The organism is Vibrio sp. 1751, assembly GCF_033339895.1.
Taxonomy (GTDB): Bacteria; Pseudomonadota; Gammaproteobacteria; order Enterobacterales; family Vibrionaceae; genus Vibrio; species Vibrio alginolyticus.
This window is the reverse complement of the sequence record NZ_JAWOVM010000009.1, coordinates 1-44,349: the sequence shown is the minus strand read 5'-3', so window position 1 is coordinate 44,349 and position 44,349 is coordinate 1. Positions and strand designations below refer to the sequence as shown.

The 44,349-nt window shown below is 44.1% G+C and carries 36 protein-coding genes and 2 pseudogenes; 12 read left to right on the top strand and 26 right to left on the bottom strand.

Annotated features, from left to right (window positions below; all coding sequences use genetic code 11):
- A partial coding sequence (locus R7041_RS05445; protein ID WP_318114695.1) for a DUF4011 domain-containing protein occupies positions 1 to 5,241 on the bottom strand: 5,241 nt, incomplete at its 3' end.
- 279 nt (positions 5,242 to 5,520) lie between these two features.
- A complete protein-coding gene (locus tag R7041_RS05440) occupies positions 5,521 to 6,408 on the bottom strand; it encodes a LysR family transcriptional regulator (RefSeq protein WP_064369314.1) in 888 nt (295 codons plus the stop codon).
- 97 nt (positions 6,409 to 6,505) lie between these two features.
- Here R7041_RS05440 and budA point away from each other — a divergent pair, with 97 nt between their 5' ends.
- The 3 genes from budA to R7041_RS05425 are packed head-to-tail and all read left to right on the top strand — an operon-like array spanning position 6,506 to position 9,779.
- Positions 6,506 to 7,291 carry an acetolactate decarboxylase gene (gene budA / locus R7041_RS05435; protein WP_064369315.1) on the top strand — a complete coding sequence of 262 codons (786 nt, stop codon included), beginning with the start codon at positions 6,506 to 6,508 and terminating at the stop codon, positions 7,289 to 7,291.
- Positions 7,292 to 7,320: 29 nt separating this feature from the next.
- Positions 7,321 to 9,024: an acetolactate synthase AlsS gene (alsS, locus tag R7041_RS05430; RefSeq protein ID WP_064369316.1), complete on the top strand. Its 1,704-nt coding sequence runs from the start codon at positions 7,321 to 7,323 to the stop codon at positions 9,022 to 9,024.
- Complete coding sequence (locus tag R7041_RS05425; protein ID WP_064369317.1) at positions 9,021 to 9,779, top strand: SDR family NAD(P)-dependent oxidoreductase; 759 nt, start codon at positions 9,021 to 9,023, stop codon at positions 9,777 to 9,779. The genes alsS and R7041_RS05425 overlap by 4 nt, the downstream gene beginning before the upstream one ends.
- Before the next feature lie 90 nt (positions 9,780 to 9,869).
- Here the strand turns inward: R7041_RS05425 and R7041_RS05420 are convergent, their stop codons facing one another.
- Entirely contained in the window at positions 9,870 to 11,783 is a 1,914-nt protein-coding gene (locus R7041_RS05420) for a BCCT family transporter (RefSeq protein ID WP_064369318.1), read from the bottom strand.
- Positions 11,784 to 11,933: 150 nt separating this feature from the next.
- Positions 11,934 to 12,224, bottom strand: a complete 291-nt coding sequence (locus tag R7041_RS05415; protein ID WP_017633689.1) for a hypothetical protein — start codon at positions 12,222 to 12,224, stop codon at positions 11,934 to 11,936.
- Between R7041_RS05415 and R7041_RS05410 the strand changes: the two are divergent.
- The 3 genes and pseudogenes from R7041_RS05410 to R7041_RS05400 all read left to right on the top strand — a co-directional run.
- Positions 12,209 to 12,433 (top strand): annotated as a pseudogene (locus R7041_RS05410) (molybdopterin containing oxidoreductase); the annotation flags it as partial. The gene R7041_RS05415 and the pseudogene R7041_RS05410 sit on opposite strands and share 16 nt — an antisense overlap.
- Positions 12,434 to 12,509: 76 nt before the next feature.
- A pseudogene (locus R7041_RS05405) lies at positions 12,510 to 12,983 on the top strand (c-type cytochrome); the annotation flags it as partial.
- Between the two features lie 176 nt (positions 12,984 to 13,159).
- Positions 13,160 to 13,636: a hypothetical protein gene (locus R7041_RS05400; protein ID WP_155604258.1), complete on the top strand. Its 477-nt coding sequence runs from the start codon at positions 13,160 to 13,162 to the stop codon at positions 13,634 to 13,636.
- A gap of 3 nt (positions 13,637 to 13,639) precedes the next feature.
- Here R7041_RS05400 and R7041_RS05395 read toward each other — a convergent pair whose 3' ends face one another.
- From R7041_RS05395 to R7041_RS05355, 9 genes are all read right to left on the bottom strand, one after another.
- Positions 13,640 to 14,236: a methyltransferase domain-containing protein gene (locus R7041_RS05395; RefSeq protein ID WP_064369320.1), complete on the bottom strand. Its 597-nt coding sequence runs from the start codon at positions 14,234 to 14,236 to the stop codon at positions 13,640 to 13,642.
- A 136-nt stretch (positions 14,237 to 14,372) separates the two neighbouring features.
- A complete protein-coding gene (locus R7041_RS05390) occupies positions 14,373 to 15,575 on the bottom strand; it encodes a phenylacetate--CoA ligase family protein (RefSeq protein ID WP_064369321.1) in 1,203 nt (400 codons plus the stop codon).
- A gap of 9 nt (positions 15,576 to 15,584) precedes the next feature.
- Entirely contained in the window at positions 15,585 to 16,406 is an 822-nt protein-coding gene (locus R7041_RS05385) for an ABC transporter ATP-binding protein (RefSeq protein ID WP_054574668.1), read from the bottom strand.
- A gap of 80 nt (positions 16,407 to 16,486) precedes the next feature.
- Entirely contained in the window at positions 16,487 to 17,731 is a 1,245-nt protein-coding gene (locus R7041_RS05380; RefSeq protein WP_005373285.1) for an ABC transporter substrate-binding protein, read from the bottom strand.
- A gap of 45 nt (positions 17,732 to 17,776) precedes the next feature.
- On the bottom strand, positions 17,777 to 18,844 hold the full coding sequence (locus tag R7041_RS05375) for a branched-chain amino acid ABC transporter permease (RefSeq protein ID WP_005382737.1): 1,068 nt from the start codon (positions 18,842 to 18,844) through the stop codon (positions 17,777 to 17,779).
- 11 nt (positions 18,845 to 18,855) lie between these two features.
- Positions 18,856 to 19,749, bottom strand: a complete 894-nt coding sequence (locus R7041_RS05370) for a branched-chain amino acid ABC transporter permease (RefSeq protein ID WP_005373295.1) — start codon at positions 19,747 to 19,749, stop codon at positions 18,856 to 18,858.
- Positions 19,749 to 21,701: a long-chain fatty acid--CoA ligase gene (locus R7041_RS05365; RefSeq protein WP_064369322.1), complete on the bottom strand. Its 1,953-nt coding sequence runs from the start codon at positions 21,699 to 21,701 to the stop codon at positions 19,749 to 19,751. The genes R7041_RS05370 and R7041_RS05365 overlap by 1 nt, the downstream gene beginning before the upstream one ends.
- Positions 21,701 to 22,501 carry an ABC transporter ATP-binding protein gene (locus R7041_RS05360; RefSeq protein WP_005373297.1) on the bottom strand — a complete coding sequence of 267 codons (801 nt, stop codon included), beginning with the start codon at positions 22,499 to 22,501 and terminating at the stop codon, positions 21,701 to 21,703. Before R7041_RS05360 ends, R7041_RS05365 begins: the two co-directional genes overlap by 1 nt.
- 242 nt (positions 22,502 to 22,743) lie before the next feature.
- Positions 22,744 to 24,381 carry an electron transfer flavoprotein-ubiquinone oxidoreductase gene (locus tag R7041_RS05355; RefSeq protein ID WP_206949699.1) on the bottom strand — a complete coding sequence of 546 codons (1,638 nt, stop codon included), beginning with the start codon at positions 24,379 to 24,381 and terminating at the stop codon, positions 22,744 to 22,746.
- Between the two features lie 156 nt (positions 24,382 to 24,537).
- Here R7041_RS05355 and R7041_RS05350 point away from each other — a divergent pair, with 156 nt between their 5' ends.
- From R7041_RS05350 to R7041_RS05340, 3 genes are all read left to right on the top strand, one after another.
- Positions 24,538 to 25,290, top strand: a complete 753-nt coding sequence (locus tag R7041_RS05350; RefSeq protein WP_064369324.1) for an electron transfer flavoprotein subunit beta/FixA family protein — start codon at positions 24,538 to 24,540, stop codon at positions 25,288 to 25,290.
- The gene (locus tag R7041_RS05345) at positions 25,287 to 26,213 is read left to right on the top strand and encodes an electron transfer flavoprotein subunit alpha/FixB family protein (protein ID WP_005373301.1); all 927 of its coding nucleotides are present in this window, start codon (positions 25,287 to 25,289) and stop codon (positions 26,211 to 26,213) included. The genes R7041_RS05350 and R7041_RS05345 overlap by 4 nt, the downstream gene beginning before the upstream one ends.
- An 87-nt stretch (positions 26,214 to 26,300) precedes the next feature.
- On the top strand, positions 26,301 to 28,328 hold the full coding sequence (locus R7041_RS05340) for an acetoacetate--CoA ligase (protein ID WP_155604259.1): 2,028 nt from the start codon (positions 26,301 to 26,303) through the stop codon (positions 28,326 to 28,328).
- A 177-nt stretch (positions 28,329 to 28,505) separates the two neighbouring features.
- Here R7041_RS05340 and R7041_RS05335 read toward each other — a convergent pair whose 3' ends face one another.
- On the bottom strand, positions 28,506 to 30,056 hold the full coding sequence (locus R7041_RS05335; protein ID WP_017633701.1) for an alpha-glucoside-specific PTS transporter subunit IIBC: 1,551 nt from the start codon (positions 30,054 to 30,056) through the stop codon (positions 28,506 to 28,508).
- Between the two features lie 55 nt (positions 30,057 to 30,111).
- Positions 30,112 to 31,440 carry a 6-phospho-alpha-glucosidase gene (locus R7041_RS05330; RefSeq protein WP_005373308.1) on the bottom strand — a complete coding sequence of 443 codons (1,329 nt, stop codon included), beginning with the start codon at positions 31,438 to 31,440 and terminating at the stop codon, positions 30,112 to 30,114.
- A 180-nt stretch (positions 31,441 to 31,620) separates the two neighbouring features.
- Between R7041_RS05330 and R7041_RS05325 the strand changes: the two genes are divergently transcribed.
- Positions 31,621 to 32,328: a GntR family transcriptional regulator gene (locus tag R7041_RS05325; RefSeq protein ID WP_053349219.1), complete on the top strand. Its 708-nt coding sequence runs from the start codon at positions 31,621 to 31,623 to the stop codon at positions 32,326 to 32,328.
- A gap of 19 nt (positions 32,329 to 32,347) precedes the next feature.
- On the opposite strand, the gene mnhG is transcribed toward R7041_RS05325, so the two are convergent.
- From mnhG to R7041_RS05280, 9 genes are all read right to left on the bottom strand, one after another.
- Complete coding sequence (gene mnhG / locus R7041_RS05320; RefSeq protein ID WP_318114700.1) at positions 32,348 to 32,641, bottom strand: monovalent cation/H(+) antiporter subunit G; 294 nt, start codon at positions 32,639 to 32,641, stop codon at positions 32,348 to 32,350.
- Positions 32,641 to 32,919 (bottom strand): cation:proton antiporter, encoded by a 279-nt coding sequence (locus R7041_RS05315; protein WP_005373317.1) that lies wholly within the window; start codon positions 32,917 to 32,919, stop codon positions 32,641 to 32,643. Before R7041_RS05315 ends, mnhG begins: the two co-directional genes overlap by 1 nt.
- Positions 32,912 to 33,388, bottom strand: a complete 477-nt coding sequence (locus R7041_RS05310; RefSeq protein WP_005373320.1) for a Na+/H+ antiporter subunit E — start codon at positions 33,386 to 33,388, stop codon at positions 32,912 to 32,914. The genes R7041_RS05315 and R7041_RS05310 overlap by 8 nt, the downstream gene beginning before the upstream one ends.
- A complete protein-coding gene (locus tag R7041_RS05305) occupies positions 33,385 to 34,881 on the bottom strand; it encodes a Na+/H+ antiporter subunit D (protein WP_064369327.1) in 1,497 nt (498 codons plus the stop codon). The genes R7041_RS05310 and R7041_RS05305 overlap by 4 nt, the downstream gene beginning before the upstream one ends.
- Entirely contained in the window at positions 34,878 to 35,231 is a 354-nt protein-coding gene (locus tag R7041_RS05300) for a Na+/H+ antiporter subunit C (protein ID WP_064369328.1), read from the bottom strand. The genes R7041_RS05305 and R7041_RS05300 overlap by 4 nt, the downstream gene beginning before the upstream one ends.
- Positions 35,231 to 37,900: a hydrogen gas-evolving membrane-bound hydrogenase subunit E gene (mbhE, locus tag R7041_RS05295; RefSeq protein WP_206949698.1), complete on the bottom strand. Its 2,670-nt coding sequence runs from the start codon at positions 37,898 to 37,900 to the stop codon at positions 35,231 to 35,233. The genes R7041_RS05300 and mbhE overlap by 1 nt, the downstream gene beginning before the upstream one ends.
- Positions 37,901 to 38,064: 164 nt before the next feature.
- Positions 38,065 to 38,256, bottom strand: coding sequence for a hypothetical protein (locus R7041_RS05290; RefSeq protein ID WP_206949697.1), 192 nt, complete (start codon positions 38,254 to 38,256; stop codon positions 38,065 to 38,067).
- A 109-nt stretch (positions 38,257 to 38,365) separates the two neighbouring features.
- Entirely contained in the window at positions 38,366 to 39,301 is a 936-nt protein-coding gene (locus R7041_RS05285; RefSeq protein WP_005373330.1) for a universal stress protein, read from the bottom strand.
- A gap of 393 nt (positions 39,302 to 39,694) precedes the next feature.
- A complete protein-coding gene (locus R7041_RS05280) occupies positions 39,695 to 40,414 on the bottom strand; it encodes an SDR family oxidoreductase (RefSeq protein ID WP_005373333.1) in 720 nt (239 codons plus the stop codon).
- Positions 40,415 to 40,549: 135 nt separating this feature from the next.
- Between R7041_RS05280 and R7041_RS05275 the strand changes: the two genes are divergently transcribed.
- On the top strand, positions 40,550 to 41,458 hold the full coding sequence (locus R7041_RS05275; RefSeq protein ID WP_005373334.1) for a LysR family transcriptional regulator: 909 nt from the start codon (positions 40,550 to 40,552) through the stop codon (positions 41,456 to 41,458).
- A 90-nt stretch (positions 41,459 to 41,548) separates the two neighbouring features.
- On the opposite strand, the gene R7041_RS05270 is transcribed toward R7041_RS05275, so the two are convergent.
- Positions 41,549 to 42,322 (bottom strand): AraC family transcriptional regulator, encoded by a 774-nt coding sequence (locus R7041_RS05270; RefSeq protein ID WP_017820362.1) that lies wholly within the window; start codon positions 42,320 to 42,322, stop codon positions 41,549 to 41,551.
- A gap of 99 nt (positions 42,323 to 42,421) precedes the next feature.
- On the opposite strand from R7041_RS05270, the gene R7041_RS05265 reads away from it, so the two are divergent.
- Entirely contained in the window at positions 42,422 to 43,558 is a 1,137-nt protein-coding gene (locus tag R7041_RS05265; protein WP_064369329.1) for a multidrug effflux MFS transporter, read from the top strand.
- Positions 43,559 to 43,672: 114 nt separating this feature from the next.
- Here R7041_RS05265 and R7041_RS05260 read toward each other — a convergent pair whose 3' ends face one another.
- A complete protein-coding gene (locus tag R7041_RS05260; RefSeq protein ID WP_064369330.1) occupies positions 43,673 to 44,083 on the bottom strand; it encodes a hypothetical protein in 411 nt (136 codons plus the stop codon).
- Positions 44,084 to 44,349 lie beyond the last annotated feature (266 nt).

The window sequence follows — 44,349 nt, the reverse complement described above, 5'->3', positions numbered from 1 at the left end:
TTCTAGCAGTATGTCTCGCTCCCTTTCCACTTCAAGTATTTCTCTAAGTTTTAAGTCAATGTTTTCAATTGCATATTCAGGATCAATAAAGTAATCCGTCGACCATAACCTAACAATATTCCATCCTAGGCCTTCCAAAACTATCTGTCTTACCCGATCTCTATCTCGGGCTGCAGGAGAAGAGTGGTACGTAGCCCCATCACACTCAACACCAGCTATGTACTTGCCAGGCTTGTCTGGATGAAGTACTCCGAGATCAACTCTAAACTTACTTACTCCTACTTGTGTTTGTATTTTCCAACCTTTAATTCTTAAAGCTTGAGCTACCGCTTCTTCAAAATCACTATCAAATTGATCGACTCCATGCTCTGCAGAAGCAATCTCAGATAAAGCAATTGGCCCCTTTTCTGCAAATTCAAGGAAGTGTTTTAAGTGCTCAACGGCAACCGAGTTCGTTCTGCTTAAATCAATCATTGAAGAGTCAAAACTACTAAAGACAACAACCTCCGTGGTTGCGCGAGTAATCGCAACATTTAAGCGGCGCTCTCCCCCGCTTTTATTGAGTGGCCCAAAATTCATACTCATCGTTTTGGCTCCTGGCTCCGTAGGACCATACGCGAGACTGAGCATGATTACGTCTCTCTCATCACCCTGAACTGACTCTAGGTTCTTAACAAAAACAGGATCTCTTCCTGACCCCTCTCGAAAGTATTTTTCGATAGCAGGGTTTTGTCTTCTTGCGTCGTCTAACAGATCTTCCATCGTTCTTTGCTGATCAGTATTTAAAGTTACTACACCTATAGACTTATCTTGTTCATATTTATCCAGTAATCTTCGAACAATTTCATTTACGACTGCTTTTGCTTCAGCCGTATTGTTGCGACCCGCTCCTTTAGCATAAATTCCGTTAACTCGATGCAAAGAAACTGCTGAATCTTTTGTTTCTGAAGAAGGATAAGTTACTAATGAATTTTCATAATATTTATTATTTGAAAAAGCAATAAGGGTTTCATGCCTACTTCGATAATGCCCCATCAACCTTTTAAGCGGTAACCTCGCAGCAAGCGCTTGGTCAAGAATAGACTCTAGATCTTCTTCATCTGGATCATCCGAATTCCCTCGAGCAGAGAAAAAGTTTGTTGGGGGCATCTGTTTTGGATCACCGACAATGATTGCGTTTTTCCCTCTCGCTATAGCACCTACCGAATCCCAAGTGGTCATTTGTGATGCTTCGTCAAAAACAACCAAGTCAAATCCTCTGAAATCAGAGGGCAAAAACTGAGCAACGGACAATGGTGACATCATTAAACATGGACACAAATCCAATAACGAATGACCTAGCTCGCTAATCAAACTTCGGATTGGTATATGCCGAGTTTTTTTCTGAAGCTCTTTAGCTAATACACCAAATTGTTTCGAACTCTGCTCCATAGATTGTTGTGTAGAAGCACTCTTCGAAGCAAGTGCAACCACGTAATCGCTTGTAATCTTAGCAACACGTTCGTCTACCACTTGAAACTCTTTTATTGTTTGTTCATGCGTTGAAGCTTTGAACTTTCGAAGCTCATCGCTGGCATCAATAAGAAGTGGGGCGAGCCAATAAGAAAAAGCAACTCGAAATTGCTCATTTAACTCTTCAGGGTTACTTACTCCTGATTCCAGAGCTTTAATCATTACATCAAGCTTATTGTCATACGCCTTCTGCTTGACTGATTGCCACTCACACCAGTTTTTCAACTTGTTTGACTGAGTCTTTATATCATTAAAATTCCGATATAGTGATTCAAGTTCAGCTTGCTCGGGTATACTGACTCCAAGTTCCGCAACAATCGAATTCGAGTTTTTGAATTCTTGTACCGCCTTGGAAAAGTTATTTAGGCTTGAATATACTTTCGACTCTTCTAAAAACTCTCTCCCATCTACAAACCATTTTCTTATCGCAATCAATATTTCAGAGGGTTCATCAGTCAAGCTAACTAGGTTAGATACAATCTCACGAATTTTTTTCCCTGTTACTGCAGTGCTTTCTAATATTTCGTGAGACGTATCCCAACCTTTCCAGACCGAGTAGTCCCCAATAATGTTGATATGTTCTTCTATTGAGCTCTTAAGCTTCTGAACCGTCGCAATTTTTTCAAGAAGTAACAAATCTTCAATTTGAGACAGGCCAAACTCTTTCGCTTCGCGATTTATCTTACGCTTGCGAAATATTGCTTTAAACCAACTTGTTTTAGCTTCTTCAGCCAATTGTAGCCATCTCTCTGTGGGTAACTTAGACAAGTTGTCGCTAGTCACGCCATGCGATATGTCTTTAAGCTGCTGGTCGTAATCTGCTTTTAATACCGACAACTCTTGAATGGCTGCAATTCGTTCTTTTGAACCAGAATCTACAGCGAATGCAATATCTTCAAACGTTGCGATCATTGCCAACTCATAAGCACTTTCTAGTGCTTCAACATTTTTAAGCGTTTGGCGTATCGAGGTAAGCGAAAAACTCGATTGAACCTGTTGTGTCCAATCTATTAAGACATCGTAGTTTTTTAACCAGTCATCAATAACAGCAAGTAAATTAGACTGCCAAACATTCGACCACTCAGTAGCAAAAACTGGCATAAATGCGTTGATGTTCAAGCCCTTAATATCAGAGAATGCTAGTGCTAGCCTCCCGACTAACTCTTTAATCCTAACTAAATCCTCTTTTGTAGAAATAGGAGCTGCTGTTATGTCAGGGAGCCAATCTAGCTTGACTTTTAAGGTTTCACCATTTAATGCAACGGTAGAGATAGCGTCTCTGGCTGAGATTCCAAATGCCGATTTTCCATGTAAAGCACGAACATAATTGTTAAGCTCATCTCTCCTCGACTTGAGCTCTATAATATTCGCTTCCCATTCTTCAGAGCTTAAACCCTCTCTTTTCTGCCATGCCTTATTTAATTGTTCAAGAACTGCTCGTTTGTTCGCTTTATTGCTATGTAGTTCCAAGCAAAGATGATCCAAACCTACTTTCTGTAAACGGCGATATACCACATTCAGTGCAGCCATTTTCTCCGCGACAAAGAGTACTTTTCGCCCGAGCCCGATATTATGAGCAATGATATTAGCGATAGTCTCTGACTTTCCGGTTCCTGGTGGCCCTTCCAGAACGAAATCTTGTACACGAGCAGAAGCATCCACTGCAACCAACTGAGAACTGTCGCAGTTCAAAGGAGTATAAATCGAGGCAGGATCTAATTTCTCATCAATTTCTTCTCGTTCGATAAACGAGCTCTCTTGAGGGTATGGGTCCCTAGGGTTATCAACTAAATGCTTAACAAATAAATTTTCCTTGAGATCATCTAACCGATCTTTAAGATCTTTCCACATCAGATATTTAGCGAAAGAGAAAGAACCTAAAACTAGCTCTTCCACTAACTCAAAACCAGCTTGTTCCTTAACGGCGTCTCTTACTCTGTGCCATACATATGGTACATCTATACCACTATCATCCATCGGTAATTCATCTCGAAATTCACTTAGGTTGATATCATGCTCGGATTGCAAAAACTCAATTAGAGTAAGATTAAAAATTGGTTCTTCTTCTTGAAGTTGCTCGACGTAAACAGACGCACGAGCACTACGACGGGTAAGCTTTACGGGAATTAATAATAGAGGAGCTTTATAACTTCTTGTATCTTCTGGGTTCTCTTTCCATTTCAAAAAGCCAAGCGCTAGAAAAAGCGTATTCGAACCACCCTCTTCCAGATCATTTTTTGCTTTTCGGAACAACTCTATAGAGTTTCGCTCTAATCGATTAGGTGACTGATTAGCAATCAGAATCTTATTCTGAATTTGATTGAACGCGTAGCTTCGATGGAGATCAGACCCTGACTGAAGACGAAACAATTCGTTATCGCGCTCAGAGTCAAAGTAAGGACTTTCCTGTGCAGACTGAAACTTAAATTTTACGCCATCTGCCAACATATCTTCGATCGCAGCAATATCAGGACAATACAATTTGATCGCAATGGCTCGGTCACTAAAGTTAAGAAGGCTATTTTTCTTTGTTAAATCAAGAAGCTTGCGTGACCAAGTATCGATCCTAGTTTCTGGAGTTTCCTCTATCACTTGTTCTTCTTTTCGCACAGGGGGTAACGGTGGAACAACAGGTAACATCAGCTCAACTGAAGTATCTTCTGACGTTTTTTCTTCTCGTGTAGCTTCTACGGTTGAGAGTGGTTTTATCGCTTGCGCTCTCGCTTGAGCAATATCAATGACCATCACAAACTGTTTTTCATGTTCTTCTGATAGCAATTCTCGAGCATGCTCTCTCGACTGCTCAAAAGTAATTGGAGAGTCACTAGTAACTAAAGTCGTTTCAAACAACACTAAATCACGGTTATCTATCCGTTTTCTTACATCCTGAGGGTCATCATTTGTTAAGATAGGTAATCTTTCATCAATAAGCCAAGCACCCGAAAAAGCATGACCTTCCGTGATTGCCACGACAGGATTCAAACCCATTGCTTCGATACAACTAGCAAACAACACAGACAAATCCAAACAAGCCGCCATTCTGGAATTACTAATATCAGAAGGCAGCCTAACGCGCTGACCCAATTTCGCAAACCCCTTGGGCGGGCTTACATAAGCTAGCTTTTCTTGAAAAATTACGTTCCACAAAGCTGCGATCATTAGGTACGGCTTTTCACGTGTATTCGACTGATAGCCATCGACAGAGCGCCCATAGCCACCTTTTTCAAGAACTTGTGTAACCTTGTGAATAAGAGATTCAACATATACACCGTTGGGCTTGACAAATGCACCTAACAGAGCTGGTTGACGGATCTCTCCGCCCCAATAATCAGCAGGCAGAACATCAAGAGGAACTTTACACTCTTTGAGTACCTCCCCATCGTCACTCATCAATTTAAAAAACAAAGATAGTTTTACTTCTTCAGTTAACCCAAACAGCTTATCAAAGGGAAACTGTAACTCTTTTACTTTTAAACTTACTACCTCACCAGGCTCTAAGCGATCAATATGCCATGATGTTTCATCTAGCCAGCCTTCAACTCCTTCGAGTTTAAGAACAAGCGACCGATATGTGGGGGATTCTTGTTCCTCTTTTTTAGGGTAACTCACTCGGATAGACTTAATTATTGGATAAGAGTTTTGCTGAGCAGCAAGTGAAAAAGTCGGAGTAATATCAATATCTAATTCAATGCCGTTAATTAATGTCTCTTGGACACTTGTATCTAACACTTTCAATTCCTTCCAGCTGGCTGACATATGAAACTGAGTTAACTTTTACTCTCTCAATACATTCAAGTCTAACTGGAATTTAAAATTCTATGATTATTGATGGGTCATACAGTAAATATTGATAAAATAATATCTATTTAAACAGCTCTAACGTGAAACAAATCACAATGAAAATATGATACAGCTTATTAAGTGTATATCATATTTGGATCACCAAAGAACAAAAACGTTTATAAAACGAAGCCTTTTGATCAAGCGGTGTTGAGCTAATGATTTGGCCTAAAGCAGAGCCTCAACATGACCGATGTTCGTGGCTACTTTTAACGCTTGTTTATTGAGATTAGATGCCTCCCAAGCAACAACAACACGACTAGTGAGAGGGATATCATCAATCTCAGCGACTGTCGCGGAATCATCGAGATGTTCAGCCAGTGAGCGCGGAACGAGAGCAATACCTAACCCGGCCTGCGCCATGGCAATCGTCGTACGAAGTTGCGGTGCTGCGAACTGTGGTTCGAGCCTTACTCCTGCGTCGGCAAAAAGTGTGCTCATGCCATCAAACAATGCGGGGCCCGTCTCTCGTGGAAACAGTAAAATTTTATGGCCTCTCAACTGTTTCATCTGGATACAGGGATATTTTGCCAGTTCGTGCCCCGCCGGAATCACTGCGACAAACGGGTCGTTAAACAACACCTTGTGTTCAAAAGGCTCACTGGCGTAGCAGGGTAGCCGCATGATTGCGAGATCAAGTTGTTTGCTTTTTAACTGAGCGGCAAGCTCTGGCATTGACAGTTCCGCCGTCTGTAAATGAACCCCATTCTCTTGAATACGCCCAATCCTCTCCAATACCTTAATGCAGGTTGATGTTGACGTCGCGAACCCAATTTTAACCTGCGTATTTTCACCACGGGCAATCTGTCGGGCTTTTGCTTTAGCGCGTTCCACATCAGCAAGAATATTTACCGCATCCAAATAAAAGACTTGCCCTGCATGGGTCAGTTCTACTCCTCTAGACAAGCGCTTAAATAAGTCCACGCCAAGCTCGTGCTCTAGCTTTTTGATTTGTTGACTCAAAGGAGGTTGCGCAATCCCTAGCTGTTCAGCTGCTCGGGTAAAGTGACGAGTCTCGGCGACCGCGACAAAATACTTCAGGTAGCGAAATTCCATATATTTTCCATATCAAAATAAATCTTTTTTATATTGGATTTAGCGCCGTGTAGAAGTCAATCTAAATATACTCTTCATTGCATAACTGGTCTTACTCATGCGTGGATTTTATAACCCTCTATGTGCTTGTTCGCTTGAAGTAGCGAAAGAATTTTCTGAATACCATCACGTTACCGGAGATGGTGAGATTTATCAGACTTCGTTAATGAGTGCTTTGATCGCTGGTGTTTACGAAGGCTCGACAACCATAGAAGAACTGCTGAAACATGGGGATTTTGGTTTAGGTACGTTCAATGAATTGGATGGTGAGTTGATTGCGTTTGATAAGGAAGTTTTTCAACTCAAGTCGGATGGCTCCGCAAACCCGGCAGACCTGGCGCAAAAAACGCCCTTTGCTGTCATGACTTTTTTTAAGCCTGATATCGAGCTGCCACTGACATCGCGCATGTCACGTCATGAAGTCCATAGCCTCATAGACGACCTGGTTCCAAGCGATAACCTATTTTGCGCAGTGCGCATTGATGGCGTTTTCGATTCAGTTCGTACTCGCACCGTACCTAAACAAACACGCCCTTATCGGCCAATGCTTGAAGTGGTCAAAGAACAACCAACATTCCGCTTCACGCATAAGCAAGGCGTGGTCGCCGGCTTTCGCAGTCCTAAATATACGACTGGCATCAATGTGCCCGGCTATCACGAACACTTTATTACCGATGACCGCCAAGGAGGTGGTCATATTCAGGATTACAGCATTTCGTCAGGGTTCCTCCAGATTGGCAAAGTCTCGCGGCTAGTGATTGATACCCCAATATCGACAGACTTCCTCAACGCCAATTTGGCTCCGGAAGATATAAATACCGCCATAGAAAAGGCGGAAAAGTAACAAAGTCAGGCAAATAATAAGGACAACAAATGCAATCCAAACCTTCAAATAAAAATGGAGCTCAGTTGCTCGCTCAACAGCTAGAGTCTCTCGGCATTAAGTACATTTTCGGTATTCCCGGTGCAAAAATCGATCGACTGTTCGATGCGATTGAAGACACTAACATCCAAATGATTCCGGTACGTCACGAGGCTAACGGCGCATTTATGGCGGGCGTTATGGGAAGACTAACCGGCAAAGCAGGCGTCACAATGGTTACGTCAGGCCCTGGCTGTGGAAATCTAGTTACGGGGGTTGCAACAGCAAACTCCGAAGGCGATCCGCTGATTGCTATCGGTGGTGCGGTGAAACGAACTGACCAGCAAAAACAAACACACCAGAGCATGGATACCGTCAGTATTTTTCGCTCTATAACTAAGTTCAGTGCTGAAGTGCAGCATGTGGACGCCGCAAGCGAGATCATGGCGAACGCATTTCGTATCGCAGAGTCAGGTCGTCCTGGGGCTTGCTTTTTGAGTCTCCCCCAAGATGTTTTATCCGAGCAAACCCAAACGGACATTATTGTCCCCTCGCCTTACACACAGCCTGGTTGCGCAGACATCGCAGCAATCGAAGAAGCGGTCAGTCGAATCAGTAAAGCAAAGCGCAGTGTGGTTTTACTTGGCCTTCACGCGAGCCGCAGTCAAAACGCTGCTGCTATCGCCCGATTTCTTCAAAATACGCAGCTACCCGTTGTCGGCACTTACCAGGCCGCCGGCACGGTAGACATCAATTACTATCATCACTTTGCTGGGCGTGTCGGTTTGTTTAATAACCAACCTGGCGATGTTTTACTGCGGGACGCCGATTTAATTCTCACCATCGGCTTTAGCCCAATAGAGTATGACCCTGAGCTTTGGAACAGCCACCGCAACCCAGTGATTCACCTCGATATTGAACCAGCAGAATACCAACTTAATTATCAACCTTGTGTTGAAATCGTCGGAAACATTGCGCAGTCATTAGACAAAATGGGCAGCTATATCTCTGAATATGCTCGCCTTTCCCCAACGGCACTTTCAGTACTGGAAGAGGTAGCACTGCAACGGCAAGTGATCAAGACCTATCCCAATGTCTATAACAAGCAAGGGTTTCATCCACTGGCGCTAATTAAAGCCATGCAATCTATCATCACACCAGATACCACGCTATGCCTTGATATGGGGAGCTTCCACATCTGGATCGCTCGTTACTTAAGCTGTTTTCGAGCTCGCCAAATGCTGGTGTCTAACGGCCAACAAACAATGGGCGTTGCACTACCATGGGCCATTGGTGCCAGCCTACTAAAACCTGGTAGCAAAGTGGTATCGATATCGGGAGACGGCGGTTTTATGCAATCGAGCATGGAGTTAGAAACCGCGGTTAGACTGAACTGCAATATCGTCCATATTGTGTGGGTTGATAACGCCTACAACATGGTAGAAATGCAAGAGATCAACAAATATCAGCGCTGCTCTGGTGTGAAATTTGGACCAATTGATTTCAAGGCCTACGCCGAGTCATTTGGCGCGAAAGGCTTCGCAGTGACTAGTCAACACGAATTGCTACCGACATTGAATAAAGCCATGGACGTTGAAGGACCAGCAGTGGTGGCTATCCCAGTAGATTACAGCGACAACGACAAACTGATGTTGCCGCGCACAGAGAAAAATCAAGATCCCGTTTTTATAAGTTTCGAAGGAGAAATCGCATGAGAGGATTAAAAAATAAAGTCGCACTCGTCACTGGTTCTGCCAATGGTATTGGTTTGGCCATCGCAAAACGTTTGTATGAAGAAGGCGCAAACGTCGCTCTTGCCGATTGGAATGAAGAGCAGTTGGCAAACGCCGTTGAGGGCTTTGATAAACAGCGTGTGTCGGCACATTCCATTGATGTTTCTGATCCAGACAAAGTCGCAGCACTGATTTCTGATGTTGTTACCCGTTTCGGTAAACTGGATATTTTAGTAAACAATGCTGGCGTACATGTCCCAGGTTCCGTGATTGAAGGTAGTGTGGAAGACTGGAAGAAGATCTCTGGTGTAAACATTGATGGTGTTGTTTATTGCTCGAAGTTTGCTTTGCCTGAACTCTTAAAAACGAAAGGTTGTATGGTAAATACCGCGTCCGTTTCCGGTTTGGGTGGTGACTGGGGTGCCGCATTCTATTGCGCGAGTAAAGGCGCAGTGGTGAACCTTACCCGAGCGATGGCATTGGACCATGGTGCGGATGGGGTAAGAATTAACGCCGTATGCCCAAGTTTAGTAAAAACCAACATGACAAACGGCTGGCCGCAGGACATCCGCGATAAATTCAATGAGCGCATTGCGCTTGGCCGAGCAGCCGAACCTGAAGAAATTGCGTCTGTCGTGACTTTCTTGGCAAGTGATGACGCATCTTTCATTAATGGCGTAAACCTACCTGTAGACGGCGGTGCCACCGCATCAGATGGTCAGCCTAAAATAGTGTAAGCATTAACACTGATTGAACAGAATTTTTAACTGTAAGGTATCCACGCAAAAAAAGAGCCGAGTTTGTACTCGGCTCTTGTGTGCCTGTTCTTAAGCCTGCGACGTTGCTAAACCTGCCGACGCGCCGCCTAATAACACATGATTAAATTCCATTCGAGATTCTTGGGCTTGCTCAGACAGTTCTTGTTTCTTCTGTTGAGCCAACTCAAGCGCTTCGGTTAGTTGCTGTAGCTCTGTTTGCATATCTTCTGGTAAATGATGGTCCGAAAACCCAGATTCACAGCTGTGTTCTAAGGCAAATGCGCGAATTCTCTTACGCTTGCTCATCAGGGCCGCCATTGCTTCGCGCTCTTCTTCAGCCGCCTGTTGAGCTAAGTCTTTAAAGCGCTCAAATTTCGCCAAAGCCATTCCCTCTGTTGACCAAGGGTCAATTTCCGGCAGTTCTTCAATGTTAATGGTTGGCTCTTCGTATTCTGCTTGATGTTTAATATCTAGGCTCGCCGCTCGGACAAAGGACACCATCAACATCACCGAGATAACTAACAACGGTAAACCTCCCACGATCGCAGCGGTTTGTAATGTCGATAAACCTCCCATGAACATTAGGACGGTTGGCAGAAAAGACAAAGTAAACGCCCAGAACAAACGGTTCCAGCGCATCGGTTCTTCCGTCACATCATTTTGAACCACAGACGCAAGAATGTACGAGATAGAGTCAAACGAAGTCGCCGTAAAAATGATACACAATAGTGTAAAAACACCAATAACGATTGGCCCTAACGGTAATGTGTCTAACGTTGCAAAAATAGCCGCTGGCGCGCCTGATTCGTTGAGGATTGCAATGACATCAAGCTCACCCGTCAATTGCAACGATAAACCATAGTTACCTAAAACAATGAAGAATAAGAAACAACCTAAAGAACCGTAAAATATAGAACCTACGACCATCTGTTTGATCGTTCTTCCACGCGAGATACGCGCAACAAACAATCCCATACAAGGAGCAAAGACCAACCACCATGCCCAGTAGAAAATAGTCCAGTCTTGCGGGAAGTGTGTATCTGTAAACTCACCATAACCACCAAACGGCTCCGCCCAGGTAGCCATAACAAAGAAGTTAGACAACATACGACCAATTGAATCTAAGCCCGTTTCTAACATGAACACGGTTGGCCCAACGGCAAGTATAAAGAGTAACAAGCCCATCGCACCCCAGAAGTTAATGTTACTAAGGAATTTGATCCCCTTCTCAAGCCCTGCATACGCGGAGTAACCAAAAATAGCAGTACAGAGAAGTAATACAGCCACTTGGCTGAAGGTATTGTTTGGAAGACCGAAGATATGATGTAGACCACCATTGATAAGAGGCGCTGCTAAGCCAAGCGTAGTCGCCGCGCCACCCAACATACCAAAAATAAACAACACATCAATAAACTTGCCAATACCACCGTTTGCACGCTTTTCTCCTAATACAGGCATTAACGCACTAGAGATTTTCAAAACAGGTTGTTTGCGTACATAAAAGAAGTAAGCGATAGGCAGAGCAGGAATAAGGTAAATTGACCAAGCGATCGGTCCCCAGTGAAACAGACCATAAGTCGCGGCCCAGCGAATGGCTTCTTCACTGCCTGCTTCCAACTGAAATGGTGGTGATTGATAGTAGTATGCCCACTCGATACACCCCCAATACAGAATACTTGCGCCAATACCTCCACAAAATAGCATTGCAGCCCATGAGGCGTTACCAAATTCTGGTTGCTCGTCGGCTTCACCAAGTTTGATTTGGCCAAGATCGCTGAACACGGTGTAAATCATAAAACACATTGCTGCGATACCCAGTGCGAGGTATAACACACCAAGCTTATCGGTCATGAAAAATTTGGCCGAAGCTATCCAATCCGCACCTTGTGTGGGAAATAAAATTAAGGGTATAACGACGCTGAGTAAAAGAAAGAGTGAGCCTAAGAAGGTAGGCTTATCGATGAGAGAAAATGATTTGTCCATATTATATATCCTTATGTTTTCAAAGGACATGATCTACACTTCTCACAACTTCGCCAATTCACAACACTTATCGTTACCACAAGAATAATTGTCTTTAAAAGATGCATTATGTGACGCTGATTTTGTATTCATTATTTGATGCCATAGCGTTTAAATACGGCAACTTTTCTGCCACACCATCCAGCGCTCTCTACCTTTAAAAACCTCAACACTGTTTGCCACCACTGAGGCTTCCACAAGCTTAAACGTCGGTTCTAGATAACCCTCCAACTCCCCACTTCGCAAACAAAATGGAGGGAAGCGAGAGTGGTACTTATCATCTATAACGAAATAACCAATTAACAAACCGTCTCTTGGCAGCAATTTATCCACCATAGCAAAGTAATCTGGCCACTGGTCTCTCGGTAGTTCAGCGAGAAAGGATTGATTTTGGCGCAACATGGATGGATGCAGAACTCGCAGCCCCAGCCAATGACAGCGCTTGGCAGACGTTCAACGCCAAAGTGACATTCCCCAAAGCGGGCTACTACGAAGTTTGGGCAAAAGCGACTGATGACCAAGAGGTGGGCCAACCTTTTGCTATCGCATGGAACCCGAAAGGTTACCTCAACAACACCTTCCACCGAATCGCGCTGATTGTTAAGGGTTAAACATGAAGGGGGAATAACAGTGAAAGCAACATTCTTAAATAAGCGGGTTTTCCCGCTCTCGTTTACTTTTCTCGCGCTGTTAAGTTACTCAGCCTTAGCAAACACTGACGAGTTGATAGCCGCAGGCGAACAGCAAGCGATGGTGTGTAAAGCTTGTCACCAGTTTGAAAAATGGAGGAAGTGTTTGTGGGGCCGCCGCCTCTTTGGGGCTTAGCAGAGCGTGATATTGCCGGCTTCAATTACAGCGAAGCCATCAAACAGCATCAAGGTCAATGGGACGCAGAAAAACTGGATGCTTTTTTTGGCGTCACCACCGGAGTTTGCTCCGGGCACAAACATGGTCTTTCCCGGCGTAAAAGACCCGGGTGCGCGAGCCGCAATCATTGCATGGCTAGCAACCCAAAACCCTACGCCACCAGATTGGAATACTGTTTCATCTGAAGTGGAGGTCAAATCAGCTGGTGATGGGATATTAGCGCCAGGAGAGAATATGGAACTCGTCGCGGCAGTCTGCTCAGCCTGTCATTCGTTACACATGGTCACACAACAATGACTAAGCCATTCTGAAATACCTTTCGACCTATTATGGGGGGTAACTCCCGCCTTTAAAACTAACGCTTATTGATATTTTACATACGTATTCTTCCTATGTGAGTATCCCCTCAACAGGAATAGAGTGAAGTAACCTCTGTTATTTCACAGTATGTATCGATGAGGTTTAAAAGATTGAAGGCAGAAGAGTTTTTTGACAACCATTACCTTTCTATTTGGGTTTTTCTTGTTGGCGTGGCAGTCATTACCTTGATTATGATGGGAGGCGGCATGGCAGTAACGTTGCTGGCAATATTGATTGACCAGTCGTCTGAGCACTTAACTACTGATACTTTCTTGGCTCTAAACTTTTCTTTTGTTGGGGTCATGACTCTACTGCTTGTTATCCCAAACATGATGATTGTTAGAGGCAAACCTAAAGCGGCAGAAATCAACTTAATCAATATTTACTTTCAGTTCCTTGTTTACGCTCTTGGCCTATTCCTTCTTGAAGATGAACATAAACTTTTTTTTGTTAGTTTTGTACTTTTTCCTATTATCGGTCTCTGGCTCATGGCATCGACCAAATATCATACATTTGTGACTTACTTTTCAGCGATTAAAAAAGAACCAGACAGTTTCCGCGAATACTTTCTAAAGAATTCTCAGTGACGACTAACACTTCTGCCACACCATCCATTGTTCTCTGCCTTTAAAAACCTCAACACTGTTTGCCACCACTGAGGATTCCACAAGCTTAAACGCCGGTTCTAGATAACCCTCCAACTCCCCACTTCGCAAACAAAATGGAGGGAAGCGTGATAGGTAATTATCATCAATGACGAAAAAACCAATTAGAAAACCTCCGCTTGGCAATAATTTATCCACCATAGAGAAATATTCTGACCACATGTCTCTCGGTAGTGCTGCGAGAAAGGCCCGCTCGTAAATGACATCAAACGAGTGAGAAAAATCGGCATTAAATACATCACCCAATACGACTTTATCTTTGTAGTTACCTAACGTTGATTGCGCCATTTTTACCGCTTCTTGGCTGTAATCCATCGCGATCACGTCATGCCCATATTGAATAAAAGTGCTCAGTTCATAAGCGGCACCACACCCAGGAATAAACACTGACTGGCCTACATGAAGTGAATTGTCGAGATAGTCCTTGAGTTCTTGAGGTGTCGATTGGGCATCCCAAGGCATAGTGCCTCGGATAAACAAATCATCCCAGAATTGTGTGTTAATCATTGGTGCCTGTTTCATTTACCCGCTCCCTTATTGCGGTAGTAAAAAATAAAGGGATACGCAGCGCAATGTGGTATCCCTTTTCTAGCCTTTTGTCTGACGTTGTTAGTTTTTAATGACAACCACTTTCTACTGCACTTATGCCACCAATGAGTTAACTGCGAAGATCATTGATTAACGGCTGCTCCGCTTGGTTCGGTACAAACTGGACATTGCCTTTCAGTTTAGTGACAGACTGGAGTGTTGCTTGAATGTCCTCTGCTGATACATGCACATCATGACAACAGAAAGTAATGGCATCGTTGAAGCCATCGCGCTCAATTTTCAAGGAGCCTTTAATATCGTGACGACGACAGACTTCTTGGATCTGATGCGGATAAACAAACAGCCCTTTTACTTTCACCGCGGAGTCTGCTCGTCCCATCCAGCCCTTAATTCGTGCATTCGTGCGTGAAGAATCAGAACTTGTCTCTAGATATGCCGATAAATCTCCCGTTGCGTAGCGAATCAGCGGGAACTTCTCATCAAGCGAGGTTACAACGACTTCACCGACTTCTCCCGGTTGTACAGGAACACCATCAGGATCAACGATTTCAACAATAATATCTTCGGCAATCACTAATCCTTGTTCACCAGACACTTGATAAGCAATCAAGCCAAGCTCTGCACTTGCGTAGGCTTGAAAGACTGCAATGCCTTTTTCCTCAAACATCTGTTGCATGTCTGCTGTAACCGCTTCACCAGAGACCAGAGCTTTCTCAAAGCTAGGCTGCTCATCGTATTTCTCTTGGTACTTTTGTAGCAACGTCAGCAAATACGAAGGTGTACCAGTGTAACCATTAGGTTGAAGCTGTTTAATTGCCTCTATTTGCGCTTCGGTATTGCCTACTCCAGCCGGAAATACCGCACAGCCACAAGCCCTTGCGCCACCATCCATAATAAATCCGCCAGGAGAGAAATGGTAAGAGAGCGTGTTATGCACTAAATCACCCGCACAGAACCCAGCAGCGTGAAACGCGCGCCCCATACGCCAGAAATCGGCCTCATCCGTTTGAGCCTCATATAAAGGCCCAGGAGACTGAAAAACACGCGCCATTTGACCAATGGCAACGCTATTTAAGCCACCAAACGGCGGTTTAAGTTGCTGCTGATTAGGTACATTGAACTTACGTGTAATCGGGAACTGAGCAAGCCCTTCACGATTGTTTGCCAATGTAGGATCTAACTCAGAAAAATGCGCTGCGTAATGTTCGCTATTGGCTTTCGAATTTTCAATCAGCGCAGGCAAACGTTGAAACAGCGACTCTTCTCGCGCCTGTAGAGACAACGATTCTTTCGCATCAAATAGTTCGTTCATCCTTGCTCCTTACAACCAACGCTTACGACGTTTGTAAGATTTCAGATTCTTAAAGCTCTTGCGATCTTCATCGCCGCCGCCAAGGTAGAATTCTTTTACGTCTTCATTGTTTAGCAATTCGTGCTTGCTGCCATCTAGTACGATTTTGCCTGATTCCATGATGTAACCGTAATCGGCCGCTTGAAGAGCGAAGTTGGCATTCTGCTCAACCAAAAGCATGGTAATACCTTGCTCTTTGTTGATCTTGTTAATAATGCTGAATACTTCTTTAACTAGCAGTGGAGAAAGCCCCATAGACGGTTCGTCCAACAAAATCATCTTCGGTCGAGCCATTAATGCTCGGCCAATCGCTAACATTTGTTGCTCACCGCCAGACAAATAGCCCGCCAGGCCAGTGCGCTCTTTGAGTCGCGGGAAATAGTCAAACACCATTTCGATGTCTTGTTCAACTTCGTTGTCAGTGCGTGTATAAGCGCCTAAGCGAAGATTTTCTATTACCGTCATATCTTCAACAATTCGGCGCCCTTCCATAACTTGGAAGATGCCCGAACGGACGATCTCTTCCGGGTTTTTGTTGTCTATACGCTCGCCCATGAAGTTGATTTCGCCGCGCGTCACTTCACCATCTTCGGTTTTCAATAAACCAGAAATGGCTTTCAACGTTGTGGATTTACCCGCACCGTTGGCGCCCAGTAAGGTCACAATCTGCCCTTTTGGAACTTCTAAACTCACACCGCGAAGTACTAGTATTACTTCGTCGTAGACGACTTCAATGTTGTTCACTGAAAGCAGTATTTCTGCCGGTTCGATATTCGTTGCTAATTCAGCCATCAAACTACTCCTTGCTAGGGTGAGAGTGTTCTCTCACCCATCCTTATTTTCAGTAAGCTTTGTTATTAATAAGTCGTAGATTAGTAACCTAGCCAATCGTCACGACGTGACAATGTCACCTGAGATACTTTCTTAATATCAACTGCGCCGCCATCGTTGTTGCCCATAAAGACGTTCACGGTTGTTGTGCCTCGGTGATCTTCCGGTTTCCAGTTCGCAGGGACACAAACACCTTCTAAGCCTTGTGGTACCCAGTTGTCATGGACATACATGCCCTTCTTGATGTTTTCACCTGTGATGCCACCGTTGTCTTTCGCCCACTCCATTGCTTCTTTCATATAGAACGCAGAACAAATACCGCGAATGTAATGGTGAGTTCTGAATTCGCCCGGCTCTGATTCAGACTGCTTAGAAATCTCACGGACCAGTTTCATGCCTTCATTATCATCTCCCCAAAACGCTGTCATACCTGGGAAAACGTAATCTTTAAGGCCATCGCCTGCTGCTTCAAGCACTGGCTTATCGCCGCCCCAAATGTTTGCCATGTACTGGAACTCTGTCCCAACCGTGTTACAAGACTTCACTAGTGAGATAACCGAGCTACCGATATTAGCAATGTAACCGTAGTTGGTGCCTGACTCTTTCAGCGACAAACATTGCGCTTTGAAGTCCCCTGGTTTTAGTGACACAACGACTGGGTTTTGCACATCAAAACCAAGCTCTTTGGCGTACTCTGCACACGCTTCTTTTGGCGCATTCGGGAATGGATGGTTATCGCCAATGTGCGTAAATTTCGGCGCACCTTGATTGCCCTTAGATTCCCAATCTTCTTTCGCCCACTTAACTAGCGCACGGCACGCATCTGAGTACGACGCACCATAAAAGAAATTATAAGGCGCTGGTTTCGCGGTTTTTGGGTTTTTGCCAGTTGGGTCAGTTAAGTGACCAGAGTAAGAAGCAGAGAACACCGGCACTTTGTCTTTGGTAACAAACGAAATAAGTGCTTCGGTATCCGCCGTACCCCAACCTTGCAGCGCAACCATGTCTTTACGCGCCACCCAACGTTTATAGTTGGAAATCGCCACTGGTACTTTGTACGCCATGTCTACTGTTTCAAATTCGAGCTCGGTACCGTTAATGCCACCGTTTTGGTTAATCCAACGCAATGCGTCTCGCACGCCAGAACCATAAGGCTTGCTTACATAGGCAGTTGGTCCAGAAAAGTCGACTAATTGCCCGACAAACACAGAATCTTTTGCCCAAGTTGCGGTAGTAAACAGTGCAGATGACAGCACCAACGTTGTCGCTAAATGTCCTTTGTTCATAACTCGTTGTCCTTGTTATTGAGGTATATTCCACTTAATTCCACGTTAATATGAGAACGGATAGTGTTTCCAATATGCTCGAATCTGTTGCCAGCGATGCGATAATCCTTGAGGTTCGAAAATGAGGAACAGCATGATGACTAAACCAATCGCCATCTCTTTGAAGTAAGCCAGACCATCAGTGAAAGCGGTGGTATCACCAAACGCTGAAAGCCCCGTTACGCCAAACTCTAAAACTTCAGGCAGAAGTACGATAAATATCGTACCCATCAGCGTACCTTTGACTGAGCCTAAGCCACCAATGATGATCATGGCCAAAAACTGGATAGACATCATGATGGTGAAACCTTCTGCTGATACAAACCCTAGATAATGTCCGTAGAGTGCACCCCCGATGCCCGCATAGAATGCACACACTCCAAATGAGAGCAGACGATACTTGGTTAGGTTGATGCCCATGATCTCTGCTGACAGATAGTGATCTCGTACTGAGACAAACGCGCGACCGTCACGAGAACGGATTAAGTTTGATGCCCACATATACATGAAGATCAGCGCAAACAGAGCGATATAGAAGAAGCTTTCGTCAGTCGTAAACTCAAAGCCAAACAAATTAATTGGGTTCGCGCTTGCACCGTATGAGCCGCCACTGAACCAATCTGCGCGAGCAAAGAAGTCCTCTAGAATAAACTGCGCCGCCAACGTTGCGATAGCTAGGTATAAACCTTTAATTCGAGCCGCTGGCAGACCAAACAGCATCCCCACAATCATGGTTAAGTAACCCGCGAGCGGAATCGCAAACACGACTGGAATGTTAAACTGGTTATTTAGCCAAGCCGATGCAAAGGCGCCAAAGCCAAAGAACGCACCGTGACCTAGCGAGATTTGTCCGGTAAAACCAACCAAAATGTTTAAGCCCAATGCCGCGATACCGAGGTATGCAATCTGAATAAACAGGTTTAGGAAGTAAATATCCAAGACCAGCGGTGCTGCCAGCATGGCGATGACACCAGCAATCGCAAGGCTTCTGATGGTTTTGGTTTCAAAAATTGGCGTATCGCTTTTGTATGTGGTTCGAAAATCCCCACATGGGCGCATGCTAAGTTGAGCCATGTTATTTCTCCTTAAATACGCTCAATATCTTTGGTACCAAACAGGCCATATGGCTTGAAGGCAAGAATGATTAACAGCACATAGAATGGTGCGATGTTGTATAAGTTACCCACTTGCAGGTATTGGCTATCAAAAAACTCAGCCAAGTTTTCTAGCACCCCGATGGTAATACCACCGACAATTGCGCCGACTACCGAATCTAAGCCACCTAAAATAACGGCTGGGAAAACTTTGATACCAATAATGGATAGCGCGTCAGATACGCCGTTAACGATACCGATAACAATCCCTGCTGTTGCAGATACCATTGCCGAAATAGCCCAACTGATGGCGAACACTTTCTTGATGGAAATGCCAAGACTCTGGGCTACTTGCTGGTTGAATGCCGTTGCGCGCATTGCCAGACCCATTTTGCTGAATTTGAAGAACCAGTAGAACGCGCCCATGATGAGCATTGAGAAGATCAAGCTCAGAATGTAAGCAAACTCAACATTCAAACCTCCGATATTCACCACGTTGGTTTCGAACACTTGCGGGTACGAAACAGCCGAGACGCCGAATATCCACTTCATCAGCGCTTGGAAAAACATCGATAGACCGATGGTCACCATGATCACAGAGATAATCGGTTCACCAATCAACGGTCTGAGCACAATGGTTTGCACGGCGATACCAAAAATCATCATGAACGCGAGCGTGAGTAAAAAGCCGATAAAAAACGGTAACTGTAGGTGTACCAATGCCGCCCAACATACCCATGCGCCAATCAACAGGAACTCACCCTGAGCAAAGTTGACCACCTGGGTCGATTTGTAAATCAATACAAAGCACATGGCGACAACGCCATACAACATGCCAACGATCACGCCATTAATGACGAGTTGCAGTAATAAATCCGTATTCACTATGCGATCCTCCGTTGTTCGCTATCCACTAGTGTTGGCTCATGCTCAATAAGCGTTTCAATAACTAGCGACGTTTGAATGCGTGTTTTAGTGCCATCTTGATAAGTGATCACTGTATCGACATCGACTTTTGGATCGTCGCTGTAGATGGTTTCGATGATGTCTCCGTATTTCTCTGCAACCACACCACGGCGTACTTTACGTGTGCGAGTTAGCTCTCCATCGTCGGCATCCAACTCTTTGTAAAGTAGAATGAATTTACTGATCTTCTGTGCATCCGGTAGGGATTCGTTCACTTTTTGAACTTCTTCACGAATCGCTTGGTACACTTCTGGTTGAGCAGATAAGTTGGTGTAGTTGGTAAATGCCAAGCCGCGTTGCTCTGCCCACTTCGCGACGATCGCATAGCGAATACAGATGATGGCAGACAGCCAAGGTCGACCTTTACCTACCACCACGGCTTCTGCAATAAACGGCGAGAACTTGAGTTTGTTTTCGATAAACTGTGGCGAATAACGGTCGCCATGGCTGGTTTCCGACATATCTTTCAGACGATCAATCACCACCAAGTGACCGGAATCTTTAAAATAGCCCGCATCGCCTGTGTGCATCCAACCATCTTGAACATCTTCATCATATGCTGCTTGGTTGTTTAAGTAGCCAGTAAACATGCCTGTACTTTTCGCGATGATTTCACCAACGCCATTGCTGTCCGGGTTGATGACTTTCACATCTGCATTATCAAACGCAACACCAACGGAATCGTAATCCACATCGTCCGCTTGGTGCACAGTGTATGCGCCACACATTTCGGTCTGACCATAAAGCTGCTTAAGTGGCACACCAATAGCTTGTAGGTAACGGAAAGTATCCGGTCCCATCGCCGCACCGCCGGTTGCCGCAGATGTCAGGTTCGAAAACCCTAAACGGTCACGCAGAGCACGCAGAAGAATCCATTCAGCCAACTTAGAGCGTTTGCCCTGCTCCAGCGCTTTGTTGGCTAAGCTCATGCCCAGTTTGTACATCTTTTGCTTAAACGGTGTCGAATCCATCATTCGTGCAGACACGTCTGCCACAATGTTTTCCCACACACGTGGCGCTAACAGCACAAAGTTTGGACCGATTTCACGCAAGTCGGACATCATGGTTTCTTGTTCTTCCACAAAGTTAACGATTTGACGAGAAATCAACGCCTGACCAACCACGTAAACCTGCTCCATAATCCAAGGCAAAGGCAGAACAGAAACGTAGTTGTCGCCTGGGGAACGAGGGTCTGCACGCAAGTAAGCCGCACAGTGATCCAAGAACGTGCCACTGTGTAGCTGAGCCAATTTTGGTTTAGAAGTCGTACCCGACGTAGTACAAAGAATTGAAAGATCGCTGCCTTTGGTTTCAACAACCATATTGAGATATTTGTCTGGGTCCGCTTTATCAATCAGCTGACCTTTTTTGTAGACCTGTTCAACATCAATTAATCTTGGATCATCGTATTTACGCATTCCACGAGGATCGCAGTAAATAATGTATTCAACGCTAGGAATTTCATCACCAAGCTCAAGCAGCTTGTCGCATTGCTCTTCATCTTCGGCAATCACGACTTTTGCTTTTGCATAGTTGATAAGGTACGCCACCTCTTCGTGCATAGAATCTTGATAGATGCCCAGCGAGAAACCTTTGATCGCATGTGCCGCTAACTCGCCCCATACCCATTCAGGGCGGTTATCACCTAGCAAACCAACGACATCTTGCTCACCAATACCCAAATCTCGTAGTGCCAGTGCCATCCACTTGACGCGGTTTTCATAATCCTTCCAAGTGAACTCTCGCCATATACCAAACTCCTTTTCACGCATTGCGACTTGTTCGGGCCAGTTCTTGGCATTGTGTTGCAACACTTTTGGAAAGGTATCTAAGCGGGTTGTATCTGCCCAATCATTATGTTGCTGTGCCATTATGCACTCTCCTCTAATGTCGGTAACTCTTCGCCTAAGTACGCTTGTTTCACATGTGGGTTGGCCATCACTTCTTCAGGCTCACCCGTAGCAATGTGTTTACCGAAATCCAAAACCAAAACGCGATTAGAGATGTCCATGACCACGCCCATGTCGTGCTCAATCATGATGATCGTGATATCTAATTCTTCATTCAGATCCATGATGTAACGTGCCATGTCTTCCTTTTCTTCCAAGTTCATACCTGCCATTGGTTCATCAAGCAGCAGTAACTTAGGTTTTAAGGCAATGGCACGAGCAAGCTCTACACGCTTACGTAAGCCGTAAGATAGCGTGCCTGCAGTCGCTTTTCGGATGTGCTGGATTTCTAGAAAATCGATCACGTCTTCCACATATTTGCGGTGCGCCATCTCTTCTTTCTGCGCATTGGAGAACCAATAGAGTGGCCCCGTGACGAAGTTATTTTTCAGTAGGTGGTGTCGGCCAACCATGATGTTGTCCAGTACCGACATATGAGAAAAGAGCGCTAAGTTTTGGAAGGTTCTTCCCAGCCCTAACTCAGCTCGTTGGCTTGGTGTACGTTTAGTTACGTCATCTCCAGCGAAGATTACAGAGCCTTTGTTTGGTGTGTATCGACCAGAGATGCAATTGAGCATTGAGGTTTTACCTGCACCGTTTGGACCAATGATTGAAAAAATTTCCTTTTCATTCACATGGAAGCTCACGTCAGTTAAAGCTTTCACCCCACCAAAAGCCAATGAAATATCGTTTACCTGCAACAGAGGCGATTCCGATACCATAGTTGATCTCCCTTTCGTTATTTTAAGTGCGTTCCATTGAGCACTATTTGATCAAACCTAACTTTGATACTGGTAACCGCTTTTACACCTATGCATCAACTTTGTATTCAGTTTACGTAAACGTCAATTTAAAATCAGAATAGTGCCTGAAAGATTAAGTTGCAATCGAGTTCATCGAGAAAGATTTGAACTAACGCAAACTTTAAGTAAATAAATTGTTAATAAAAATTATTCTCAAACGCTTACATATTTGGATAGTTCGGACCACCACCACCTTCTGGCGGAATCCAGGTAATATTTTGACTTGGATCTTTGATGTCGCAGGTCTTACAGTGGATACAGTTGGCCGCATTTATTTGCAGCTCTGGCTGCTGCTCCCCCTGTACGATTTCATACACGCCAGCCGGACAATAGCGCTGTGCTGGCTCTGCATATAATTCAAGGTTCTGCTCAATAGGAATCCGCTGGTTCTCCAGTCGTAAGTGGCATGGTTGATCTTCCTCATGGAAGATATTGGATAGATAAACAGAAGAGAGGCGATCGAAACTTAACACGCCATCAGGCTTCGGATAGACAATTTCATTGCTGTTTTCCGCCAATAACAGAGACTGATGATCAGGCTTATCACAGCGGATATGCCACTTAGCTTTGCCTTTTAATACGTTATGTTCCAGCAGCGCTAAACCACCGCCCAGCCACGATCCAAAGCGGTGAATACCACTTGAGAAGTTACGTGCTTGATAAAGCTCTTCATACAGCCAAGACTGTTTGAAATGCTTTTGATAATCAGCAGTAACTGACTGACACTCAAGGGCTTCACATACTGCTTCAGCGGCAAGCATGCCAGATTTCATTGCGGTGTGTGTGCCTTTGATTTTAGCGCCGTTAAGTGTTCCTGCATCACAGCCAATTAACAAGCCACCAGCAAACTGCTGCGTGGGAAGCGAATGAAAGCCGCCCTTGGTGATCGCTCTCGCGCCATAGCTAATACGCTTCCCATTTTTGAGGTATTGCTCAATCAACGGGTGGTGTTTAAAACGTTGAAACTCATCAAATGGACTCAAGTGCGGATTCTTATAATTCAAGTCAACAATCAACCCGACGGCAACTTGGTTTCCCTCTAAATGGTAGAGATAACTGCCACCTGTAGCTTCATTTGATAACGGCCAACCTAATCCGTGCACTACTAAACCTGGCTGATGCTGCTCTGATGGGATTTCCCACAGCTCTTTAAAACCGATAGCGTAGTGTTGAGGCGTTTTCTCTTCAGCAAGATTAAATCGGTTAATCAACTGCTTACCAATATGCCCCCGTGCGCCTTCAGCAAATAAAGTAAACTTCGCTCGCAGTTCAATACCAGGTTCGAAATTTCCTTTTTGTTCACCATTTTTATCTAATCCCATATCGCCCGTGATCACGCCACAAACACGACTATCTTCATCGATGATCGCTTGACTGGCGGTAAAACCTGGGTAGACCTCCACCCCCAAGTTCTCAGCCTGCAACGCCATCCATCGGCATAGACTGCCCAAACTTATGATGTAATTACCTTTGTTATGTAACGTATTAGGCACCGCCCAAGAAGGCAGTTCATGACCATTGATGTCATTGCCTAGATAGTAGGTTTTATCTTGGTTTACTTTGGTATTGAGCGGAGCGCCTTTCTCTTCCCAGTCGGGAAAAAGCTCATCCAAACTCCGCGTTTCAAACACCGCACCCGATAAAATATGCGCTCCAACTTCAGAACCTTTTTCTACCGCGCAAACAGAGAGGTCTTGTTTTTTTTCTGCTGCTAATTGTTTGATTCGGCATGCCGCAGACAAACCTGCGGGACCAGCGCCTACAATCAGAACATCAAATTCCATGCAGTCTCTTTCCATGATTGCATTCCTTTTTCTTTGCATGTTGCCAACTTGTTAATAAACAATATATTTAAAGTTGACGCAAACGTAAAGGTAAATTAACATCATTTTAAAGACGTCATCACATCGTCTTCACTGTAAACACATAGTCTTCACTGTAAAAAGGAATCTAACGTGAAAATACTAGTGCCAATCAAAAGGGTCATTGATCCCTACGTTAAAGTTCGCGTGAAAGCGGACCATAGCGATGTTGAAACCAATAACGTCAAGATGACGATTAATCCATTTTGCGAAATAGCCGTTGAAGAAGCCGTACGACTAAAAGAGCAAGGTATTGCAGATGAAGTCATCGTTGTCAGTGCCGGCGGTAGCCAATGTCAGGAGCAACTACGTACCGCGCTTGCATTAGGTGCTGATCGCGCTATTCATGTCGATACTGAAGACAAAATAGAGCCATTAGTTGTCGCTAAGCTGCTTAAAGCTCTGGTTGAGCAAGAACAAGCACAGATTGTGATTACGGGTAAACAATCCATTGATACGGACAACAACCAAGTGGCTCAGATGCTGGCCGCCCTACTTGACTGGCCTCAAGCAACTTTCGCTTCCGACGTGAAGATTGAAGATCAAAAAGTTCAGGTCGTGAGAGAAGTGGACGGCGGCTTGATGACGGTCGCGATGAACTTACCTGCGGTGATCAGTACTGACTTACGCCTGAATGAACCGCGTTTTGCCTCTTTGCCTAATATCATGAAAGCTAAGCGCAAGCCGTTAGATACCATCACACCTGACAGTCTGGGTGTTGAAGTGGTATTTAGCCAAACCATTCAAGAAATCACACCGCCAGCGCAAAGAAAAGGTGGCATCAAGGTTGAATCTGTCTCAGAGCTTCTCGATAAGCTGCGTAACGAAGCGAAGGTGATTTCATGAAGAACTTAATCATAGCAGAGCATGACAATAACCAATTGCATGCGGACACACTCAAAGTGGTTAATGCAGCAAAACAAGTCAGCCAAGACAATGTTTTGATCGTAGTGGGCCACCAGTGTGAAGAAGTCGCTCAACAAGCTTGTCGCGTTGATGGTATATCAAACGTAATTTGTGTCGATGATGAGCAACTTAAGCATCAATTTGCCGAGAGTATCGCACCTATTGTAGTGAGTGTTGCTGAAGGTTTTGACGCAATCTGGGCTAGCTCATCATCAAAAGGGAAAGATCTTGCACCGCGAGTAGCAGCGAAGTTCGGCGTTGGGCAAATTTCCGATATTGTCCAAGTTATCGATGAAAACACTTTTATCCGCCCTATTTACGCAGGAAACGCATTTGCCAAAGTGACCACCAGCGACAAGGTTCGCGTCATCACCGTTCGCGCGTCTGCGTTTGAGCCGGTTACTTGTCACAACCAAGCTGATATTAAGCATCAGCAGGTCACTATCTCAGCTCCAATGGTTGAATTGGTTTCTGTCGATAAAACCGTGTCAGAACGTCCTGAATTAAGCGCGGCAGAGGTGGTTGTGTCAGGTGGACGCGGGGTCGGTAGCAAAGAGAACTTCGCGTTGATCGAACAAGTTGCCGATAAACTAGGTGCTGCCATTGGCGCTTCTCGCGCGGCAGTTGATGCCGGGTTTGTTGCCAACGACTTACAAGTGGGTCAAACCGGTAAAATCGTTGCACCTAAGCTTTATATAGCGGTTGGGATTTCCGGTGCCATCCAGCATCTTGCAGGAATGAAGGAATCCAAAGTGATTGTCGCGATCAACAAAGATCCAGAATCTCCTATCTTTGAAGTTGCCGACTATGGATTGGTTGGTGATTTATTTGAGGTACTACCTCAGCTTGCCGAACAACTTTAAACGATCAGATAAGGGGCGAACACCGCTATGTTCGCCCCTTTATTTTGTTTTTGGTCATATTCAAAAGAATTGAAATTAGAGGGACCTATGCCAAATTCTGCACCTATTTGGTCACCATCTGCTGAGCGCGTCAGCAATAGCAACTTATTACGGTTCATCGAAAAGGTTAATAAAGACAAAGCCGAAGGTACCGTAATCAACAATTACACGTCTCTACACCAGTGGTCCATTGAGCACAATGATGAATTTTGGCGACATACTTGGCAGTTTTGCAACGTAATCGGAGATATAGGTTCGCAAATCAAGAGCCTTGGCAGTCCCAAATGGACACAAACAGGTTCTAATCATCACCATGTAAATAGAGACACAGTATGGTTTGCTGACGCCACGCTGAACTACGCAGAGAACCTCCTATCTCAGGCTGAGCAATCACCAGAGCGTGAGTTTATTGTTTTTAGCAATGAAAGCGGTGAACACCGACAACTCACCGGTAAACAGTTGCTTGAACAAGTTTCTGCCATTCAACAATGGCTACTCAATTGTGGTGTCGGTAAAGGCGATGTCGTTGCGGGTTATTTGCCCTACCTTCCTGAAACCGTTATAGCCATGTTGGCTACTACAAGCCTTGGCGCTATTTGGACTTCAACCTCTCCTGATTTTGGTATCGATAGCGTCGTAGAGCGTTTTGGTCAGGTTAAGCCGAAAGTTCTTTTTTGCTGTGATGGCTACCAGTTCGGAGGCAAAGCTTTCGATATGACGGACAAGAACACCACTCTTAGTAGTAAGTTAAGCAGTGCCTCCGAAGAGACTACTATTAGCGTATGCCAAATCGAATATTTACAAAACGCTAAGAGAGCTACCACTTCTGACTTTGTCTCTTGGTCCGATATTACTCACCACTTTTCTCCACAATCAATTCAATATCAACCAACGCTGTTTAATGACCCATTATTCATTTTGTATTCTTCTGGTACAACAGGTCAACCTAAGTGTATTGTTCATTCCGCAGGCGGTACCTTGCTCAATCACCTCAAAGAACATCAACTGCATTGCGACATCAAATCGCAAGACAAGGTTTTCTACTACACAACATGTGGTTGGATGATGTGGAACTGGCATGTTTCCGCTCTTGCGAGTGGTGCAGCCTTAGTGATTTACGACGGTAGTCCGGTTTACCCTGATCACTCCGTCTTATGGCGATTAGCTGAAGAACATAACGTGTCGCTGTTTGGTACTTCAGCGAAATACTTAGAGGCACTGGAGCAGGCAAACTGCTCTCCAAAACTAGAACATAACCTGAAGTCACTCAAAACTCTGTGCTCAACTGGTTCGGTGCTTTACCCAGAACAATTTAATTATGTCTATCAGCACATCAAGCAGGAATTGCATCTCGCTTCTATCGCTGGCGGCACAGATATTTGCGGATGCTTTGTACTTGGAAACCCTATTTCACCAGTTTACAAAGGTGAATGCCAAGGCTCAGGGCTGGGAATCGACGCACGTGTTCTAGAGGATGATGGACATACTATTACGCAAAAACGCGGCGAACTGACTTGTAATAACTCGCTACCTAACTTCCCTATTGGCTTCTGGCACGACAACGGCGAACGTTATCACAACGCTTATTGGAGCAAGTTTACCGATATCTGGCACCATGGCGACGATGTGATGCAAACCGAACATGGCGGCTTTATTTTTTATGGCCGTAGTGACGCAACCTTAAATCCAGGCGGCGTACGCATCGGTACCGCTGAAATCTATCAGCAAGTGAACGCGTTACCCGAGGTTGAAGACTCCATCGCTGTCGGCAAGTTAAACCAGCAGTCTGAAGAAATCTGGTTACTAGTAAAACTCGCTCACAACGTCGAGTTAACCCAACAACTCACCGATTCAATTCGCCAAACATTGAAAACAAAATGTTCACCGCGCCATGTCCCACGACAAATTTTTGCTATCAGTGATATTCCTAAAACGCGCTCAGGCAAATTGGTTGAGCTAGCAGTGAAACAATTGGTAAACGGACAAGCTGTAAAAAACATTGGTGCTATTGCTAACCCAGAAGTGCTGGAAGAAATTAAAACGCTTTTCAACATAGAAGGCGCCACCGTCACTTAGAGACCCAACAAGTCTTCCCACAATACAGACGGGTATAACCTAACTATATTTTAGCTCGCTCGATAACTCCTCCCCACTTTCGTGGAAACTGAGCGAAATATGCTTCATGTACACAAAAAAGGTGAGATAATTCTATCTCACCTTTGAGCCATATGAGCTGGAGCATTAGTTTGGGGGTTAAGCTTTTATCAGTTGGCTCATATCTTCGCGAACTTGTGGCACCGTTAAACCAACGATGATTTGAAGGCTCTCTTGATTTCTAACAATATTCACCGCTCCGTGCTGTGTGAAAAATGCGTTCTCCTTTACCAGAGAGACATCTTTAACTTTAACACGCAGACGCGTCGCGCAATTAGTTAACAATTCAATGTTTTCTTTTCCACCCAAACCTTCAATAAAGGCACTAGCTTGTGACGGACTTGCGCTACTGTTATGGACCGCTTTCGCTTCTTTGTAGTCAGCTTTGGAATACAACTTACTATCTGCACCTTCACGTCCCGGAGTAAGTATGTTGTATTTTAAAATAAGCGCGCGAAACGTAACAAAGTAGACACCAGTAAACATGAGACCAATAATAATCTGAATCACGTATGTTCCTGCATGGTTACCAGCCAAAGGCAACCAGTTTTGGAAAATGAAGTCTATCAAGCCAGTCTGAAAGTTACCGGAAACACCAAACATAAAGGCGATCGTTGCCATTGTCGCAGATAACAACGCATGCAAAGCAAACAGCGCAGGTGCGATAAATAAGAATGTAAACTCTATTGGTTCGGTGATCCCTGTAAGAATTGCTGTGATTGCGGCTCCGAGCACTAACCCCATCACCATCTTTTTATTTTCTTTTTTCGCAACTGAATAGAGTGCTAGTGCGATACCCGTACAACCAAACACTTTACCCATTCCCGTCAACATCAAACCACCCTGAGGAAATTGTGTCGTTAAACTTTCCGAGCTCTGGGCGAATGTCTGTATATTTTGAATCCAATAGGCAACCGTTCCGCCATCGACTGCAACTGGCCCATAAAAAACGGGACCATATACGAAATGATGCAACCCCGTTGGTATCATGATTCGCTCTAAAAACGTAAATAGCCATACCCCTAACGATCCAGCAGAAACCAAAAATGATTGCAGATTGTTAATACCATGCTGAATACTTGGCCAAGTCAAACAAGTTAGAATTGCCATCACGACCATAATGGGGAAACTAATGATCACAACCAATGGCGTTCCGCCAAATACAGCCGCCCAATCCGGTAGCTTTTTATCAAAGAATCGGTTGTGAACCCAAACAGAGAGACTTGCAATTAAAATGGCACCTAGCAAGTTGGTATCAAGCGTTAGAATGCCACCAACTTCAGTCAAACCTCGCTCACCTTCCGTATAGTTCACGCCCAGTTCTGGTCCCCAAAATTGAAGGATTCCACCAATAACGTAGTTAAACGTAATGTAGGAAACGAGTGTTGCAAGTACAGCGCGACCAGATGCTTTTTTAGCTAAAGCGATAGGTAACCCAACGGCAAAAATAAGTGCCATATTTTTAAATACAGCGAGAGATGCCTGTAAAATGATCGTCGAGACTTTAACCCAAGCACTCCCCTCTAGTGCCCAAGGAAACACTTCTTGATTTAACAGCACAACAGAGAAACCCAATAACATGCCCGCTGCTGGAAATAATAGAACGGGAACAAACATCGCGGCTCCGAACCTTTGAATAATGTCTTTCATATAAACCTCTTGTTTCATTCACGGAGCCTACAAGTAGGCCCCGAACGTCCAGTTGTTATTGAAAAAATTGAGGAAGGTAGGCTTTATTTTCTTCTAGTAATTGTTTTGTTATTTCTTTAGCTTTTGGCACATTAACCACGGTACGGTTAAGTGTGAGTGCATTAATCAGCTTTTGCTGACTTCCTTCGTACCAAGCATCCACGACTAATTTCTCGTAACCAAGTTGGCTTTCAATCATGGCTTTTTGGAAGGTTGGGATTTTTCCTACAGTAAAAGCTTTCGGTCCATCACTAGTTAGCGCAGCTGGAACTTCTACCATGGCGTCATTTTGTAAATTTGTAATAGCACCATTATTCGGTACGATGACGAGATACACATCGCTCAAGTTGTAGGCAAGCGAAGCCGCAACTCTCACCATGTATCGACCATGGATATCGGCATGCAGTGTTTCGTGCTTCGTGGTGCCCGCTTCAATTATTCTTGCGTTCAATTCGAACACTCGTTTCTCACGGCCGTTAATTACCTGCCTTGCGCGGGTATTGTTGATATCCTCTTTCGCCACCATTTTTTCAGGGTACAAATAGTACTGAAGATACGTATTCGGCAAAAACTCTGGATTATCAGCAAGCATTGTTCTCATGTTTTTGAATGTGGCTTGCCACGATGGGTCATCCGCTATTTCCGCATCAACCGCACTGATCCCTTCTTTTAGGATGATATTTTTAATTTTGTCCGTTAAGTCTTCACCCTGTTTGTTACGAATTTTGGTAAACCAGCCATAGTGATTAAGCCCAAAATATTCAGGAACGAAGTCCCAAATTTCACATCCTAACAATTGCGCATAGCTGACCATAATCGCTGCTGGCATATCACAGATATTTAGAATTCGCTTATCATGCGGAAATTCACGATTTAAAGCTTCAGCGACAATTGCCGCCGGGTTGGTGTAATTAAGAATCCACGCATCTGGACACGTTTGTCGGATCTCGTTCACTAGCTGGATCATGTCGCCGATAGAGCGAAGTCCATATGCCATTCCTCCCGCGCCACATGTCTCTTGCCCAACACAAGAGTTGGATAGCGGGATTTGTTCATCGCGCTCGCGCATGGCCAACCCACCAGTGCGGATCTGGATAAAGAAAAAGTCCGAATCTGCGAATGCGACAGATTTATCCGTTGTATAAACAAACTCTTCAACTTCTGGATAGTGTTCTCGCAATAGAATTTCAGTAGCTAATGCATTCGATTCTTGGCGTTTCTCATCTATGTCGTAAAACACGACTTTTGCGAGTGGAAAGTTATCTTTTTCGGCAATAAGGCTGTTCATCATACCAAGTGTGTATGTACTGCCAGCACCAACAATCGTTAATTTTTGACGTTTCATTTCGCTACCTCAAATGTTTATCCTGAAAATGTATAAAATAAGTATTAATACTTTTATGATACATTTAAAGTGTAAGCACAAAGATACGAGATAAAAATCACACAAAGATTCTAAGGAAAAGTATTAACTACATCTCAGATCACATTCTTGCTATCATGATCCAAGACTTAGCGAGGTATTATGAAACCCAAATACATAGACATTGCGGAACGATTAGAAAAAAAGATCAAAGATGGGGAACTACAACCTAAATCGATGCTTCCAAAAGAGAGTGATTTGCAAGAAGAGTTTTCCGTAAGCCGCGTAACCATCAGAAAAAGCTTACAAATTCTGGTCGACAATAATTTAATTAGTCGGACAAGAGGTAGTGGAACTTATGTAAACGATCTAAAAGCCCAACATGATGCCTTACATTTGCTGGGTTTTATCGAGGAAGTCAGTAAACAGGGGAAAACGCCTAGCTCTCAAGTCATAAAGTTCGAACTTAAAAAGCCGAATGAGCAGGTTGCTAAGCAGTTAAATCTCTCGCCCAATGATGATACATATGAAATACATAGACTCAGATGTATTAATGATGAGCCTGAAATTTACGAAGTCACTCATATGCCAGCAATGTTATTTCCAGACTTGAGCATAGCCATAATGAATGGTTCTAAATATGAGTACATTGAAAATAGCAAAGGATTGAAAATTGCGAAAAGCTGTCAGTCTGTCAAACCGTATTTGTTAGATGCAGAGACGGCCTCATACCTGAATGAATCAGAAGCTTCCCCTATTCTAAAAGTTGAGTCCACTGGTTACCTAGAAGATGGTCGTGCATTTGAATATACCGTCAATTACTTCCGACTTCATCAATACAGCTTCGAGTTTATTTCGACTAGGGCGTAGTACTATTCGACGCTAATGGTTAATCATTGCGCCAAATCTTATATCCGACCTCTCGCATTGCTCTGCCGAGCAGGTGGGAGGCGACTGGCGCAGTGAGAACGATAAACAACATCGTACCGATAACCCGAGAGATCACGGTAACTTCAGGGAGTGAGAAAGCGACCGCTAATAACAAGCAGCTCACTCCGACAGTTCCAGCTTTGGTAGCTGCATGCATTCGGGTATACAAACCAGGAAGCCTCAGGACACCTAGACTTGCAACCAAGGTCAACAATGTTCCTAAGCATAAAAATAGTCCAATCAACACGTCCATTATTCTTTCTCCTTTCTTTTAACGATCAAACGTGCAAATGCGATCGTGCCGAGAAATGCAACCAAACCTAATGTAATGGCGATATCTAACAGAGCGTCCTCACCGCTGTCTAAGGTGTAAACCGTAATAAATCCGATAGTGATAAATGAAATCAGATCTAACGCCACCACTCGATCAGCTAGCGTTGGTCCTAGAATTAAACGAGCAAAAGCCATAACAAAGCTGAGTAGTAGCCCAGAATAGGCAAAAGTGACCGTTATTTGCAGCCAACTATCCACGCGTCACCTCCAAAATTCGATGCTCTAACCCATCTTTAATTCCGCGAATAACCTCTTCATGTTCAGGTGCAAACATGGCATGAACGATAAGATACTTTTTATCAGCCGTAACATCCAAACTAAGCGTGCCCGGTGTTAAAGAAACCATGTTCGCCAGTAATGTGATTTCTAGATCAGAATCGACCTCCAGAGGGACATAAACGATATCAGGCTGACTCAAATGAGTAGGTGTCACAACGTCCCACACCACTTTCGCAACCGATATAACCATTTCATAAGCGAAGTACACCAATAACTTCAATGCAGATGCAAAACGTTGAAAATAGCTCGTTTTCAATCCAAATGGTTGACTCAACCTTAAAGCAAAAAAGCCGACCGTAAATCCGACAACAAAATTCAGACTCGAATAGCTGCCATTAAGCATCATCCACGCTAACGCTAAGAAAAAATTGAGGAATAGATAGATCATGCATTTCCTCCTAACACCACTCTGATGTATTCAGTCGGATTTAACAGTTGTTCTGCAGCTTGAACGGAAAATTGATAAAAAGGCTCCGCCACTAAGCCAATGATTAGCGTCAACGTTGTCAATACAATAATTGGAACGCAGTACAACCAATGTACTTTGGCCTGCAGAGTCTGTTCTGGCTTCTCTCTAAATGGCTTTTTCCAAAATGCCTCACTCCAAATTTTCGTCATCGAGTAGACAGTAAGCAACCCCACCAATAACGCGGTACCTGCTAACCAGTAATACTCAGCCTGTATGCTCGACTTGATGACCAATAGCTTTCCCCAGAAACCCGATAGCGGTGGGAAACCGGCCAGAGAAAACGCAGGGACAAGAAACAAGAACGCTAACCAAGGCATAGCTTTGTATACCCCACCCAAATGTTCAAGTTGACTAGAGCCATATTTGCGCTCGATGAATCCACCTATTAAGAACAAATTCGCTTTTACAATGATGTGATGAACAATGTAGAAAATGGCACCGGCTAAAGCTAAGGGAGTGTAAATAGCCAACCCCATGATCATATAGCCTATTTGGCTAATAATATGAAAAGAAAGAATTTTCTTAATGTCGAATTGGCTAGCCGCTCCTAAAACGCCCGTTAACATGGTTAGCCCTGCGACCCAAATTAACGTCGGTTGCCAACCACTCTCGGCGAGCGGAAATACCAAGGTAAAGACTCTTATCAACGCGTATACACCGACTTTAGTAAGCAACGCGGCAAACAGTGCCACCACACCGCTTGGTAACGTGTGATAAGAAGCTGGCAACCAAGCAAATAAAGGAAAGAGTGCCGCTTTAATAGAAAAGGCAAACAAAAATAGCGCGGACAGCATCATGTTGATGCTCAATTCATTTTCCCCTACTTTGGTGTAGAGATCGGCCAGGTTCAAGGTGCCCGTTGCGCCATACAACAAGCCGATAGCAAGCAAAAATACCAGCGTCGAAATCAGGTTCAACATCACGTACTTTACTGCACCATCAACTTGAGTTTTCGTTGCATCTAACACCATTAAACCAAATGATGAAATGAGCATGACCTCAAACCAAACATACAGATTAAAAATATCTCCAGTCAGGAAAGCGCCATAAACGCCAGCAAGCAACATGTGCATTAACGCATGGTAATTGCTATAGGAGGGCTTTCGGTGAAGGTCCGCCATCGCGTAGAAAACACATATCGCACCAATCACCGCCGTTATCATCACCATAGCAACGCTGAGATAATCTGCGACAAACACGATACCAAATGGCGCACTCCACTGACCAAAAGCAACGGCTTGAATACCATTATTTATGATGTTTGCTGTGAGAAAACCCGCAACCAAAAGGTTCGAAATCGCACTTACACCGCTCAACCACTCAACACTTTTTGTTGAGCGACGGACGAAGAAGATAGTCAACGCCGTACTCAGCGAGAGAACAACCGGTAACGTAAGCAAAATCGAACTCATTGACCCTCCTCAGAACGTTGCATTTCATCGACGTTTGCAGTTCCAGTGTCTTTATAAGCTCGATAGAACAGCATTAAAGCAAAAATAAGTAGTCCAAAACCGATGACTATCGCAGTTAAGATAAGCGCTTGAGGTAAAGGATTTGCCGCGCTATCTGGTGGTAAAAGAGCATTATCGCCAATCAATGGCGGCTCTCCGGGCGTCAGCCTTCCAGCGGTAAAAATAGCAAGGTTAACCGCACTACTGAGTAACATGATGCCGAACAAAAGGCGCAAGATATGCTTTTCAAGCATTAAATAAACACCTGCTGCGACAAATACTCCAACGACAACACTCCAAACTACTTCCATCACTCTAGCTCCTCATTAATACGAAGCAGCATACCCATTACGCCACCTATAACGGCAAGGTAAACACCAACATCAAAAACCAATGGCGTCCCTAGTGGTATCACGTCTTTCCACCACAGTCCGGTCAAAAACGGTTTATCAAACGCAAAGCTCAAAGCACCAGAAACTAAGCTCAATGCGATGCCAGATAACGCAATGAGAAATGGTTTGAAATACAACCTAGAACGAACGTATTTCGGTGATTCCGCGAACATGAGAAGTGATAAGCCAATAACGGCAATCAACGCACCAATAAAGCCACCACCCGGTTCATTATGACCACGTAACAACAGATACACTGAAAATACGAGCATGAGTGCCGAAACGATGTGTGCCGTGGTTGCAAAAATTAATGATTGGATACGATTTTGCTTTTTCGCTCTTGTCTTAAGCAAACTCACTGCCGCAATCCCAGCAATAACAACGACGACAACTTCTCCCAATGTATCAAATGCGCGAAAGTCGACCAGAATAACGTTAACAATGTTTCGCCCATGTCCACCCGGGACACTGTTTTCTGCAAAGAAATCTGACACCGAAGAGTCCATCGGCTGAGACGTGATTCCTAACAAAAGTAAAGTAACCGAAACTCCTATCACACCTGCTATGCAAATATTCGCTACTTTACGTCTTATTGAATGCTTGGGCACGGTGGTTAGACGTGGCATATGACGCATTAACAATGCAAGAAAGACCACCATTAATGTTTCCACTAACAGTAAAGTCTTCGCAACGTCCGGGGCGCTATAAATCATAAAAACAAGCGTGGTCATGAAGCCAATCATACCAAGCGCAGAAATCGCAAGAAGTCTTGCGTGGGACAACGTACATACGAGCGCAGCACCAATCAACAATAAGGCAATACCAATCTCATAGAAAGTGACACTTGAAAGTTCGCCAACCAAAGGCAGAGGAATAAGCGCTACCTGACTCAGTAACGCAACGGCAAGTACCGTGAAAAATAATAGGACATAGCGACTCAATTTCTTTTGCTGTAACCGCGCCGTTTGCCACTTCGCCACTGTCATCATGACATCTAATAGTCGTTCAAAAATATTCTCCGCTTTGGGGACGAATAGATGTAGCCGCTGAAAAAATGCAGACACAGTAGGATAAACACGGTACACCACATACCCCAACGCTAGCGTAATAACGCTTAACACTAACGGTACATTCACGCCATGCCATAGTGATGTCTCTTTAAGAGTTGCTGTGGGCAGAATGTCAGCAGAGCCCGGAAAAATAATATTGCGATCTAACCAATTCAAACCGAATAACGGAACTAGGAGGCTGCCAACTGCCAAGAGCAAAGGCGAGATCCACATGGCTTTTTTTGTCTCAACTGGCTTAGTTTCAATCGGCGCGAGATCACGGCGAGCAAAGAATGGTCTCGCAATAAGCATAATGGTTAGCGCGACCATCAGTATATTCACGATTAAAAGTACAAAGGCGATCCTGTTATTGAGCTCTACTGCGGACTTGTACATGTATTCTTTGCTCAAAAAGCCTAACAACGGCGGGAACCCCGCTTTAGACAATGCAGCCAAACTCCCCGCAACCATGCTGATGACGAGAACTGACTTCAGGCCGTACAATTGATCAATATCTCGTGTTCCTGTCGCTTTGTCGATATTACCCACCACCATAAACAGCGCAGCTTTATAGAAAGAGTGAGCGAGAATAAACATCAATACTGCACTAACGGCCAAATCTGTGCCCATACCTAGTAATAATGTTAATTTACCCAAAGCAACATTCGTGCTGTAGGCTAGCATCAGCTTCAAGTCAGTTTGTTTTAATGCGACAAATGTGCACCAAATGGCCGTGATACTCCCAGTGATGACTAAAGCATAAAACCAGATCTCGCTGTGGGCATAAACTGGCGATAAACGTGCTAATAGGTAAATGCCTGCCTTTACCATTGTTGCCGAGTGTAAATACGCACTGACCGGAGTGGGAGCTGCCATCGCGTTAGGTAGCCAAAAATGAAACGGGAATTGCGCAGATTTAGTAAATGCACCGAGTAGTATGAGCACTAGAGATGGGATAAACCATTCATGCTGCGCAATAGTGTCTGCCTGCTCGATAATGGTATTTAGCTCATAACTCCCTGCCATTGCTCCCAGCAAGATAAGACCAGCTAGCAACGCTAGTCCACCAGCACCAGTAACAATCAGCGACTGCAAGGCGTTTTTCCGAGACGTTTTATTTTCGTGATTAAACCCGATCAGTAAATAAGAAGTGATGGTGGTGAGTTCCCAGAAAACAAATAACAACAGAATGTTATCGCTCATCACAATCCCTAGCATGGCAAGCATGAATAGGGTTAGATACAAATGAAAGGAAAACCGGCTATCACTTTCTCGTAAATAAGCCAAAGCGTAGATTTGAATCAGTGCGCCAATCCCACTGATCAGTCCCGCAAAAAGAAATGAAAGACCATCTAATCTAAAGCTAAGGTTGATATCGAGGCTTGGTATCCATTCCGCATTCCAGCTCACGCCTGCAGGAGTATAGATATAGAAGAGAAAAGAGAAGATTAAAACTGGCAGCGCAGGGAAAATCAGTAAGACCAACTGATTATCTAGGTTTTTCGGCAGGTTTTCTTTACCCGTTATGTTATTCAACATCGCAGCCCATTCGTTATTATAAGAAGGTACGCCCTATTCGGCGCAAATGACAAACTCCACTGTATTGTTTTAACCCAAGCGCTTCAAAAACGATCATGAAACCAAGGGAAAAGTAGCAAACAGTAATCACTGAGTGCTACTTAGAGGAACGCCGATACAAACCGCTATTTGCTGTCTGCTACGGCATAAGAACGTAGGTCACTACTTACGTGTTCTTGGCTGAATGTATATGGATTATCGTCATCAGTTAACTCGAATGCATCGTAGGTGCAGTCACCGATATCATTTCTCGGACAAACATAAACATTCGAACGTTCTATCATTTCTGTGTGGCATTTCGGGCATAGGTTTTTCATGTCACTCTCCTCTGATAACTTATTGATACATTGATAATTCCATGTTCTAGAGATCCATCTCCCTCCTTTACCTAAAACATCACTTAAACCCAACTTTGTTACACCCCAATTACTGAATCGGTGAGACAAAGCCATCGGGCTTAAGAGCGACCAAACTACAGTTAATCGATTGCAAAATATTTTCAGCCGTATTACCAATGACATAGCCAGATATACCAGTTCTCGCTAAGGTTCCCATTACCAGCACGTCTACCTCAATACTCTCTACGTAATCTGGAATCTTTTCGTCGGGTTTTCCATGCAGGTGGTGAATCACAATTTCACCTGTAATCCCAGACTCCTCCAACAGCTGTTGCAGAGCTTGTTTATGATCGGCTTTTGCTTTGTCGAGTTCATGTTTCAACTCAGCATCATCGACTTGAATCCAAGCGTTACCATTAAGGTAGTTTTCTAAGTAATACTCCCAGCAAGAAATCACGTGTAAACGACTATCGCAGGTGTCGGCTATCGAACGCGATAATTCGAGTAAACGCACGGCTAATGAGTGCTGTTCATCGCTTGCCGTTAATGGGTCGATAGCCACAGCAACACGGCGCTTATCTCTTGGCTTATCAATTGGTCGGTGCAACCAAAGCGGACAAGGGCATTTTCGTAACAGAGTCATATCAATAGCTTTGAAACCCTCAGCACCTTCACCGAGCGGTTCAGCTTCTTTGATGATGAGATCTTTGTTATCAGCTAATGCTTCTTGAATAATACAGACAGCGGGCTTTTCACTGCTTTTCACAGTAAGAGGAAATGCGAGATCCTCTTCAGAGAGTCCCAGCTTCTGTCTGTATTCGTGAATACTTTGTTTGAGGGAGTCTTGCAGCGATTGCTCATAACTTTGCTGATACTGGATCATGTCTGTTGGGAAATCAGGACACGCTATTAGCCCTGAGACAGGCACTTTGTTGCTAGATGCAATCCTCATCGCTTGTTCGAGGGCGTCACTATGGCCTGGCAATCCTTGTGTTGCAAAAAGTATGTTTGCGAATCGTTTCATACACACCTCCTTGTTTGGTTAAATATTAACCATCCACAAAGTATAATACCTAACGGATAATTGTAACGGCTTGTGACGTTGATGAAATCAATTCTCATTAAGAGACGGATATTGCTTCATTTTGTTTTACGTCACACTCTCCTTTCTTCACAACTATCGCCTTCGACCTAAATAAATTCCGCTACCTAAAATTGAGACCAAATAAAAACCCAAATTACTCAAAGTTTTTTCTCACCTTGAGTAACTTGGGTATAAGCAATAACACACTTAGTGTCCGGATTTAAATGGATGACCTAAATTTTCACGCAACTTAGTTTAAAGATGCCATCTCAATCACGAATCGATATGCAAAGTTTTACGGCTTTAGTGACCTAAAATCGCCGTAACTCAATGTTAAGGTTGTTGTTTTGTCGGTGCCAAAGCAATTTCACGAACACATACACCTTGCGGTTGCTGATAAGCAAACAGCACTGCTCGTGCAATGTCGTCTGCTGCCAACACGCCGCCCATATCCACCTTCCAGGCGTCATAACCATCTTTAATATCTTGAGACGTTGTATGTGAAAGTAATTCCGTTTCCACTGCACCAGGTGCAATCGTCGTAACGCGAACATTCGATGACGCAACTTCTTCACGTACGTTTTCAGAAATAGCATGAACCGCAAATTTGGTACCGCAATAAGCAGCATGATCAGGGAATGTTTTCTTGCCCGCGATAGAGCTGATGTTAATGATCGTACCACTGTTACGTGCTTTCATAGGTGCTAGGACGGACTGCATGCCATTGAGCAAACCAATTACGTTCACATCAAACATGCGCTTCCACTCCGATGCTTCCTGAGTATCTATCTGACCTAGAAGCATAACGCCTGCGTTATTTACAAGTGCATCTACCGGACCATACAACGCTTCAGCTTTCTCAATTGCAGCCTCAAAAGAAGCTTTGTCGGTCACATCTACCTTTTCACAAAGCGTATTTGGTAAGTTTAATGCTTCCAAACGTTCTACACGTCTTGCTAACAAAAGAAGAGCATGGCCCTGTTCACTGAAGTGACGTGCAATCGCTTCACCAATGCCTGAACTAGCGCCTGTAATAACAATTAACTTTTTCATTTTGAATCCTTAATCGAACGGTTTACATCAGTGGCGGTAAGTTTAAGAAAACTTTGTTTGTTGATATATACCGACCTAGTTGAAACACTGTTGTTATACTGCAACAATACTTTTTTGAATTATGAAGAAATCATCATGCAAACACACATCAACCTTGCGGATATTCGCTCTTTCGTCCTAATCGCTCAACTAGGAAACTTCACGAAAGCAGCAGAGCAACTTGGCGTTTCTCGCTCACACGTTTCACGTCAAATAACAAATCTGGAGCAACAGATTGGTGTCACTTTGCTACAAAGGACCACTCGAACACTGAACCTCACCGAAGCAGGCAAGGTTCTGTATAAACAGTGTGAAACTGCCCTTCACAATATTGATCAAGCTGTTATGGCAGTGGTTGATGATGTAGAAGACTTAAGAGGTGACATTCGTATCAACTGTGTGGGGGGCTATTTAGGAGAAGACGTTGTCGCAGATATCGTTGCTCAGTTTCTAATCCAACACCCACAAGTGAGCATTAACTTAGATTTTAGTAGCCATCGTGTCGATTTAATCGCGGATGAATTCGATATCGCTTTTCGAATGGGAAAGTTAGACGACTCCAACTTTATCGCTCGCAAACTGATCGATGTGGAAATGGGGACATACGCAAGCCCAAACTATTTAGAAACATATGGCTATCCTTCGCATCCAAAGGACTTAGAAAAACACGTTTGTTTGACAGGTAGTGTGACACGGTGGGCATTTGAGAACACGAATACAAAGCAGTCAACGGAACACCAGATACGTGGACAGTTACGATGTAAGAGTGGCAGAGTAATGATAAAAGCAGCCTTGGCGGGAAATGGCATCATCCGTGTGCCAGCACTTTATTGTCAACAAGAACTCCAGACAGGCAAGCTAAAAGAAGTGTTTACCAATTGGAGCATTCCGAGTGTGGAGTTTTCACTCCTTTATCATCACGACCGACATCAACCAAAACGCATCCGAGCCTTTGTTGATTTTACCACGCAATACTTTCGCAAACTGCAGAGTAAAGACAAGTAACCTGCACGTTGGTACCTGTCTATGTATGCTTTATAGGCTGAGCCTGTGAACCTGGGGGTTGTTCTAGAAAGAGTGTGAGCATTTTGACTCTTAAGGCTTGGTTTTCATAAACGTCAGAGGTGTTTGTCCAGTTTGCTTTTTGAAAAATGCAATAAATGCACTGTCTGACGAAAACTCCAGCCAATCGGCAACTGCGCTGACTGGCATGCCCGTTGATAACAATTCAACTGCTTTTAAAAGCCTCCACTGTTGCCGCCAATCTTGATAATTCATACCCGTTTCCGACTTAAATAATCGTGTTACCGTCTTGGTGCTTGCCCCAACTTTGCTTGCAAGAGTAGTAAGCGAAGGAGCTAGAAATGAAGGTTCAACCAACTCTCGACGAAACGTTGTTAAGCGCCGATGCGATGGCAAAGGCAACTGAAACGAATAACGTTTCGCAGCATAAAACTCCTCCCAAAAAAGCGCCGTCGTATTTACCATCTCGCTGCTAGGCTTATCCCACTCCCAAAATGACATTTTATCAATAAGAGCTTGGAGTAAATTATTCACTTCTATCATCGCGATCTTACTCGGACAGGCAAACTCCTCACAATCAAAATACAAAGATCGATACGCCACCACATTCGTCATTAGTGCACGATGCGGCGTATTAGGTGGGATCCAAACCGCCTTTGTCGGTGGCAAAATACAAATCGAGTCTTCCAGAGCAAAACTCATACAACCTTGAGGTGCGTACAATAACTGCCCTTTCTTGTGCATATGCATACCTGAGTCGTGCTTGCCAATATCCGCAGCAATTCCCACTACATAATTAGTAATCTTGTCTGCATCAAATTGTGTTTTTTCGTTAATAAGCGCCATTTTGTCCGAATATTGATGTATTTGGTTTTTATGTTGTTATTAGATCAATCATAGCCTCATTTATACTGCCCGCCAACTTCATTAACGATGGGTAACAATATGAATACTAAGCCCTCTTTATGGCTCATGCTGGTTATGTTGATGTTTCCGCAAATTGTAGAAACCATCTATAGCCCAGCGTTGAGCTCAATCGCTCTATCATTTGATGTAAACCACGCACAAGCAGCCCAAACATTGTCGATTTACTTCCTAGCTTTTGCCATTGGCGTTGTAGTTTGGGGAGTTCTCGCAGATAAACTGGGAAGAAGGCCCACCATGCTTATTGGGCTCTTTATCTATGGCTGCGCATCTTTACTCGCAACTCAAACCGAAAGCTTTGCTGTTGTCATGGCCGCGCGAGCCCTAAGCGCATTTGGTATCGCGGTAGGATCCGTTGTCACACAGACCATGCTTCGTGACGCGTTTGACGGTCAAGAACTGAGTAAAGTCTTTAGCTTAATGGGGATGGGTATATCAATCAGCCCGGTAGTTGGCATGCTATTAGGCGGGCAGCTTACAGCGCTTGGTGGATACCGTTATGTGTTTTTTGCCTTGTTTTTAATCGCGTTAGTATTGCTCGCTTATAACGTTATTAAGCTTCCTGAAACACAGAAGGAACAGACACCAGTGCGGTTGCATCAACTTAGCTGGAAAATGGTAAGAGACGCGCGAATTTGGCGCTCAGGATTACTGGTTGCTTTGTATAACATTGCTCTATTTTCTTATTACCAGCTTGGCGCATTTACTTTCTCAGCACTTGGGTATAACTCCGAACAATTTGGATACAGTGGCATGGTACTGGGATTAGGCACTCTGCTTGGGAGTTATTTAAACAAATCCCTAGTGTCTAAAAATGTTCGAAAAAGCCAACTACTTTGGCTCTCAGCAGTATTGCTTAGTTTGGGATCAGTCGGTGTGTTGATTCTGAGCCAATCAATCTGGTTTGTTGCTCCAATGGTGTTAGTCGTCATGTCTTATGGGATTGCGATACCCAATATACTCAGTGACGCACTCGTTGATTATAAACAACAGGTAGGTAGCGCAGGCGCTTTATTTGGGCTCATGTACTACATCATGATCGGGACGGGATTAGCGATGGCTGGAACAGCACAAAACTTAGGTGTCGTTCTATTAGCATGTAGCTGTTTAGCGATTTTATTAGCGTTTTCTAAAAGGCAAGTTCATACCAACTTGTGACCAGATACTACGCATTGCTTGCCTAATCTTCCGAAGATTGGTCTACATCTTTTCTAACGGTTAACTAAAACGTAAATAAAAAGCGCCTGTCGGCGCTTTAATTATCCATAGATCTTATTGCCATGTTGGCTCGCCAAACTCTTCACAACGTTGATTGTCGTAATTTTCAATGCGCCCGCGTTTACCTACAAACTGAACCTGAACAACCATTCCAGCTTCAACATATTCACTGAAATAATCGCAAGAAACACGAAAACTAGTATCGCGTATAACAATTGGTACCCATTCATAGCCGCCGCTGCGTGGTAAGTAAGACTTGAAGGTAATGACCCCGTCATCTGAAACGTTGATTTCTTCATCATATTCATTCAACTTATAAAAACGTTGTCCATCAAACTCTGTCTTTGCTTTTTCAATTATTTCCTTCGTTGCTGTCGATTGCATCGGCGTATTTGAGACCAGTTGACACCCAACAACAGATGTCAATACGGACAAAGCCAAAGCGAGTTTAGTTATTTTATTCATTTACCTAACCACTGTTGAATTATTCAACACTTACCATTTTAAAAGGAGGGAGACCATACTTTATTTTAAAGAAAATAAAAAGCGCCTTTCGGCGCTTTTTATCTGAACATTTCTTATCCAAACGTCTCGAGTAGATTTTCTAGAAAAGCTAACTTTTTATTACAATGAATTTTATTTAGGCTCTCACCGGGGCTTTGTTGCGTAATTCGATGGAACTAAATCAAGAAGCTACGATCTGAGCGGTTACGCCCATCAATCGTCGTAGC

Coding starts and splice junctions, on each gene's coding strand:
- R7041_RS05440 (WP_064369314.1), bottom strand. CDS start 6,408: ATGGAATTTCGCTACCTGAAGTATTTTGTCGCGGTCGCCGAGACTCGT.
- budA (WP_064369315.1), top strand. CDS start 6,506: ATGCGTGGATTTTATAACCCTCTATGTGCTTGTTCGCTTGAAGTAGCG.
- alsS (WP_064369316.1), top strand. CDS start 7,321: ATGCAATCCAAACCTTCAAATAAAAATGGAGCTCAGTTGCTCGCTCAA.
- R7041_RS05425 (WP_064369317.1), top strand. CDS start 9,021: ATGAGAGGATTAAAAAATAAAGTCGCACTCGTCACTGGTTCTGCCAAT.
- R7041_RS05420 (WP_064369318.1), bottom strand. CDS start 11,783: ATGGACAAATCATTTTCTCTCATCGATAAGCCTACCTTCTTAGGCTCA.
- R7041_RS05415 (WP_017633689.1), bottom strand. CDS start 12,224: ATGTTGCGCCAAAATCAATCCTTTCTCGCTGAACTACCGAGAGACCAG.
- R7041_RS05395 (WP_064369320.1), bottom strand. CDS start 14,236: ATGAAACAGGCACCAATGATTAACACACAATTCTGGGATGATTTGTTT.
- R7041_RS05390 (WP_064369321.1), bottom strand. CDS start 15,575: ATGAACGAACTATTTGATGCGAAAGAATCGTTGTCTCTACAGGCGCGA.
- R7041_RS05385 (WP_054574668.1), bottom strand. CDS start 16,406: ATGGCTGAATTAGCAACGAATATCGAACCGGCAGAAATACTGCTTTCA.
- R7041_RS05380 (WP_005373285.1), bottom strand. CDS start 17,731: ATGAACAAAGGACATTTAGCGACAACGTTGGTGCTGTCATCTGCACTG.
- R7041_RS05375 (WP_005382737.1), bottom strand. CDS start 18,844: ATGGCTCAACTTAGCATGCGCCCATGTGGGGATTTTCGAACCACATAC.
- R7041_RS05365 (WP_064369322.1), bottom strand. CDS start 21,701: ATGGCACAGCAACATAATGATTGGGCAGATACAACCCGCTTAGATACC.
- R7041_RS05360 (WP_005373297.1), bottom strand. CDS start 22,501: ATGGTATCGGAATCGCCTCTGTTGCAGGTAAACGATATTTCATTGGCT.
- R7041_RS05355 (WP_206949699.1), bottom strand. CDS start 24,381: ATGGAAAGAGACTGCATGGAATTTGATGTTCTGATTGTAGGCGCTGGT.
- R7041_RS05345 (WP_005373301.1), top strand. CDS start 25,287: ATGAAGAACTTAATCATAGCAGAGCATGACAATAACCAATTGCATGCG.
- R7041_RS05340 (WP_155604259.1), top strand. CDS start 26,301: ATGCCAAATTCTGCACCTATTTGGTCACCATCTGCTGAGCGCGTCAGC.
- R7041_RS05335 (WP_017633701.1), bottom strand. CDS start 30,056: ATGAAAGACATTATTCAAAGGTTCGGAGCCGCGATGTTTGTTCCCGTT.
- R7041_RS05330 (WP_005373308.1), bottom strand. CDS start 31,440: ATGAAACGTCAAAAATTAACGATTGTTGGTGCTGGCAGTACATACACA.
- R7041_RS05325 (WP_053349219.1), top strand. CDS start 31,621: ATGAAACCCAAATACATAGACATTGCGGAACGATTAGAAAAAAAGATC.
- mnhG (WP_318114700.1), bottom strand. CDS start 32,641: ATGGACGTGTTGATTGGACTATTTTTATGCTTAGGAACATTGTTGACC.
- R7041_RS05310 (WP_005373320.1), bottom strand. CDS start 33,388: ATGATCTATCTATTCCTCAATTTTTTCTTAGCGTTAGCGTGGATGATG.
- R7041_RS05305 (WP_064369327.1), bottom strand. CDS start 34,881: ATGAGTTCGATTTTGCTTACGTTACCGGTTGTTCTCTCGCTGAGTACG.
- R7041_RS05300 (WP_064369328.1), bottom strand. CDS start 35,231: ATGGAAGTAGTTTGGAGTGTTGTCGTTGGAGTATTTGTCGCAGCAGGT.
- mbhE (WP_206949698.1), bottom strand. CDS start 37,900: ATGTTGAATAACATAACGGGTAAAGAAAACCTGCCGAAAAACCTAGAT.
- R7041_RS05290 (WP_206949697.1), bottom strand. CDS start 38,256: ATGAAAAACCTATGCCCGAAATGCCACACAGAAATGATAGAACGTTCG.
- R7041_RS05285 (WP_005373330.1), bottom strand. CDS start 39,301: ATGAAACGATTCGCAAACATACTTTTTGCAACACAAGGATTGCCAGGC.
- R7041_RS05280 (WP_005373333.1), bottom strand. CDS start 40,414: ATGAAAAAGTTAATTGTTATTACAGGCGCTAGTTCAGGCATTGGTGAA.
- R7041_RS05275 (WP_005373334.1), top strand. CDS start 40,550: ATGCAAACACACATCAACCTTGCGGATATTCGCTCTTTCGTCCTAATC.
- R7041_RS05270 (WP_017820362.1), bottom strand. CDS start 42,322: ATGGCGCTTATTAACGAAAAAACACAATTTGATGCAGACAAGATTACT.
- R7041_RS05265 (WP_064369329.1), top strand. CDS start 42,422: ATGAATACTAAGCCCTCTTTATGGCTCATGCTGGTTATGTTGATGTTT.
- R7041_RS05260 (WP_064369330.1), bottom strand. CDS start 44,083: ATGAATAAAATAACTAAACTCGCTTTGGCTTTGTCCGTATTGACATCT.